The sequence below is a fragment of the Vibrio sp. 1CM2L genome (assembly GCF_023161695.1).
Classification (GTDB): Bacteria; Pseudomonadota; Gammaproteobacteria; order Enterobacterales; family Vibrionaceae; genus Vibrio; species Vibrio coralliirubri.
This window is the reverse complement of sequence record NZ_JALNTT010000002.1, coordinates 921,762-979,279: the sequence shown is the minus strand read 5'-3', so window position 1 is coordinate 979,279 and position 57,518 is coordinate 921,762. Positions and strand designations below refer to the sequence as shown.

The window sequence follows — 57,518 nt, the reverse complement described above, 5'->3', positions numbered from 1 at the left end:
CGAGATGCGAGATGCGAGATGCGAGATGCGAGATGCGAGATGCGAGATGCGAGATGCGAGATGCGAGATGCGAGATGCGAGATGTGATATTGATATGGCCCCTAAAAAGTAGACACAGGGGTTGTCCCGTATTTAATCAACACGGGACTGATAAAACAGGGAGAGACTAACGCTTTAAGTCGATGTAAATCTGCTCTACCTTGGTACGAGCCCAATCCGTTTTACGCAAAAACTTTAAGCTCGATTTAATGCTCGGGTCTTTTTTAAAGCAGTTGATGTTCACCATGTAACTCAACTCTTCCCAACCGTAATGTTCAACCAATTCAGTCAGTAGCTTCTGTAGAGTAATACCGTGAAGTGGATTATTGTCTTGTGTCATGAGATGTTCTCGCCATTTATTTGAGCTAAGTATACCAGTTTCGCTTTATGAATTATCCGACCATTTGAGTTCGTAATCGGTGTGGATAATCGAAAGTTCTTCTCTACCTGTATTACCAAATAATCTAACCTGAGCCTGCATCCATTCTTCGAAACGTTTTATCTTTTCTCGATGAAAGTAACCTGGAGGCGCGCACAAAAAATAATTGTATTTAGGCTTCAGCGCGATGTTTCCGATTCGCACCAATTTCTTTTCTTGTAAATAGCGGTATACCAAGCTGTGCTTAACAAGCGCGACACCTTGAACGGATAGCGCACCTTCTAACACAAAATGAGAGCCATCAAATTGCAATGATGTGCGGCCAGCTTTTACCCCTGCGACTTGTAACCAGAGATTCCAATCCATATCAGGCCAACGGTCTTCAATAAGTTCCGCTTTATGCAGATCGTCGATGTCATAAATACCGTGTTTCTCTTGATAAATAGGGTGGCAAACCGGGTAAATGACCTCGTCCATCAACCAACGTGATTCGATGTTTGGGTAGTCTCCATGACCATATCGAACGCAGATATCGACATTAGAATCTTCAAATGTGACTAGCTTATTGGTCGGCTCAATTAACATGGATAGATCAGGGTGGCGATCGCGAAAGTCGCCAATTCTCGGTACTAGCCAATGCTGAGCAAAGGAAGGCACGGTAGAGATCGACAGCTGAGTCGGGTTAGGATCTTGGTTGACGCGTCTTACCCCATCTTGAATATGGGCAAAGCCTTTCTTCGCTTGCAGGTACAATACTTCGCCTTCATGGGTTAATACTATTTTTCGGTGTTGGCGAATAAACAGATCTGCGCCTAACCACTCTTCAAGTTGGCGAATTTGTTGGCTGACGGCAGCTGCCGTGACAAATAGCTTTTGTGCGGCGAGCTTAAAACTGCCAGTTTCAGCCGCAGTATAAAAATAGTATATCCCTTGGAATGGTGGGGTGCGTTCTCTCACATTAGTTTTCCTTAACTGAATGCCAGTATCTATCGTTTGTCGATGTTGCTCTGTTGGTCGATTATTGACCATAACAAAGCGAAAGATCAACAGGAAAAAGGCTATGAATACGATCACAGCAACAGCAAATACCAACCATTCATTTTTATCATCATTATCAATTAAGAAATTCTATTCTAAATTAGGCCTGTACTTTCAAAATCGTAGAACTAGAAAGCAGATGTCTGAGCTACCCGATTATTTACTGAGAGATGTCGGGATTACGTCGGAACAAGTCGAGAAAGAACTGAAGAAGTCATTTTGGGAGTGATTCGAGGCAACGTAGCTTTTAACTCGATGTTGCTTTAACTCAACATAGTTTTGTCGGTGTCGGGAGGTTTACGTTACCGTTCTATGTTGAGTTAGGTTTATGGTTTATATAAAGAAGTGGGAGATGAGATTTAACTCTCCAATAGCTCGTTTACTTCTTCGTGCAACCAATTGGTGAACGCGGTAATGCGCTCTTCTCTCGGGGAGTTAGGATCAAAGCATAGGTTGACTTGAACCCCAGGTGTCATGCCTATATCAAAGGGCTTCACTAGCAAGCCGCGTTCGATGAAGTCACCAGCCAAGCTGTCTGTTGCCAAGCAAACCCCATGTCCCGCCATGACCGTGGTTAACCCCATATCAAAAGTACCGACTTCCATCCACTGAATGGTGCTGCTTTGAGTCGATATGTTTGCTTGCCTAAACCACTCCTCCCACGGGAAACAACCGCTATCAAACTGAATCAGCCAACATTTGAGGAGTTGTTCAGGTGATGTGAAGTTCAAAGAGTTTGCTAGTTCAGGGGAACAAAAAGGGTAAACCGGTTCGTTGATTAGCATCTCAAGAGTCAAGCCTTCTTCAACACACAGATCTTCGCCCTGCAGAATAGCCACGTCAATCTGACCATGTTTCAAATTTGGGGTATCAGACCCTGTTAGCACCTTAATTGGGATTTTTGGGTGCTTTACCGAGAACTTCCACAGCCTAGGTAGTAACCAACGAGAAGCAAAAGAAGGGGGACATCTAACAACAAGCAGCCCTTGAATAGGTTCTGATTGGATCTTGTTTAACCCCAGTAGAACCTCTTGAAATCCATCAGAGACATGTCTAAAAAGTGTGTGCCCTTCATGCGTCAAAGTCATTGCACGCCCCTTACGAATAAAGAGCTTACATCCAACCTGTTCTTCTAACTGTCGAATCTTCTGGCTGACGGCTGCTTGAGTGACGAACAGCTCTTCAGCAGCTTTGCTGTAATTACTCAAGCGAGCCGCAACTTCAAAGTAACGGAGACCTGAAAGGTGACGCAGTCTATTATCCATAAACTCAGCTTATAGTTCTTGTTAATAATGGTTGTTCGATTATCGAACAGGTTGTTTTCATAATAGCTATAAATAAACAGGGAATACAAGAGAGAGAACATGAAAGCAATAACCTGTTGGGTCGGAAGATTTATTACTCAGGTACTTAAAATCAATGATAATACTAAGATGAAGAAGGCGACTAAATCGAGACAAGTTATCTGCTCGAAATCGTTAAGTCATCGAATGAGAAAGGATGTCGGTTTAGATTGCGAGAGTAGTGATGCTGCGGATTATACTAAGTACTTATAATTTGAGCTTACAAAAAAGGAGCCATAATGGCTCCCTCTCGATTTTGATTATTCTTCCCAAACCACCAATTTATCTTTCGGCCAGTTATGACCAACTTCATGGTATTTCTGCTCAAGGATATGTCGCTTGATTTTGAGAGTAGGGGTTAACACGCCATTCTCAATGCTCCATGGTTCCTTAATCATCAATACACCTTTGATCTTCTCATGTGAACCGAGCTGCTCGTTCATTTTCTCGATAACGCGCTTTGTCGTTTTCTCATAGCGAGCTCGATCGAAATTAGGGAAGTCATGCGGCACCACAAGTAGGATTGGACCAGGTAGGCCAAGACCTATCAAACACATCATTTCTACGCGGCTGTACTCAAACAGTTTGTTTTCGATTGGTACAGGGGCAACAAACTTACCTTTAGCGGTTTTAAAGGTATCTTTCTTACGTCCACGAATCGTTAGGTAACCTTCACTATCGATATCACCGATATCACCGGTATGAAGCCAACCATCGGAGTTAAAAGATTCTTGGGTTGCAATATCATTCTTGTAGTAACCAGAGAATAAGCCTTTGCCTCGAACTAGAATCTCTTCATCTTCAGCTATTTTGAGTTCGATCCCTGGACCTGCATTACCAACCGTACCAATTTTATCGGCTCTGAATGGGTAGTTGAGTGTGCTGTAGGCGAAAGACTCTGTCATGCCCCATGCCTCGGTAATGTGCAGACCAACGCTCTCATACCATGCGAGTAGAGCGGGTGATACAGGTGCAGAACCACATCCGAGAACGCGAGCTTGATCTAACCCTAAACCATCAGCAAGCTTCTTCTTAATGATGTTGTTGATAAACGGAATCTTCAATAAGAAGTTCAGTTTCTTCTGTGGCAATTTGTCTTGGATTCGCTGCTGGAACAGAGTCCATAAGCGAGGAACTGAAATAAACAGAGTAGGGCGATGCATTTTCACATCATCAATAAAGGTGTCTAAAGATTCAGGGAAAGCCGTAACCACGCCCCCCATTACTGAAGAACCAAAGATGTAAACGCGTTCTGTAATATGAGCAAGAGGTAGGTAAGAAAACAGGCGATCGCCAGGTTGGATCCCAATATGGTCAATCAATCTTTGAACAGACCAAGTAAACGCGCCGTAGGTGAGCATTGCGCCTTTTGGTAGCCCTGATGTACCCGATGTATAAACAAGTGACATCAGCTTGTCGTCGTGATGCTGAGGGCGTTTGGTTGATGGTTCATGTGTCTCAATGAGCTGTTCGAAAGTGTGTTGGCACTTCGCTGCGCTGTCGTATGGCAGAGAAATACTCACTAAGCTCGGATTGTCATCAAGTACTTTTTGAGTGGCTTTAGGATCGTCAAGCTTACCCGCAATCACAATTTTACTTTCACTGTGTTCAATACAGTATTGAATGGTATCTGCACCCGCCGTTGGAAAGATTGGGACGCTGACAAAATCTCCTAACATCATGGCAAGATCGCAGATGAACCATTCTGCACAGTTTTTCGATACGAGAGCGACTCGATCGCCAGGTTGGGCTCCGAGTCCTTCTAGTGCTGACGCCAGTTTCAGTGCTTTGTCGGCTACTTCTTTATAAGTAAATTCGACAAATTGGCGGTTAATAATCTGTTTCAAATAGACTTCATCTGGGCGTTCTTCTGCCCATTTTAAAATCATATCATTGGGTGTAGGGAGAGCTGTTGCTTGTTCTTGGCTAAACTCGTTAGGCTGAATCATTGTCTAACTCCATGTTTTTCGCTAAGTTATTTTTGGTTATTTTTGTTAAAATCATGTTAAATGTACCATGGTTTTTTCTTTTAGGGAGTAAAATTAGCGTTTTCTGTTATCTGTGCAGGCACGTCTGTAACTTGCTGGGGTTACACCTGTCCTTTTCTTAAAAATTCTCGAAAAATACGACACATCCTTGTATCCACATTGATAGGCAATTACAGCAATTTTTGACTCGGTATCCGCCTCAATCAACTTTTTAGCTAGTAGAACTCTTTTGTCACAAACAAAGTCTCTAAAGCTTACCCCAAAGTGTAGATGAAACTTTTTCGAAAAGTAGGTTGTTGAACAATGGCATTTCTCGGCGATCTCCGTTTCTCTGATTTCTTTGTTTATGTTATCCATCACATAGTTAACAACCTCAGAAGTAAACAATTTGGTAGGCAGTTGATTGTTGTTATTTATGTCTCTGTCGAAATCGAAGTGAGGTTCGAAGATATGCTGTGTTTTACGCTTAAGTTCTTCGAATGTACTGGTCAGATGATTACTGTTTGTTTCGATAATGAAAAATATATTCTTATGATTTCGAACGATATTAGGTAACTGGCCCGAGCAAATAATGACTATTCGCTTGTTCAAGTTTTCACAAATAGATAATGCCATTGTAAGTAGTTGAAGTTTATCCGGTCTATTCAAGATGAAAAATACCAGTCTGACATCTAAGTTACTGATTATAGATATATCTTGCTTATAATTTTCAATGGGGAAGTAGTGATTTATTTTATTGATAATAACAGCATTAAATTCACTGTCTTTATCTGATAATAAAGGTGTTACTACTTTCATATAAATACCAACTCTATTTCATATTCAACTTCGAGTTTAAAAATAGATAAATTAAGATGCATAATAATTAGATTAGAAGTACCACAAAAAAGTGCAAGTAAATGGCAAGAAAATCCTAACCTAATATATCTCTCACCTCTAGATTTAGTTTACAGGTAAACAAAGCCTGATACACAAATCAAGGAGAGGTTATCATGGATAAGTTTTTGAATAATTGTAAAGAATTCATGAAAGATGAAGAAGGGTTGACTGTAATCGAGTATGTAATCGGTGCAGCTTTATTGGTATTAGGTTTGACAACCGTATTTTCTGGTTTAGGGACTACTCTAGCAAATAAATTAAACGCTATTGTTGCCAATGTTGGTTAGTGGTTGAGTTATGAATAACAATAGACTGAAACGACAATCGGGGTTAACTACGGTTGAGTATGTGATTGGCGCAGCCTCACTGGTTCTTGCTGTTGGACTAGTTTTCTCTGGTATGGCAACGGCTTTACTCAGTAAGTTTCAGAGTATTATATCGAGTGTATAAATAGAGTATATGATTAATGAGCCTTCAGCTTTTTGGGCATTGCTAATTGCAGTTTCGGTATACGATGTTGAGAAACATCGTATACCGAACAAAATATTGATTTTCTTTTTGTTTGTTTACTTTTTATCAATGTTTGACGGCAATTATACCTTTGATGTTTTTTTTATGTCCTTCGTTGGATTTGTGGTGTTTTTTTGTTTTGGATTACTCTTATACTTTTTAAGAGCTATGTCGGCAGGAGATGTGAAGCTATTAGGTATTGTGGGGATGTATCTCGGGTGGGGACAACTACTTGATGCATCGTACTTTATCTTACTTTCTTCTGGAGTGATCGGGACTTTCTACCTGCTATATAACTTTTCCAACTCGAACAGTCTTAGTATCAAAGGCTATTTTGAAAATAAGCTAATTATGCTTGGTGGGGTAGCACCAGTATTAAATGAAAGTGCTAGCTTGCACGCTAGGTATTCAAATAAGGTGACGATGCCTTTTGCACCCTCTGTTGTAATGGGATTAGCGATGTATAGCTACTTTACTTAAACCTGTTGTTGGTTAGCTTTGTGGAGAGGAATAATATATGGATATTATAGGGCGTACTGCTCCAACAACTTTGAAGCCTCAAATTTCAGCCCCTACCGTTCCGACATCTCTTGATATGTTGGGTGTTCCTGAAGTTGTTATTGAAAACCTCGTACTCAAGCATTTGTCTGCTTATCCTAAATCGGATGTGTTAGAGCTTTCTAATTATTTGTGTGTTGTTACCCATATAGTGGAAAGTGCTCTAGCCGTTTTGAGGAAGAAGTCATTAATTGAGGTGTTTCAACCTACCTCAGACCTTTCTCTTTCATCAGTCTCCCATAGTCATGTCCGTTATTCTCTTTCTGAGAAAGGACTGGAAGAAGCTGATCTTGCCTTTAAACGTGATGCTTATTTAGGGCCCGCGCCAGTTTCACTTGACCAATACAGTGATGTGGTCAAACAGCAAGACCTGAGAGCAGAGTTAGTGACTCGGCCACATGTCGAAGCTGCTCTGGATGATGTGTATGGTGTCGATAAAATGATTTCAGTATTAGGGCCTGCAATCAATTCTGGACGTGCTCTGTTGTTATATGGGCACGCTGGTACTGGTAAAACCTTTGTCGCGAGCCGTATTGTGAATGCTTTGCACACATCTGTATTTATTCCTTATGCAGTCTATGCATTAGGTAACATTATCAAAGTGTTCTCGGCGCAACATCATAAACCGTTGGATAGTAACGGAAGCGATCAAAGCATTTCCCTCAAAGATCAGTACGACAAGCGTTGGCTTAATTGTGAAAGGCCAAATATTCAGGTTGGGGGAGAACTAACTATGGATATGCTCGAGGTCAATCACTCAGAGAATAGTCGTGTCTGGTTAGCCCCAGTACAAATGATGGCGAATAATGGGATTTTTATCATTGATGATCTTGGTCGTCAGCCCATGCCGGTGGATGCGCTTCTTAATCGTTGGATTGTACCGATGGAGTACTCATTCGACTATTTGTCGCTGCCGAATGGTCAGCAGATAACGATGCCATTTGTATTAACTCTTGCCTTTTCTACCAATCTAAACCCCAAGAAAATAAGCGATCCTGCCTTTTTACGTCGTTTAGGTTACAAGATTGAATTCAAGCCACTTAATCAGCGAGATTATGAAGCTTTATGGATGAGCGTCGTTGCTGATAAAGAGGTAGAGCTTCAAGACGGGTTTTTTGAGCGTTTGTCTCAAATGCACACGCTTCTGAAAGTGCCACTTTTCCCATGTTTACCGAAAGATCTCGTTGGTATAAGCAAAGACATTCTTTCGTTTGAGCAACTCCCACCTGTTATCACATTCGATATTCTTTCCATGGCATGGGAAGTTTATTTTACCTCTGATGGACACGAGGAAGAGAATAATGAATAAGAGTCAAGTTTTCCTACTGTTTTTACTGTCCGTAGTATTCGGCTTAGCGGCTGTATTTTTTGCTAAGCAGTGGATGGATGATCAAGTTCAGCCAACCGTTGAAGTTGAAACGGTCGAGCGTCACCCCGTTGTTGTCGCATCACAAGAAATCGAAGCTGGAACCATAATTGAAGAGCAGTATTTAACGACGAAGTTGATGGAAGTTGATTGGATCAATGAAAACAACTATTCGGATCAATCTGAGCTAATAGGTAAGGTTGTCGCTAATACCATTTATGCCGGAGAGGTGCTTCACAAGTTACGATTTACTGTACCAGGAGAAGGGTCAACGCTTGCAGCTCTTATCCCTGAAAATAAACGTGCGGTAACGATACGTGTTGATGATGTTATTGGTGTGGCAGGTTTCTTATTACCGGGTAACAAGGTTGATATTCTCAATACGGTTTCTTACGGAAAAAATTCTGCAGCTACTCAAACGGTTCTTAAAGATATTAAGGTTTTGGCTGTAGATCAAACGGCTAAAACGAATGAAAACAGTCCGATTATTGTACGAGCGGTAACTCTTGAGATGACGCCGAAAGAGGCCGAGAAACTTCTCACGGCTAAAAGTAAAGGCAGTATTCAGCTGACTTTGAGAAACCCACATGAAGTTGAGAAAAAAGTGGTTCGTCGATATGTGCCTAGACCAAGTGTCACCATTATCAAAGGTACAGAAACATCTAATGTGCGCGTCAAGGATTGAGGTGAAATATGAGAATATTAATTGCGTGTGTTTTGAGCCTAATTTGTATTTCGACGGCCAGTGTTGCGGCGTTACAAACGGGAAAAACAGTCACGGTTCCACATCATAAATCTACGCATGTCGTGCTGTCGGGAAAAGCGGCGAAGGTTTCTCTTGGTGATCCTGAAGTTTTAGATATTGTAATTTTAAAATCAAATGAAGTGTTTTTAATTGGTAAAAAATTAGGTGCGACAAACCTAATGGCTTGGGACTCTCGAGGTCGGTTGATTGAGTCTATTAACATTGAGGTTACTCATGATCTTAATAGCCTCAAAGCTAAATTATATGAGTTTCTTCCTGATGAAACTATCGAAGTGCATAGTGCTCAAAATCGTCTGTTGTTAAGTGGACAGGTGAGTAATCAACAGCAGATGAATGTGGCAATGAGAATTGCAGAAACCTATTCATCTGGGCAAACCGCTGATGAATCGAAAGAGAGTGGTAGTGAACAAGCTGCGGCTACGGGGGTTATCAATTTAATGTCGATTGGTGGGGCTCAACAGGTGATGTTAGAGGTGACCGTAGCCGAAGTTCAACGAAGCTTGGTAAGAAAGTTTGACGCCAATTTCCATTTCTTCCAAACCAGTGGTTCAGACTTTTCATGGGGGGCATCTTCAGTGCCTGCTGGTGTGCTGGGTGCGACGCCTATCTTTGATATTCCCACTTCTACGGATTACGGCATTCTAGGATCTTTCATTGATAGCAATACTTTGTTTACCTTTGCATTGGATGTAGCAAAACAAAATGGTGTGGCGAAAGTTTTAGCAGAACCTAACTTAACCGCATTAAGTGGCTCAAAAGCTGAATTTTTAGCGGGTGGTGAGTTCCCTATTCCGGTGCCTGACGAAGATGGTATTACCATTGAATATAAAGAATATGGCGTTGGGTTAAAGTTCATCCCTACTGTTCTTAGCGACAAGAAAATCAATCTAAATTTGGCTGTTGATGTGAGTGAGATTGCCAACAGTAGTTCGTTAACGATTGACCCTGGTACTACTAATGCGACTTACTTCATACCTCCTATTACTCGACGAAGCGCATCATCGACGCTTGAATTAGCCGATGGACAAACTATCGGTATCGCAGGTTTATTGAGTGAGAATGTTAGGGACATCAGTAACAAAATGCCAGGCTTTGGTGATGTGCCAATTTTAGGTCAGCTTTTCAATAGCCAAGAGTATGTATCTGGTGAAACAGAGCTCGTTATTCTTGTTACTCCTCGACTCGCTAAACCTATCGATCGAACGAAAGTGACTTTACCAACGGATGCTTTCGTTGACCCCAATGACTTGGAATATTACTTATTAGGCCGAAGCGCTTACATCGCTGAACCGTCAGAATCGGACTCAGAGCAATCTCAATCGGCACAGACCGTATCGCCGACCGATGGTGGTAGCGAAGGCTCATTTGGCCATGATTTATAAGGAGATGGATATGATTAGAATAATGATGGTCTTTCTCGTGATGGTGTTAGTTGGTTGTGCGAACGATGCTCGTTTGGGGCACTCAGTAGCATTAGTGAAAACAGAGCAAACTTATAACCCTAATGCGACCCAAGAGAATTTACTCGAAGTACCTAATGGTACAGGGGAGCGGATGCAGACTGGCTACGACAGATATGTTGGTAGAGGTGAAAACGACCTGTCCGGAAGTAGTAGCCAGATCTTAGAAGAGTTTAACTAAATCTGGAGGTACTCATATGTTGTATCGAGTATCACAAAGCCCTAAAAAACAACAAGGCTTAGTTGTGGTGATGATTACCGCTGCCTTGTTAGTTTTTCTAGCTGTCTCAGCGTTAGCTGTAGATATAAACCATATGGTCGTGAATAAAACGCGCTTACAAAATGCAGTTGATTCTGCAGCGTTGGCTGCCGCAACCATATTAGACAACAGCAAAGATAAAGACGCTGTAGACGTGGAAGTCGGTACGGCACTCAATGCCATGGCGGCTTCAACAGGAAACCAAGAAATTGATTTCTCGACCGCTTCTATCAGCATTGATTATTCGAATGATCCACAGGATTTTACAGGTACGGCGACGTTCGGTACAAATGATGATGTTTATGTGCGAGTTCGCGTAGATGCACTAGAGATGGATGAATTTTTCATTCAACTGTTTGGCCTTGATAAGGAAGTATCGGCAAGTGCCGTTGCTGGGCCTAGCTCTGGGCAAGAAGTTGTAAACAACGTTGTACCTATTGGGGTGTGTATTGGTGATGGCACTTCGGATAACGATATTGATCCTGAAGATGGTTATCACGATGTGACAGGAGAAGAGATAGTTAATGTATTTGGATATGAAGTCGGAACGGTCCATGCATTGAAGGTGGGTGATAGTAGCTTGTCAGAAATGGGTAATGGTAATTATCATCTGTTGGATTTCGGTTCCGGTGGTAAAACCGTCAAGGAAGGTTTAGGTGGTAGTTATGACCAGCCAGTCAAAATTGGTGAAAATATAACAACTAAACCTGGAGGCACGGTTGGCCCCACAGGCGATGGTTTGAATACTCGATTTGGAGATTATGGCGGTGGCTTGTCTGCATCAGATTACCCTTCTGATTATGTAACCACAGAACCTACCAATGAAATAACGATTGATGCTGGTACAGGAGAGATCGATTCTGATGGAAGTTATACTTATGCTCAATATGAGTCAGATACCAACGCCTGTATAGCAAACGGTGGTTCTGGGTGTGCATCTAATGGTGTTGCTTGGCGAAGAATTTTGCCCATTCCTATGGTTGATTGCTCTGGTAAAAGTGGTGGTTCAACTGACTTTACCGTAAACAAAATTGGTTGTTTTTTCTTGTTGCAAAAAGCACCAACTAACAACTCAGGTACACCAGCCGTTTTTGGTGAGTTTATACATTCTTGCAGTGTCGCTGGTGGTTCTGGTAGTACAACGTCGACAACGGAAGGGACTTATAAGATTGTTCTGTATAAGGATCCCGATAGTGGGGAATCTTGATTATGAAGCAATCTAATCAATTTCAACGGGGATTTGCTGCCGTAGAGATGGTCATTGCGACTCCCGTTTTATTGTTTTTTCTAGTCTTAGTTCTAGAGCTTGGCAATATTCTTGTTCACTATAATGTGATATCGAAATCAGTGCAAAACGGCGCACGCTATGCGGTTAGTGAGGTGTATGGAACCATTGGTGGAACCATCGCACCGACGTCTGAAATTCAGAATGTGGTGGTCTATGGTCAGAACAGCGTGGGGACAGCTGTTCTATCTTCATTGACGACATCGGATGTGACCGTAACCCCGCCTTCAGGCGACAGTTATGTACGAGTTAGTGTGACGTATGATTATGTTCCACTCTTCTTGTCTATTCCTTTTTCGAATGAGAGTTTTGCTATTCCATTAAGTGTCACTTCGGTGATGAGGGTGCTGTGATGATAAGGCTTAAAAGACGAATCAAAGGGCTTGCTATTATTGAGTTCACTTTGGTCTCATCGTTAATTATGTTGCTGCTCTTTCTCATTTTCGCGTTGGGTGCCTATATATTTTCGCTGCAAATGGTCAGTGAAGCGACTAGGAAGGCTGCTAGGTTAGCGACGGTATGTTACGTCCTAGATAGAGATAATATTGCGGGAATGGTAGTGAATGATATTCCTCTTGTTGGATTTACTAATACGAACTTAGAAGTGGCTTACTTAGACGCGAGCGGGGTAGAGATTGCTTCTGATTTTGAAGCGAACTTTGGTGATATTAAATTTGTGCGTGCTAGGGCTACGGGTTATGGCATTCAGCTAATCAGTAACCTAAGCTTTTTAGGGAATAGTGGGTTTCTAGCCGCCCCTGCGTTTGAAACAATATTACCAGCAGAAAGTTTGGGTGTGGTGAGGCCTGAAACTGAAACTAGCACTAACATATGGAATCGATGCCCATAAACGGTTGTTTAAAAGGAGATAAATGTATGGGGGAAGCAATTCAATTAACGCCTAATGGAAACGACAATGATATTACGCGTTTAAGAACGAATCTAAAGGTTTGGTTAGTCTACAGTACTGACGGCTTTCATTCGCATATGAGTCAAGAACTAAAAAAATGTCGAAATGTTCATGTGACCTCTTTTTCTCTTGCGGCAATGAGTGAGGAATACCTAAAAAGTGCAGATGTTCCAGAGCTTATTTTTGTTGAAGCTAATGGGAATTGGGCTCAAAAAATGGTTGAGTTACAGGGGTATGATTTGTCTTTGGAAGACAAGGACTTGTCTTTAGTTGTGCTTGGTGATGAAAGTGATAATGGGTCATTAAAAATTGCGCTTCGCTTAGGAGCCTCAGATTTCTTATCTCATAATGTCACTATTTCAGACTTACTCCCTCTGCTTAAGAAAACGGCTTCCGAAAAGCTTGAAAACTCCAGTTATGGAGAATTTATCTTGTTTTTGAACACCAAGGGAGGGATGGGGGCAACTACCTTAGCGTTAAATACCGCTATAGAGATGGCCACTCAACACCCCAATGAAGTTCTTTTACTCGATATCGATCTTCAGTTTGGTGTGATTCCAGACTACTTGAACATAGTACCCACTTATAGTGTTTCTGATGCGATTAATAGCTCGAATGACCTGGATGAAATATCTTTGGGATCTTTGGTGAATAAACACGAATCAGGCCTCCATGTTCTAAGCTTTAAACATGAAAATAACGCTGATGATTTCGAGCAGGCTCAAAAAATAGGTCGACTGCTTCCGATATTACGTCGCTTTTATCCTTATGTGATCATTGATCTGTCTAGAGGCTTAGACCACGTGTTTGCATCAGCAATATCACCTGCGACGAAAGTACTTTTGGTTTTGCAACAAAGTTTAGTTTCAGTCAAAAACACCAGTCGATTAATTAAGTCTTTGAAGTTTGAATATGGCCTACAAAGCGACTCAATAGAGGTCATTCTCAACCGTTATGAAAAGCGACATTCAATTAAGTTAAAAGATGTAGAGCAGGCGGTGGGTAATCACAATATACATCTTATGCCTAACGATTTTAAAGTTGCGCTGGAGAGTGCCAACTTGGGGCAGCCGTTAGTTCAGTCGAGAAAGAAAAGCTCTATTACTCGCTCTATCATCGATTTGTCTCATGTTCTATCACCACCAGAACAAGAAGAGAAAGGGTGGCTGAAAAAGTTGTTTTCATAATGGGTTGATGAAAAGTAAACACGAGGGATTGTGATGTTCTTTAAACGAAAAAATGTAAATCCAGAGTTTGAAAAAAAAGTAGAACAGATTTCGCATGATTCAGAAGATGCCAATCCTGTTGACCGTTTATCCAATGTTGAGACGTCTAGTCATTCTCGGAATGCTGAAGCGAGCGTTGAAAAAGAGAAGGCAATTGATGAGGCTCGAAAAGTATTGGAGCAAGAATTATCAATCAAACACTTCTTTCATAAGCAGTTGCTTGAGACATTGGACTTAGGGTTACTCTCGAGTTTGGAGAAAGAGCGTGCTAAGTTAGATTTGCACGAAGCTATCGTACAGTTGATGGCTGAAGATGGTAGCCATGCTTTAAGTGCAGAAGGTCGAAAAAGGGTCATCAAGCAGATTGAAGATGAGGTTTTTGGTCTTGGTCCGTTAGAGCCCTTATTAGCCGATCAAACCGTGTCAGATATATTGGTCAACGGCCCTAAGAGCGTTTACGTGGAGCGAAGAGGTAAACTCGAAAAAACGCCCTATACTTTTCTTGATGATCGCCATCTAAGAAACATTATCGACCGTATCGTCAGCCAGGTTGGCCGTCGCATAGATGAATCATCACCTATGGTAGATGCGCGCTTAGTTGATGGCTCACGTGTGAACGCTATTATCCCTCCTCTCGCACTTGATGGCCCCTCTGTTTCTATCCGCCGTTTTGCTGTGGATCGTTTAACGATGGATAACCTTATTGACTACAATTCAGTTTCACCCCAAATGGCTAAGTTTGTTGAAGCTGCAGTAAAAGGCGAGCTCAATATATTGATTTCAGGTGGTACAGGTTCAGGAAAAACCACCACGTTAAACATATTCTCTGGCTTTATTCCACGTGATCAACGAATCATTACCATTGAGGATTCTGCGGAGCTTCAACTTCAACAACCTCATGTTATTCGATTGGAAACTCGCCCAGCAAACCTAGAAGGTAAAGGCGAAATCAGCCAGCGAGAACTCGTAAAAAATACCCTGCGTATGCGCCCCGACCGAATCGTGGTTGGTGAGGTTCGTGGTAGCGAAGCGGTTGATATGCTGGCTGCGATGAACACGGGCCATGATGGATCCCTTGCTACTATTCACGCTAATACCCCCCGTGATGCTTTGAGTCGTGTCGAAAACATGTTTTCGATGGCTGGGTGGAACATATCAACCAAAAACTTACGAGCTCAAATAGCTTCGGCTATTCACCTCGTCGTACAGATGGAACGACAAGAAGATGGTAAGCGTCGTATGGTGAGCATCCAAGAGATCAATGGTATGGAAGGTGAGGTGATTACGATGTCGGAAATTTTCCGTTTCCAACGTCAAGGTATTGATGAAGATGGCAATATTATCGGCTATTACACAGCAACGGGGGTCGTTCCTCAATATCATGACCAGTTAGTCAAACGTGGACTCGACCTGCCTTTCGAGCTCTTTACTGAGACTCACGGTTAAGGAGAGATTATGGATAATGTAAGCGTTTCATTAGGTCTGTTATTCATTGCGGTGCTTTTTATCTCTCAAGCTTTGTTGTTACCTGCTGCAGGGAAAAAAGCGAAGCATAAAGAGCTGTCTCGACGTTTGAAAGAGACGCAACGTAATATCGATGAAGAGAGTCTATCTTTATTAAAAGAACATTATAACAAAGAATTATCTCCTATAGACCGTAAGTTAATAGTTATTCCATACTTTGCTGGCTTAAAAAAAATGTTGGAATTAGCTGGTTTTAAATTAGCATTGAGCCGATTTTTACTTATTGTTTCTCTTTGTGGTGTCTTGCTCACATTGATATCAATAATGACCAATCAAGAATGGTTTATTAGTTTAGCTGCATTCATTTCTGTTTGGGTTATATCTTATCTGTATGTACAAAATCGAGTGTCTTATAGAATGGCTCGATTCGAAGAGCAACTTCCAGAGGCTTTAGATATTATCCGACGAGCACTGCAAGCAGGGCAACCGCTTGTTCAATCATTTAATGAAGTTGGCGAAGAACTTCCTGAACCTATCGGTGCTGAGTTTAAAAATACCTACAACTTACTTAACTACGGTTATGACTTACGTTTAGCTATTTTGCAGATGGCAGAGCGAGTTCCCACCGTATCAATGCTGGCTTTTTCAAGTGCAGTAATGCTACAAAAAGAGACTGGGGGGAATCTATCAGAGAACTTGCAAAAGGTATCTGAAGTATTAAGAGCTCGCTTTAAGTTAGAAAGGAAAGTAAAAACGCTCTCTGCTGAAAGTCGTCTATCAGCATGGATCTTAACCTTATCCCCATTTGGTTTATTTTTTGCTTTGAAGGTAGCCAGTCCTGAATATATCGAGCCACTCTACAAAGATCCTCGCGGTCTATCGATGGTCAGTGTCGGTATTGTTCTTTTGGCGATCGGAGCCTTATGGATTAAAAAGATCATCAGTATAGAGATTTAACTTATGGAATTATTAAATATTGAAGTCTGGAAGCAGATGTTAGAAGAGTTTGGATTCAGCTCTCAGGCTATTATCTATGCGATGATTTTGCTCACTACTGTCTTATTAACATTGACTATTGGGTTCCTGTTTTTAGGTGCTAGATCTCCTTTAGACAAGAAGCTAAGACAAATCTCTGAAGAGGGGAGTTCTGGTGGTCGAAAACCTTATGATTTTTCTAATACGTTAGAATCATTAAGCCCATTTATTAGTAAAGGTAATAAAAAGGATAATGAAACTTACTCAGAAAAGTTGATGCATGCTGGGTTCCATGAGAAGAGCTCGTTATCAGTTTTTTATGCGTTGAAGGTTTTATCTAGCTTAATAGGTATCGTCGCTGCTTTTATGGTTTATTACATATCGTTGGGGGGGGAGTACAATAATCTACTTATCATGACTTGTGTTTTCCTCGGAACATTCACGCCAAATATTATTCTGAGTAAATTACAAAAAGAGCGCCAGAAAAAAATTAGAAACGGTGTTCCTGATGCTCTTGATCTTCTCGTTGTCTGTACTGAATCAGGGCTTGGTTTTAATGCGGCTCTTGGACGTGTTGCATCTGAACTCTATGTATCCCAACCTGATCTCGCCGATGAACTCGAGACCGTATTTGCAAAAATCCAAGCTGGTGTAACCATGCCTGATGCTCTTAGACAGCTTATCGAGCGAACCGGTTTAGTCGAACTGGAAGGATTGGTTTCTTTGCTTTCCCATGCATCGAGAATGGGCGGTAGCTTAGCGCAAACGCTTCGTGATTATACTGAAGATTTTCGAGATAAACGGCAGCAAGCTGCCGAGGAGATAGCAGCAAAAATACCGACCAAAATGTTATTTCCTATGTTGATATTTATTTGGCCTTGTTTTTTCATTGTCGCACTTGGCCCTGGGCTACTTATCGTAATGGACGCATTGAGTGCGCCGGGAGCAAGCTTATGATTTTTTTAAATAAATTTGTTTTACTACTATTGCCATTTTTGCTACTTGGTTGCGCTTCCTCTGATGAACCAACCAATCAATTTGACGCAGAATTGTACTCTGGAAAGCCGATCGATACATTAACTAGCGATGATCCACCGCTAAATGAAAAAGAAGCAATAATGCGTGGTGATATTGCGCTTAGAGATAATAATATAGATTTAGCGCTTTATGAGTACATCCGATCTCTGTCTTTCCCTGAACAGGAGTTTCACGACAAAACCTTGTTTACGATAGGAAAAATTCATTCGTCTCGTGGTAATTATGCGCTTTCCGAGAAAGCGTACCTAGCTGCCTTGGATTTCAACCCAGCACATACTGAGGTATTGGAAGAGTTGGGGATCTTATATACAAAACAGCGCCGGACCGATGAAGGTCGAAGCTACTTTTTTAAAGCGATAAACGCAGACCAAGTTCGCTTGAAAAGTAGTGAAACGACAAAAAACTACCAAGCGTTGAACCAAACTGAAGTAGCTAGCTTAAAGTTTGACAATATGTCTCCAGCGTCAGCGTATATGGGTATTGGTGTGTTGGAAGATGTTGATGGAAAACATCAGATAGCTCAAGAGTATTTTAAGAAATCATTACAGATAGATAAAAACTCATTCAAGGCTCTATTGAACATGGGCTATTCACATTACATGTACGGCAATTACAAAGAAGCGTATCAGTACACGCGTTCAGCTTTAGAGTTAGAGCCAAATAACGAGAAGGCCCAAAATAATCTGGCACTCATTTACCTAGCCTCTGGTGATGTTAAGAAAGCCACTAATATGTTTATGCGACATATGGATACGCCTGAAGCATTGAATAATGTTGGGTATTTCCTAATATTACAAGGTAAGCCAGATCAGGCCGTTCCTTACCTTCAACAAGCTATCGATAAGAAACCATCGTATTACAGAGTAGCGAACGAAAACTTAAACAGAGCACTAGCGGAAGTGAGAGAAATGGAGCAATAGTGATTTGATTTGGCTTAATGAAAAGGATATTCATATTGCCTAAAAGTGATAATTTTAACAAAGATATCATTGTTGTCTCTGTCATCTGGCTAGTTTGTGCCACAGTGATCTTTATTTACAAGTGGGAGAGCGTTTCAGCTCTTAACCTGAATGACAATGACGACTATATGCGTTTCGTTCAATTTCAGGATTGGATGGCAACTGGTCATTGGTACCTAGAACCAATGAATAATTTTAATGCCGCTGATGGCATTGTTATTCATTGGTCTCGTTTTCCTGATCTCGTTCTGTCGCTTGTTGCCTTTCCACTATTGTTTATCGTTGATGATAACCTTGCTTATACAATATCCATCTCTCTTGTCCCCCTGCTTTACTTGCTGCTTTTTTCACTGTCATGCTTTTACTTAGCTGACCACCTCTTTGGTGCCAAGTATCGCTTTATTAGCATGATGTTTGCGATTTCTTCGCCTTCAATTATCCATTTTTTACCCGGTTCTATTGATCATCATAATATTCAGCTTATCTTCGCTGTCTTGTTTTTAGCCTCGACGCCGTTAAATCACAGCCAATTGTGCCAATCATGGCGTGTTTATGCTCAAGCAATCTTGTTGTCTTTATCTTTGTGGACAGGGTTAGACAATGTATTGTTATTTATGATTTTCTTCACGATTTACACCGTGTATTACGGTCTTGTTCGCCATGAGTGGTTTGGTTATATCTCTAAGCTGTATGCGAGTTCTGTTCTGTTTGGGGTTTGTGCGGTTTTATTAAATCGGCCTTACGATGAGTTTTTTGTTTTTAAGTACGACGAAATATCATTTGTTCTCATTATTTTTTTCTTCTGTGGTTGGCTATTTGTCAATATTTACCGTCGGTTAATGAATGAAGGTCAGAACCTATTGCCAAAGGCTTTGTTATTCTTTTTTCTTGCTGTTTTATTTTTAATTCCAGTTGCAGTACTTTACCCTTCACTCAGTAGTGCTTTATTAATTGATTACCCCCCGTTACTAAAAGTGTATTGGCTAGACCAAGTGACAGAAGCGAAATCGATCGTTAGATATGTCGCAAGTCATGGTTTTTTCTCAATAGAGAATTACGCTTTGCTGGTGATTCCTGCCACTTTGTATCCATTTTTTAAACGTAAAAACGACCACTGCACAATTTTGTATCTCATCTTTATGTTCAATTTAGCCCTTGCGATCTTTTGGCAGATTAGAGTCATGAGGTTGTGTTTTGTGTTAGCGGCCCCACTCCAGGCGTATGTGGTTCTTCAGTTAGCGGATTACATACGTTCCTCCATCATAAAAGCGACGGTTATTATTTCTGGAGCACCACTAGCGGTAGCGTTTGTCATTCTCGCTTTGTCGCCAACCGAAGAAATTACAACTACTCTTGATGAAGAGGAAGAGCCTTTGAGCATCTATAAGGTTTTAAAAGATAACGATATAAATTCGCAAACTATCCTGTCTGGAATAGAAACAGGGGCTCCGGTATTGGCAAAAACGACTAACCGTATTATTGCCGCTCCTTACCATCGAAATATTGTCGGGAATCAGTTTCTTATTGAGGTGATGCTAGAGGAAGATCTCAGCTTAGCTGAAAAGAAAATCATAGCTAAAAACATAGATATTATTGTTGTTGGCAATGATCCACATTTGTTGATTTTAAAGGACTCAGCTGGTGAGGAGGCACTAATCAATAAACTATACAGCTCAGATACACCGACTTGGTTGGAGGTTGTGCACGACAACATCGAAAGCGGTTACCGAGTATTTCGAGTTAGGGGGAGTACATGAAAGAACAAACCATTGCTGTGTTACTCCCGTGCTTTAACGAAGCTGGGGCTGTTGGAAAAACTGTGGCTGATTTTCAATTAGCTTTACCCAGCGCAACTATTTATGTGTACGACAATAATTCTACTGATGGGACGGTCAAGGAGGCGTTACAGGCTGGTGCTATTGTTCGTCATGAATCTCGTCAAGGTAAAGGCGAAGTTGTGAGGAGGATGTTTTCGGATATTGATGCTGACATTTACATTATGGCTGATGGTGACGATACCTACGATGCGTCAATATGCCCCACATTGATCGATCAGCTCGTAACTGAACAGCTCGATATGATCATCGGTAGCCGAGAGCGTTCTTCAGGGGCTTACCCCAAAGGACATATTTTCGGTAATAAGATGTTCTCGACACTTATCAACCGAGGGTTCGGCGCTCAATTGAGTGATGTATTTTCGGGCTATCGAGTTATGAGTCGTAGGTTTGTTAAAACAGTTCCAATTTTTAGTGATGGCTTTCAAATTGAAACGGAATTAACCGTACACGCGTTACACCATAATATGTCAATCAAAGAAGTTCCAACTAAGTATCATTCAAGACCTGAAGGCACTGCTAGCAAGCTGAATACATTGAGTGATGGTATTAAAATCCTTAACTTTATTTTGTTCTTATTAAGAGACGTAAAGCCGATGTTTTTCTTCGGTGTGTTGTCAGTGTTGCTTTGTTTTATTTCATTAGGATTAGGGATTCCCGTTATCCTAGATTTTATCGATACAGGGTTAGTTGAAAGAGTACCTACTGCTATTCTGTCTAGCTCAATTGCACTTATTGCGGTGATGTCTTTCTTTTGTGGCTTGATACTTGACAACGTGTCACGAGGTAGAAGAGAGATGAGAATCCTCTCAATATTAAGAAGTCACGATCACAAGCTATCAAAATAGGGTTCAGGTATGAGAATAAGCAAGAACGAAGATAAAGAATGGCTCAACTATTTATCTCGATTCAGTGACGAATATGATGAGCGGGTTTACAGCGGAAATACAACGGGTTATGTGATGAGAGCTGGCCATGTAGCGTGCGAAAAGCCATTTGGTGAAAGTGAACACTTTTCGAGAGTGTTAGAAGTGGGATCCGGAACGGGTGAACACTTACTGCATGTTAAGCACACTTTTGATGAATATATTGTAAGTGATGGTGATGCTGCGGCGCTTGAGTTGGCCCAAAAGCAGCTCAATCATATCAACTCTTACGATAAACTTACTTTCGATGTGACCAATGCTAGGCAATTAAACTTTGAAAATAATAGCTTTGATCGAGTGATTGCAACTCATATATTGGAACATTTGTATGAGCCCCATTTAGTTATCAAAGAGTGGTTAAGAGTGTTAAAGCCCGGAGGGACTCTTTCGATTCTGATTCCTACTGATCCTGGAATAGCATGGAAGATTGGTCGGTACTGTACGACGAGGAAGCAAGGCCTGGCAAAAGGTTGGAATTACGATTATATAATGGCAAGAGAGCATGTAAATCCATGTAATAATCTAATCGCGTTCTTAAGGTACTATCTTCCTGAACATCAAAAATCATTTTGGCCGATGAGTTTTGTGCCTCTTATTGACTGTAATTTATTCTTCAATTTTCACGGGATTAAGCCTGATTCTAGTTCTGAAAAGAAGTAAGAAGCAAGCGACTCGCTCACTTCTTACTATAAATCTTTTAGACTGCTAAACCTGTCATTGCGCCAAAGACCATGAATAATCCGACAAGCCCTACAATAGGTAACTTCACGGTTTTCAATAACCACACACCAACAATGATCAGAGCGAAATCTAAGCCACTACTCACTGCGCTTGTGAAGATCGGTTGATACAGAGCCGCAAGTAATAGACCGACAACCGCTGCATTTACACCCGTAAGTGCACCAGCTACCAGAGGCTTGCTTGCAATTGCCTGCCAGTTTTTCAACACACCTAATAGTAATAAGAAGCCCGGTAAGAACACCGCAATCGTTGCGAGTAGTGCGCCTGTGATCGGTGCCGATGGCATCAACACATAACCTAAGTAAGTCGCAAGTGTAAACATAGGCCCTGGTACTGCTTGCGCTGCTGCATAACCTGTTAGGAAGGCATCTTGAGACAGTTGGTCACCAATACCATTTTGTAGCAACGGAAGTACCACATGGCCGCCACCGAATACTAAGCTACCTGCTTGGTAGAACAGGCCAAACACTTCAATACCTTGAGAGTAAGCACTGAATAGAGGCAGGCCAACTAGCAAAGCAACAAAAATCACCAGAGGCGTTACCGATATTTTTTGTGTTGAAGGTGTCGTTTTTAGCTCTTGGGACGTCAAGAACTTACTGCCAACCATCGCTGCAAATAGAAGCACTAAAACTTGAGGCCAGATGCCTGGAATCAGTAGCAGAACAATCGCGGTAATCACACATAAGGCGGTTGCTATCTTCGATTGGCAAAAGTTCTTGTACATACCAAAGGTTGCATCAGCCACAACCACTACCGCTAATAACTTAAGCCCGTGAATGATTGAATTGAAAAGTGGTGCTTCCAATAGCTGGTTGCTGACTAACGCCAGTATCAGCATCAGAATCACAGATGGGGAAGTGAAGCCGACAAATGCAGCAATAGCACCGGTTAGTCCACCTTTCTTGTAGCCAACCGCAAAGCCAACCTGACTTGAACCTGGGCCCGGTAGAAATTGACTAAGAGCGACAATCTGCCCGTACTCTTCGTCGGACAGCCAGTTCAGTTTCTCAACAAAGGTTTTACGGAAGTAGCCAATGTGTGCTGCTGGTCCACCAAAGCTAATCCAGCCAAGCCAGAAAAAGGTTTTAAAAATTGAAAGCATGATCGATTCCAGATAAATGTTTAGCGTAATTTAGGTGGAGTTGAACTATGATTCAAATTAATTGTTTTAATTATAACTATGAATGAAATGGGTTATTTAGCATGGCTGATTTTAATTGGAAAGGAATCGACCTTAACTTGTTGATTGCACTTCAGGCTTTGTATAAAACGAATAGCGTAAGTAAGGCTGCTGAGCGTTGTTATGTCAGCCAATCTGCGATGAGCCATAGCTTACAAAGGTTACGAAAGTTGTTTGATGACCCTTTGTTTGAGCGCGTAGGTAGCAAGATGGAGGCGACCGACCGAGCCGTTGAACTATCAAGTACCGTGGATGCGCTACTGAATACCATCCAGTCCGAAGTTCTGTTATCTAAATCGTTTGATGCAGAGACTTATAAAGGGACTTGGAAGATTGGTCTCACTGATTATGCCGAGCAGATGTTCGCTCCAATATTGTTTGACCTGATTAAGCAATCCTCTCCTTATTCCCAAGTAGCGTTGTTCAATGTAAACCGGAGTAACTACCAGCAAGTCTTTGACGATGCCAAGCTTGATATGACGATAGGTAGCTTTGGTGAGGTACCAAAGCAATATCGAACAAAGCATTTGTATACGGAGCAACATGTTTGTTTACTTGATCAATCGGTTCTATCTATTGAGGAGCCGATGTCGCTAGAACAATTTGTTGCTGTCGAGCACGCGCTCGTTTCCCCGGCAGGGGCTTTAAAGACGGGAGTGGACACTCGTTTAGGTGAACTCGGTTTAAGCCGGAAAGTCGCGATCTCTTCCAGTAACTTTTTAACTGTTAAGCGGCTCATTCGTGGCAGAGAACTATTGTGTATTGTCCCCAAGCTAGTCGCGCGCAAGGATATGGATAGTGAAGAAACCTTACTAGCTGTGAAGCCACCAATTGATGTTCCAGATTTTGATATCCAGCTTGTTTATCGAAAGGCAAAGCATTTAGATGATAAAAATAAACTACTTAGAAAGCTGATTACTAATGCGATCTCATCTGTGATTTCCGAATAGTTTATTGTGTCGGTTAATCGTCAAATTCATATGAATTAATTTTAGAAAAATACGGTTTATTATAAGAACCCGACTATACTTAATTTACGACTCAAAGCAGTCGTAAAGAATAGGCTTTTTGATTTACCTAAGTAAAAAAATTGGTTATATCTTCATGATATAGCTTAAAAATCTACCAGGCTAAACGGACTTAGTTGGTCTTAAAAGCGCTAGCTCCCCCTAGCGCTTTTTTCTTTCAGCTGGATTCTGGTAGCAGGCTCTGAATCTTCTTCAGCAGTTTTTCGATCTCTTGTTTTTCATAATTGGCAGTCGCCTTAGATTGGCTACTTTCTCTCGGAAGCAGTGTGGTTTCGATATGGTGTTGTAACAAGGCATCTTGAGAATTGGCGTTGAGCTTCTCTGCAAGTCTCACCGCTTGCTGACCTATTTTTGTGAAATCTTGTTTGATGGTTGTAAGAGGCGGGTTGAAGAATGCGCTGTCTTCTATGCCATCAAAACCGACAACAGCGACCTTTTCCGGTACTGGTATTTGCAATTCTTGCAGAGCACGTAAAACCCCTAATGCCATTTGATCACTGGCGACCAACACAGCATCAAACCGGATTTGTTTCGCGACGGCGTCTCGAACGCCAAGGTAGCCACTTTCTGCTTGCCAGTTTCCTTGATGTTGAAACTGTACCTGACAGTTTGCATCTGATAACGCGGCTAACCAACTTTGCAGACGGATTTGTGAGGCACTGGACTCATTAGGCCCGCTGATCAACAAGTATTCACTGCGACCATTTTCAATAAGATGTTGAGCCGCCAGCTTTGCGCCCTCGGCATGATCGCCGCATATATAGTTAACTTGGCTGTTAGAAGGGACATCAATGAAGATGAGGTTGAGATGTTGATACTGCTCTACCAGCAATTCGGCATCTGCACTCTTTAAAGGCACATTGAGAATGATGCTGTCGACCTGTTGGGCGATCAGTTCACGAATGGCTTCGCGGGTGTTGGCGAGGTTCGGTTCTGATACCACAGAAAAAGCGGTGCCATACCCCATATCGTGAGCCTGCATTCGCACACCATTGGCGATCATTGCGGCTCCGTGTAAGGCCATATCGAGAGTCACTAACCCTATGCTGGTGGACTTGGAACGGCTGAGCATTTGAGCCCCTTTATTGGGCACATATCCAAGCTTCTTTATCGCAGCATTCACTTTGTTTCGAGTGGATTCTGCGACATCCTGCGAACCGTTCGTCACCCTTGATACTGTTTGAGTCGATACGCCAGCCAGCTTCGCCACATCTTTAAAAGTTACACTCATCACACCGTCCATCGAATATTCCCGTCGTTCGATGAGCTTATCCAATTTAGTGAAATGAAACTCTGCTCCCTTTCAAAAAAATGTCATTTGAAACATTAAATATGTTTCCGAAAACAGTCGATCTTGTGCAAATTTTAGTAACGAATAAGTATTTTTAGATCACGTTATTTAGCCGTATTGGTACTAATTCCAGTCTTCAAGTTCACTATTAATCTTAGTTTATGTTTACGAAAACAATAGAGATTGGCTATGAGCGAATTTATTCATCTAACAAGTAAAAACCACAGTTTGATCATCAAATCGGGCCGTACTCCAGAGGTTCTTCATTGGGGCGCTAAGATCGCCAGTATTGATGAAGATCTTTTGTTATCAACCGAGAGACCGATCTCTCAAGCACGCCTTGATGTCGATGTGCCGCTTTCTCTTTGTCCTGAATTGGGTAGCGGTCATTTTAATGCGCCGGGAATTGAAGGGCATCGTGATGGTTTTGATTGGGCTCCCGTTTTTAACACCGTCTGCGTAGAAGCTCAGGATCAGCAAGCCATTTTTGTTCTAGAAGACACCGTGTCTAAGCTTGAATTGACGGTTGAAATTAAACTGGATTACGAATCCGATGTGGTTCAAAAGCGCGTCACAGTAACCAATAAAGGGGACAGTAAATACTATTTAAATAAGCTGTCATCAACGTTGCCGCTGCCAAACCACGCCAATGAATTGATGACGTTCCATGGTCGTTGGTGTCATGAGTTCCAAACGCAACGTCAGCGTTTTGAACACGGTGGCTTCATGCAAGAGAACCGTCGCGGTCGAACTTCACATGAAAACTTCCCTGGCATGTTTGCAGGAACGCAAGTTTTCTCAGAGCAGAACGGTTTGGTGTGGGGCTTCCATTTAGGTTGGAGTGGTAACCACCAAATGCGTGCTGATGTCCGCAGTGATGGCCGCCGCTTTGTACAAGCGGGTGAGTTATTGCTAGCGGGTGAATCGATTCTAGAGCCAGAGGCAACTTACCAGACACCTTGGCTCTACGGCTGTTACAGCAACTCTGGTTTGAACGGTATTGCTCAACGTTTTCAGCAGTTTGTTCGTGACAACATTATTCAATTCCCTACCGATAAACCTCGCCCAGTGCACTTGAATACTTGGGAGGGCATCTACTTCGACCATAAACCGGAATACATCATGCAGATGGCAACGGAAGCCGGTGCGATGGGCGTTGAACGATTCATTATTGATGATGGTTGGTTTATTGGTCGCGATGGTGAACGAACGGCCTTAGGCGATTGGTATCTCGATGAAGTGAAATACCCAAATGGCTTAGAACCTGTGATTGAACACGTTAACCAACAGGGCATGGAGTTCGGGTTGTGGGTTGAACCTGAGATGGTCAGCCAAGACTCAAACCTATACCGTAACCACCCTGATTGGGTCCTAGGTTTGCAAGGTTATCATCAACCCTCTGGTCGTTGGCAGTATGTTTTAGACTTGCAGAACGAAGCGTGTTTTGACTACTTGTTCTCTCGCCTTGATGCGCTTCTGACTACGTACAATATCGGCTACTTAAAGTGGGATATGAACCGTGAATTAGTTCAGCCGGGCCACCAAGGTAAGGCGGCGGTGCATGGTCAAACTCAAGCCTTGTACCGTCTCGTCGATCAACTGAATCAAGCACACCCTAAGGTTGAGATTGAATCTTGCTCATCAGGCGGTGGTCGCATTGATTTTGAAATCCTCAAGAGAACACATCGATTCTGGGCATCCGATTGTAACGATGCATTGGAACGCCAAGCCATTCAAAAAGGCATGAGTTACTTCTTCCCTCCAGAAGTGATGGGTGCGCACATTGGCCCTGCTGAGTGTCACTCAACCAATCGTCGTCACAGCATCAATATGCGTGGTGTCACCGCTTTGATGGGGCACATGGGCGTTGAGCTTGACCCGGTTAAAGAGTCACAACAAGAGAAACAAGCTTTCTCTCACTACATCTCTCTGCACAAGCAGTTTCGCCATATTTTGCACTCAGGTCGCAGCTTCCGCATGGATCCTGCGGACAAAAACCAGAACATCTATGGGGTGCAGAATGATGATGAAATGCTGATCACCGTGTGTCAGTTGGCCATGCCTGAATACGCTCTGCCATCACCACTTCGTATTAGCTGCGTGGAAGACAGTGCGCTGTACCAAGTGAAGTTAGTGGAGATGCCACAAACCAGTTTCCAACTCATGAAGCAACGCCCTCAATGGTTAGATAAAACGCTGACTTTAAGCGGCGATAACCTCAAAGAGATTGGATTGACCTTACCTATTCTCGACCCACAGTCAGCCTTGATTGTGCATCTAAAAAAGATGTGAATTTCTGACTCTGAGTACCCCTACAAATAAAAATCTAAATATAAAAATTATAATCGGCAGCGAGGTATTGCTGCCGCAATAACTCAACTTAAGGAAAACAAAATGTCTATTACCGTTCTGCTGTCATTTTTGTTATTTACTGGGTTTGTAGTCGCGTTTACCTACAACAAAGTAAAAAATGACAAAAACACCTCACAAGATGGCTTCTTTCTTGGCGGAAGAAGCTTAACCGGCGGCTTAATCGCCAGCTCACTTATCTTAACGAATTTGAGCGCAACCAGCTTTGTTGGAATGAGTGCGCAGTCTTACACCCACAATATGAGTGTCATGGGGTGGGAAGTGGCCTCTGGTGTCACCTTGGTGATCATCGCTTTGATGTTGGTACCTCGTTATTTGAAACAAGGCATCACCACCATTCCCGACTTCTTAGAGAGCCGCTACGACATGTCGGTGAAGAAGTTTGTGACGTTACTTTTTTTGTGCCAATACGTGATCAATATTTTGCCAACCACACTTTACGCGGGCGCCGTTGTTTTGGGTGAAATCTTCGATGTTCAGGCTCTGCTGAATATTTCAGAGTTTAGCTCAATCGCACTAATTTCGGCGACGATTGGTTTACTTGGCTTCTTTTATGCGATTTATGGTGGCCTAAAGGCGGTTGTGATTGCAGATACCATTAATGGCGTAGGCTTGATTGTCGGCGGCATGATGATCCCTGTGTTTGGTTTGATGGTACTGGGCGAGGGGAGTTTCGGTGCTGGCTTAGATATTCTGCTTTATGCCGCGCCAGAGAAGCTTCAATCTGTGGGTACAGAAAGCGATCCACTGCCGTTCTCGACATTGTTCACAGGTCTACTATTGGTGAACTTGTATTACTGGGGTACTGACCAATCCATCATTCAACGCGCATTAGGTGCTAAGAACCTGAAAGAAGGTCAGAAAGGGGTTATCCTTGCTGGTGCGATTAAGGTTATCTCTCCACTGTTCTTGATCATTCCAGGCATCATCGCTTTCCATATGTTTGGTGCTGATGCCGGTAATCCAGACACCATGTACACCCGATTAGTTAATGAAGTTTTGCCTAAGCCGCTGGTGGGTTTTTTCGTTGCGGTGATGTTTGGTGCGATTTTGAGTACCTTTAATGGTGTGTTGAATAGCTCAACGACTCTGTTTGCATTGAACGTGTATAAGCCGCTATTTGGACAAGGTAAAACAGACGAAGAGCTAGTGGGTAAAGGGCGTATTTTTGGTGTCGTGATTGCGATTATCTCGGTATGTATCGCACCATTCATCATGTACGCACCAGAAGGTCTTTTCCAATATCTACAAATGGTGGCGGGCTTCTTCAGTGTGCCAATTTTCACTATCGTGTTTGTCGGCTATGTCTCTAAACGTGTTCCAGCTGTGGCGGCAAAAGTGGCGTTGGTGGTGTTTGTAAGTTCATACGCAGCAATGCAGCTAGTATTTAAAACACCGATTCACTTCCTACATCAATTGGCGATTCTGTTCGTGGTATGTACTGCGTTGATGTTCATCATTGGTTACTTTATGCCTCGTGAGTCTGAGTACGTGATGCCAGTCAATGAGAATATTGATGTGACACCTTGGGAGTTCCGTTTCGAGGCTTCGGCTATCATTCTCTACATGGTGTTAGGTGCTTACGTGATGTTCTCTGATGTGGGCTTTGTATCTGATGATCCAACTATCATGCAGGTTTACGGTGTGTGTGGCATCGTGATGTTAGTCGGTATTTTTGGCCGATTAGCAAAGCGTAAGAAAGGACTTGCGACCGCGTAGATGAGTTAGGGTAATTAAAAACGAAAACGCCGCTCTTTGGAAATAGGAGCGGCGTTTTTCGATCTTGTGAAGATAAATGGAAGGCTAAAAAGTCTAAAAAGAGAATCGAGTCCATTTCTTAGCTCGCCAGCGATAGGCCATGATGATTCCACGGAACCACTCGTCCATCGCGATTGCCATCCAAGCCCCCAATACGCCATAACCCCAATGCACGCCAAGCAAATAGCTCATGGCAACCCCAATGCCCCACATGCTGAGAATACCCATTTTGATCGGGAATTTAATGTCGCCAGCAGCCTTTAGACAAGAGATAAAGATCAGGTTAAATACTCGGCCAGCTTCAAGAATGATGGAACCTGCAATCAGTGCAGCAGTTAGCGCAATGATCTCTGGATCTTGAGTGAACAGATCGAGAATTTCTAAACGGAACACATATACCATGCAGGTAATCGCGGTTGAGGCGATAAAGCCAACCACAAAGTAACGTTGCACGCGCTTGGTAATCTCGTCGATCCAACCCTTACCAATGTAATAGCCTGTTTGGATTTGGCTGCCTTGACCAATCGCCAGTGCAAACGCAAAAGAGAGGCGAGCGATGTTTTGTGCGTAAGTAAACGCAGCCAATGAAGAGGTGCCCATCTGCACGACAAAGAAGGTAATGCTGATCTGAGCCATGTTATAAGAGAGCACTTCTCCGGCGTTCATCGAGCCGATCTTAATGATTTTTTGATAGATGGCTTTCGGCACAGATTTAAACTGCTTCACTGGTAGATCAATCCCTTTGCTTCTGACCACACCAATCAAGATCAACATCCCTATCACTTGGCTAATGACGGTCGCGGTCGCAACTCCTTGCACGCCGTATACAGGCAAACCAAAAGGTTGATATAAGGCACAGTAGTTACCGAATACGTTGATAACGCCTGCAATCATGTTGATCACCATTGGTGACTTTGAATAGCCATGACTGCGCAAAATAGTGGTGAGAACCACACCTATGGTTACATTGAAGGTGAGAGCACCACTGATGAACAGGTATTCTTGCGCATACTGTTCAACTTGAGGTTCGAGTTGATAGAGCGGGATAAAATATTCAGCAACAAGAACGGCAATAACACTCAGTAGCCCACCGGCAATAATGGCCAGAATGATGCTCGCTACGCCCACGTGAGCGCTCTCTTGAGTGCGGGAGGCACCATTGTATTGCGCGATTAGAATACCCGTACCACTGCTGACCATGGTCGAGACAATGATCAGGAAAAAGGATATTTGAGAAATAACACCAACGGCAGACACGGCTTTGTCCGAGTATCCCGATAACATGAATACATCACTGGTGTTGAGTGCGGTTCTTAAAAGAACTTCGATAAAAATTGGCCAGGTGAGCGCAACGATTCCCATACGTTTATTTAGGGTGGAATCAGCATTAGGCATTTAGGTTTTCTCAAAAAAGGGGTAGGCGACACTATAGTTTAGCGATTATTTAGTAAACGACTATCAAATTAATGTCCGGAAGGCTAATAAGGATAAATAAAATTCGAATAAGTCTTCAGAACCCAATGTTTCAGTGAGAGTGATGAAATTTTTGAGCGGAATTTCATAGCAAGAGCACTTTATATTTTTGTGAGTAAAAGCTTGCCAGTGTTAGCGGAGTACAGCGAATTAAGTAAAAGGATCATGATAGGCCAAATAGTCTAAGAGCTTGTTTATTAGATTATTTGGCTTCAAGTGTAAAAAAGGCACTCAGCGAGATACTGAGTGCCAAAGCCTGAAATTTATGAGGTTATCTTTTCATTGAATTCCAGAAGACAGGTATAGGTTTGATTTACTCTGCGTCAGTAAAGAAATCGTTGTAAAGCATGTACAGGTGAGCCGCACTCCAAGAGAAGTTTGGTGCGCCTTGTTGTTCACCGTTCAATGGGTTGTAGTTCTCACGGATAGGACCGTCTTGAACTAACCCATCGGCGTGGTCAAAGAACGCGCCTGCCATTTCAATCGCATCGTCACGGTAGCCGTAGCTGTCCATGCCTTTTAGACCGAAGTAGAATTGGTCTACCCAAACGCGTCCACGCCAGTAAATATCTGGGCCGAATGCTGGGCTAGAAAGCGCTGCTGTGCCTAGTGGAACGTAGGTATTGAACTCTTCCGTATCTTTCATCACAGAGACAACCGCATCAGCGTGACCTTGCGTTGCTGCGCCATTGAACAGTGGTGACCACCCTTCAGGGCCTTTACCACGTTCTACAATAGGTTTACCTGCACAGCCATTGGCTAGTGGTTTGTCTTCAATGCGAATGTCGTAGAAGAAGTTAGTGCCTTCGTCGAACATACAAGTGTTGATGTAGTTCGATAGGTGCTCTGCTTTTTCACGGAACTCTTTTGCTTCTGCGTCTTTACCTAGAATGTCAGCCATTTCAGCTAGGTACTTGTTATCGCTGTACATGTAGCTTGCTTGGTCGACAGATTCTTGCAGTAGAGAGTAGCCCAGTAGCGTGCCATCTTCAGCGCGGTTTTGAGCGAACTCTACATCCCAATCGCTGCGCTTACCGCCGTTTGCAACATACGCGTCTAGCTGGTCTTTATCGATGAAACCAAAGGCTGCTGCATCGTCACGACCTGACTCCCAAGATGCGGCTGTTTGCGCTGGGCTTTCGATGTAATCGTAGTTGCCTTGTGCAACCACTTTATCCAGTGCCGCTTGGCCTACGATTGTTTCGTGCTTATCGCCACGAACCACGGTGAAGTACATTTCGCCTTCAGGTGTGTTGTGTGCTTTGTCGCGTGCTGCGCCGTATTCAGGCACACCGTTGCCGTTGTTATCACGGTTGCGTAACCACCAATCATGGTATGCCACTAGCTTTGGATACATCTCTTCTAGCCAAGCTTCATCGTTGGTGGTCTTATAGACTTCCATTACTGCCCATGCTGCTAGGCTTGGTTTGGTGTTACGCTCATTCCAGTTACCGCCGTCGCCGCCACGTTCTGGGCTTAGGTTGTAAGCGAGTAGATCGGGCACGTAGCCTTCATCCCAAGGGCGAACGGCATCGTCGGCTTGGATTTGGTAAGCGAACATTGCACGGATGTTATCTTTCGCTACGTCTGGGTTGAAGTGAGCCATTGCGTAGGCTTGTTTCCATGTGTCCCAAGGCCAAGTTTGGTTGCCTGAGAACCAGCGCGCCGTCACTGATGGTGTTACAGAGTCAAACTCCATCGCACCTGCTGCGCCGCGCCAGTTACCGTTTAGGGTTTCCATCGCTTTTACTGCAACACGCTCTTGCTCTGGTGTTGCGTTTGGGTTGGTTAAGCCCATCTCTAGGTAACCTTCCCAGCGTTCTGCTGATGCAATTAAGAAGTCGGTAGGGTTTGCCATGATCTTTTTGATTTCTGGCTGCTCAGCTTTTGCTTCTTCTGCCGTTAGAACATGCGAGTAAGTCGTGTAGATGGTGGTTGATTCTTCAATGCTTGCGGTTGAAGTAAACGCTAGGCCATCCACTGTGGTTTGTGTTGGAATCGACTTGTGAACTTGGTACTCAGACTCACCAGAAGTCAGTAGATCCCAAGTTGAACGCACCTTACCAAAGGTTACTTTTAGGCCATCGTCAGTTGCGACGATTTGACGGTCATACTCAGGGTAAGTTTCAGCAATGGTTTTGTCGGTTTGCGAAACGCCCTCTTTGGCGTGCGTCTTTTCTAGTAGTTCACCATCCCACACTAATTCGACAGGGGAGTCTGTGGTGATTTTAGTTTCTAGTAGAGAGGTACGGTTTGAAGCAAAACGCATCGTCATTTCTACTGTCACATCGTCAGATTTTAGTGTCTGAACCAATGCGCCCGGTAGGCTGTAAGCTTCCATGGTAAATGCGACTTTTTTGCCATCTTTGAACACGCTTAGGCGGTCAAAATTATCAGCCATGAAGTTGATGTATTCTTCAGTAAGTAACGCAGTTCCTGGGAACCCGCCCATGCCTTCTGCACTGTCTGGTAGTAGGTGACCGTGCCATGCGCCTAGGTCGAAGAATGGGTTAAAGCGTTGGTGGTCATCGAAGTCGTAGTCACGCATGTATTCTGGTGAGCCAGTACGGTCGATAACGTTCTTAAATTGGTTGGCTTGCAGTTGTTCTGCATCAGAACTTGAGCCAGAGATGGAGTTTGATGCACAACCAGTAACGACAAGGGCTGCACCGATAGCGAGAGCTGCGAATGATTTATTCAGTTTCATGATCAATTCCTGTTATTACCAGTAGAAGTATTGCATTGCGAACACCTGAGCGTCGCCGATTTCAGTGTCGCTGCCTACGCCAAAGCGGCTATCGAAAGCAGTCGCAAATGTGCCGTTTCCATATTCGTACCAAACGCCCGCGTTGATGTAAGAGGTGATTTCTTTGTCGCCGTTGTCACCATCAAAGTTTGCGTAGTTGTAGGCTGCTGAAAGGTAAACGCCCTGAGCCGCTTCGTACCAAGCACTGGTTTGAATACCTGATTCGCTGCCAAATGATTCTTGGTTGCCTTTATCTGTGTCGTGCCAAATACGAGTCGCAAAGTTTTTGTATTCAGCACCCAATAGCAATAGTTCACCGCCATCGTTGTTACGCACTTCACCACCACCCATTAGGGTTAAGTCGTCGGTCAGATCGTATTGGAGGTAACCGTTGACCATGGCGTTCTTATCTTTCCATTGGTCTGCAAAGTTGTCGTATTTACCGAAGTGAATGAGAGCATCGTCTTCAGAGAAGTCAGACTCTGGCGCGAATGAAACGCTGTAGCGAAGCTTGCCTTCTAGGTTTTGGATCTTCACACCAAGGTGTACGTCTCGCGTGTTTGAGATCGCGTAACCGTATTCAACCGTAGGGTCACCCCACCATTGAACGTCATCCAGTGAAGAGTCCATACGACCAATCATGAATTCTGTTTTGTTGTCGGTGCGGTAGCCAGCGTAAAAGCGGTTAAAACCACCTTCGAAGCCGCCCCAGCCGTGGCCAGTTGCCCAAGCGTTGCCTTCGTCGTCGGCTTGCACTGTCCAGCCTTCCATGTAAGCAAGACCGAACCAATTACCGTGTTCGATCGCCAAGCCTGCTTCGATGTAAGTACCGTCTGCATAACGGCCTTTGTCATCACCTTCTAGCGCCACGTGACCACCAAGGCCAAGCTCACCATAAAAGTTAAATAGGGTTTCAGTTTCTGTTTTAGGAGGCTGAGTATCACTGTGGTTTGCTGCGGACTCTTCCGCGTGGGCAGTGGTACTTAGGGCAGCAAGAATACAGCTTGTAATAAGAGTGGTTTTAGTAAAACTACTTTTCATTTTTAATCACTTCTGTGTCGGGTTATAAATGAAGGTTCGCAAGCAGTTCTGACTTCTAATATGGGGTGCTCTTCAAGGCGTATTGGTCAGGTTACTTACGATCGCAAAACCGATATTAATGATAATTTTGATGTTTAAAATTAATTCAGTTTAAAAGTGTGATCTATTTTTAGTAAATATTTACTTTGTTTTTATTTTGACTTTAAGTTGAATGTGTAGAGGCATGGCTAGGATGGTAGGTATTCAGTCAGTGAATTAATTCACAGGCGCTTCGATTGTTGAATCGAATGTCCTCTTTCTTGAAGGCTTTGGTGAAATTTAGGTGTTGAGTGGGAATGTACCGACAAATAAAAAGGCACTCACCAAACGGGAGTGCCTTAAGTTTTCGATCAGAGTGTAGGGTAAAACTAAGCGTTTGCCGGTTCAGGCTTTGCTTCTAGTTTTTTCTCTTCTGGAGATAAGCTTTTCTCGTATTGACCGTACTTCCACCATGCGTAGCCAAGGAAGATCACGATACCGCCCACGTTGTAGAAGATGATGGTCATGATATCTGCGCCTGTTGGGAAGGTAGAAGCGAAGAAGCCAACCGTAAAGATAGCGATAAGAATCGATACTGCAGTAATACCGACCGTACGAGAACCCATGCGGAAATCACGAGGAAGGTGATCCAGTTTCACACGGAGGTGAAGGTAAGCAATCATGATGAACAGTGGCGGTAGCATAGAAGCTGCTGCAGTCATGTTGATGATGGTGCTCATCAAGTCTTGAACGGTGTCAGACGCCAACGTTGGGATGAACATCAGTGGAATTACGATGAAGAACTGAACCCATGCCGCGCGCTCTGGAACGCCTTGTTTGTTAAGTGCGACAGTTTTCTCGCCGAAGATGCCTTTAGGGATTTCAGAGAAGAAAATCTTAACGGGTGTCGCTGTCCACATCAGTAGAGAGCCTAGCATCGCCGTGAATGAAACCACACCAACGAAACGGTTCATCAAGATTTCAGACAGGCCAAAGTGTCTTGCTAGCCCTTCAAATACCTGAACTGAGCCGCCTGTAAATTTAAGTTCTTCACGCGAAACAAACACGTTCGCTAACACAGACCCTACCGAGTAAAGCGCACCAATGAAGATACCCGCGATAATGATTACCTTAACGAAAGACTTGTGACCGCCTTTGATGTCGTTAACGTAAACCGCGACCGATTCTGCACCGCCTGCCGCCATGAAGATCCAAGTGATTACGCCAAGGAATGCCCAGTTGAAGCTTGGTGTCATGGCTTCAATGGTGATTGGGTCAGCTGGCTCGATACCGCCTACCAAAGCCCCGCCAGATAACAAGATGTAAGACATCGTTAGCAGCAGCATCAGTGAGGATGTTAGTGAAGTGATAGGGCCCAGTAATTTCGCACCGTTGTTAGAGATATGAGTCGCGACCGCAAACAAAATAGTACTCAGAATTGCGGTGGTCATTGGTGTGAATATGTACTCGAAACCTAAGAACGCATACGACGCGTAAGCGATGATTCTAGGCAGCAGAGAGGTAAAGAAGAACAGGTTAACAAACCAGTAGGTGTAAGCTGAAATAAACGCCCATCGGCCGCCTAGAGAGCTTTTAACCCAAGAGTAAACACCCGCTTCAGAGTCTTTATTCAGTGACACAAACTCTGCAACGATCAAACAAAATGGTACAAAGTAAAAGATGGTTGCTAGAAAGAACATCGGAGCCGAAGAAAGGCCAATCTCGATGTTGTTATTAATGATGTTATTGAAGCTGTATACCGCCGCGAAGGTCATAGACAGTAGGGCAAATTTGCCTATCGTACTGCGTTTATTTTCGGACATGATGTTCTCCGGTGAATCACGTTGATGATCGTTATAACTTGGTCCTAGAGAGGGAAGCTCTAGGCCGCACTTTTATTGTTATGTTGGTTTGGCAAACACCCGCTTTGTTTTGTCAGGGTTGGCTCATTGTTGTTTTTATAGATTTACGATCGGACTTCTTTGGGCTTTTTCTCTCTGGTATTTCAGTAAACTTATTACCAAAACAAAGAGTTAAAGATTAAGAAGTTCATTGAAGAGATTGCTGGTTTCATGAACGACGATTTATAAGGTTTGTAGGGGCTTTTTGTCGTTTTTTTTATATGAATCAGTTTGTCTCTTCAGCAAGAAGATTAAAGATTAAGCGGCGGAAAGTTAATCGAAATTGATCAAATATGTGACCTCGAGTAAATAAATTTAGTTAATGTTTTACCTTGGTTTTTATTCGAGTTTTATTACCTATTAATTGGTGTTTTTCGTGAGCTGAAACCTTGACGGAACGCCGTTTTTATTTATTGAATTTCCTTTTAATTGTCTGATTTAAAACAAAAAAAGCGCCTTAGTAGGCGCTTTTAAAGTTGGGGGAATGCAGAGTGCTACGATTGCTTAGCTGTTTCTAGCTTTGCGTCTTTACCTGCCTGCTTTTTTTCAAAGCGCGAGATCCACCACCAAGCAAGACCAGAGAATACCGCTGTCATGAATACGTTGATAAAGAAGGCTTGAACTAGGTCAACACCTGTTGGGAATGCAGATGCCGTCATACTCACAACGAAGATGCCGATAAGCACAGAGACAACAGCCATACCTTGAACTCGAGTACCCATGCGGAAATCACGTGGTGTGTCGTCATGCTTCAAGCGGAATACAAAGTACGCCACCATTATGAAGATAGGCGGAAGCATTGCTGTACCAGCGGTTAGGTTAATTGCTGTGTTCATCATGTCTTGTACTGATTCCGAGCCGAAGCCGTTTACCACAAGCATCACGAATACAAACGCGAACTGCCACCAAGCTGCACGTACTGGCACGCCGTGTTCGTTAAGCTCTGTTGTCTTCTCGCCGTAAACACCTTTAGGAATTTCAGAGAAGTGAATTTTTACTGGAGCTGCTGTCCACATCATCATCGAACCGAACATAGCAACGAATAGGATAATACCGACGAAGCGACCCGTTAGAGATTGTGAAATGTCGAAGTAGTTCGCCATACCTGTGAAGATTTCAACCATGCCGCCAGCGTAGGTCAGTTCATCTCGAGCAACGAATACGTTAACAAGTAGAGAGCCAACTGCGTACATTGCGCCGATTGCGATACCCGCACCAATGATAACCTTGATGAAAGACTTGTGACCGCCCTTAACATCGTTTAGGTAAGCGGCTGCGGTTTCTGCACCACCGGCTGCTTGGAAGATCCAACACATGATACCTAGCGTTGCCCAGTTGATGGTCGGTGTCATTGCTTCAAGCGTGATTGGTTCTACTGGTTCATGGTTGCCGCCCAGTGCCATGAGTGCACCGATAACGTAGATTGCAAATAGAGCAAATACACCGTATGCCACGATCTCGGCAATCTTACCTAGCCAGCTCGCGCCTTTGGTTGAGATGTGGGTCGCTGCTGCAAACAGAGCAATCGAGATAGCCGATGTAACGACTGGTGAGAAGGCGTATTCATAGCCCAACATCGCGTAAGACGCATAGGCGATTACGTTTGGTAGCAGGGATACAAACCAGAAAAGGTTTACGAACCAGTATAGGAACGAACCTAGGTAGGCTGCTTTTGAGCCTAGTGGTTTTTTAAGCCAGTCGTACATGCCTGACTCAGAATTTTTATTTGCAGATACGAATTCAGCAATGATGAACACGAATGGAATGAAGTAAATAAGGGTTGCGAGCAAAAAGATAGGGGCTGAACTCAATCCCAATTCGATGTTGTTGTTTACAATGTTGCGAACGTTAAATACCGCTGCAAATGTCATGGAGAGTAGGGCAAATTTGCCTAACTTACCGCGTACAGATTCAGACATAGTGTCCTCCAAGGGTCACGTAATTATAGTCGTTATATCTTTAAGCTTCCTTGTAGGGAGGAAGTATAAAGGCGTTTGCAGTGTGGCTGAGTCTTGAACGGCAAGCCTCAGTCACACTGTGAATAGATCTTGTTGTTGCTACTTTCGGCTGTTTGGCTTCGGTAGCTTGTTTTCGGTTACTTATTAAGGAAGTAGCCGTCTTCGATAGTCACTTTCAGCACCACTTTGCGAACTCGGTTATCACCGTGAAAGCGGTAAGCTTTGCTGTTATCAAAGATCGCCACTTGGCCTTCAACTAACTCACGAGTCTCGCCGTTACCCATGAGGTGTTCACGGTCGGTTTCATCGCTGTAAGCTTGGGTCTGTTCAAGCTGAGACTTATCTGCAAACTCAACCGTTTCACGACCTTCCAAGTAGTAGTGCACATCAAAGTAACGGCGGTTACCGGTGAAGTTTTCTGTGTTACGAGCCACGCCGTCTTCAATCATGTAAGCCAGTGAGTCACCAATGGAATACATCACGCCATCTTTGATGTTGCCGATGTTTTCAATCGCTTCTACACAGCGTTGCCATTTACGACCGTCGCGGTAAACGACTTTAAATTGCTCTAGGTTGTCTAAAACGATCATCGCTTATGCCTCGTTCTGTTGTGGTTGAGTTGTTGGCGTATTCGCCGTGAAGAACTCGTCACCAAAGTTGTGATTGATTAGGTGTTGTGCGTCGCAATCGCCTGCTTTGAATGGAATCAGAGTTAGGCCGTAGCGGAACTCGTCCATGTACACGCGGTAAGAATCCAACACTTCGCTGCCCCAAGAGTTTGAGCCTAAACCCATCACTTGGTGGTCTAGATTTAGGGTGATGTAGCCACTCCTCTCTAGCTCTATCGTGTGCTGTGCTTGATGCAGGTTTTGGTTGGTGTAGAACCATGCGCTAAAGTTGATTTCTTGCTGTGGTTTTACTGCAATACCATTACCTGCGCGGCTTGAAAGCGCAGCCCAACGAACGTGTTGGCGGTTGCCATTATTTTGTGGGAACGGGTAGTTCTCGAACATGTCAGCCACGGTTGATTGGTAAACATCAATCATGTTGGCTTGCTTGCTGTCTTGGTAGTTCTCTTCAGGGCCGCGGCCGTAGTATTGAACTTGGTCGAAGTCGCCATTGATGCCCATATCGAAGCCAATAACTGGAATCACGTGTGGGTAATCACCGTAGCGCTCGCCGCTCAGTTCAACGTTTAGCTGACCTTCGGCACTGATCTGGTAGCGATATTCACAACGCATACCGAAATCAAAAACTGGTGGAGCAATGATGCTGGTGGTGGTGATCTCTACCTTGCCGTTGTTCTGTTCAATATTCAGCGTACGGAAGTGCTCCTGCATGATCTGTAGGTGTGCAGGTTCCCAGTAACCATCGTGCTCTTGCTTATGGTTATCGATCATTGGCTTGAAGAAGTTCAGCTTAGGCTCAGACTTAATCAGTTCCTCGCCATTCACTAACCATGACGTCAGTTTGCCGTTCACTTTCGAGAAGTTCAGAGCAAAGTTGTGACCTTTGATTAGGTAGGCTAAGCGAGATTCTTCAACATTCAGTGCTGTCGCATTGTTGTTGGTGAAGGCTTCAAGTTGTGCTGTGTTCTCTTTCAGTTGGAACTGGTAAACCGCGATGTCGTGGTTCGCTTCGCTGTATGAAGTACGAGAATCCTTACGAACCGTAAAGTTTACAAACACTTCACGCTCATCAAGCTGTGGCAAGTTAAGTGTCAGTTCGCGGCTAGAGTTTTCAGCCAGCTCTTCAACCTTGATGTGTTGTACGGCAATGGTTTCACCTTCAGCACGGATTTCCGCAGTGATGGTGTAGTCATCGATGTTTGAGAACCAAAGCTTGTTGTCTACCGTGAAGGTGCCCGTTTGTGCATCGAAATCGCGAAGCTTCACTGGGGCAATCACTTGCTTGTACTCTTTCAAGCCTGGGCCTGGCGTTTGGTCTGGGTAGATCAAACCGTCCATGCAGAAGTTGTAGTTGTTCGGGTAGTCACCGTAGTCACCGCCGTATTTGTAGAACTCTGTGCCTGCTTCATCACGCGCTAAAATGCCGTGGTCACACCATTCCCAAACATAGTGACCTTGAATTGCGTCATGCTTGTAGAACACGTTTTGGTATTCGGTTAAACCGCCCGGGCCGTTACCCATTGCGTGTGCGTATTCGCAGATGATGCGTGGTTTTTCATGTGGGAATTCACCGAAGGCATTCATCAGTTGAGCGCGTGAGTACATGGTTGAAATGATGTCGACCACTTCAGCATCGCGGTCTTCTTCGTAGTGGACCAAACGCGTGTCATCAATCGCTTTTGCTGCATCGTACATAGAGCGGATGTTGCAGCCGTAGCCAGACTCGTTGCCTAGTGACCACATGATGATAGAAGGGTGGTTCTTTTGAGCGTGGATATGACGTTCGATACGCTCAACAAACACCGCTTCCCATGCGGCATCGTTAGTGATGCGGCTTAGGTCGCCAACGTTAGCAAAGCCGTGAGTTTCAACATCGGTTTCGCCCATCACGAATAGGCCGTAGATATCACACAATTCGTAGAAGCGTGGGTCGTTCGGGTAGTGTGCCGTGCGTACTGAGTTGATGTTGTGTTGCTTCATCAACACTAAGTCTTTCTCTACGCGATCCATGCCAACCGCACGACCTTTTAGGTGGTCGTTGTCGTGACGGTTTACACCGTGCAGCATCACGTATTTGTTGTTGATGTAGAACAGACCATCGCGAACTTTAATGTCACGGAAACCAACACGCTGTGGGATCACTTCCAACACCTTGCCGTCTCCATCTTTCAGCGTAAGCAGCAGTTGGTACAAGTAAGGGTTCTCAGCGTTCCATTGAACAGGGTTAACCACATCAATAGAGAATTGAGTATTCGCATTGCCATCGACACTTAAGTTATCTACTGAGCCTTGCGAGATAACTTGGATGCCATCAAGCAATACGTACTCAAGGGTTGCGTTTGCCGCAGCTGCTAGGTTTTCTAGTTCCACTTTGCACGACAGGGTAGCGCTTTGGTAAGCGTCGTCGAAGTCAGTGCGAACGGTAACGTCTTGAACGTGCAGTTGTTCTTTACCTACTAGGTAGACGTCACGGAAGATACCGCCCGTCCACCACATGTCTTGGTCTTCAATGTAGGTTGAGTCGGCCCACTGCATCACACGAATAGAAAGTAGGTTGTTGCCTGCTTTTACCTGACTAGAGATATCGAACTCAGCGGTTAGGCGACTGCCTTTGCTGAAACCTACGTACTCACCGTTTACGTAAACTTCGAAGTAAGTTTCAACGCCATCAAATTTGATGATGGTTTGTTTCTCGTCCCAGCTTTCGCCAAGGAAGAAAGAGCGTTGGTATGCGCCGGTTGGGTTGTCTGATGGTACGAAAGGCACATCAATTGGGAATGGGAAACCTTCATCTGTGTATTGAAGATCGCCGTGGCCTTCCATTTGCCACATGTTTGGAACCGTGATGTTGCCCCAGTCGCTCATTTCCTGAGAATAGAACTCTTCAGGAACCAATAGCGGATTGGTGAAATAGCTGAAATTCCATTGACCACTCAATAGTTGGAAGTGGCTGCTCAGTTCACGCTGAAACGTTTTTGCATTTTTTTCTGATGCGTACGAGAAGAAGTATGCACGCGGTGCCATACGGTTCTCATGTAAGTTCAGGAAGTTTTCCCAGTTGTTCACGTTGCCTCTCTCTCGGTCTGAATGCAGTTTGCTGACCGACGTTCTTATGCGTAATTGGGTCGTAGTGAATACGAGTATTTTTGGACTGAGGTAATTATTAGTAAAAGTTTTACTAAATGAAATTAGTGAAAACGTTTTACTTTAACTTCATCACGTTTTTTATGGTCTTTTTACAGTGCTGTGTGATCCACTTAAAAGAATGCTATTGGCTGTTTTATGCAGCAGGTTAAGGAGGGAAATATGTGTCGATTGATGTATGTGATGGGCACAAAAAAGGCCACCTTCAACAAAGGTAGCCTTTATTTATCTACTTGATATATTTAATTATTTTGTTGTATCGCGCAGCTTAAGTTTGCTTGGTACATAGACGCGTAATGGGATGGTTCGGCCGTCACGTACTTTCTCAATCAGTAGGTTAACGCCTTGAATTCCCATTAGTTCAGAGTGAATACGAACAGTCGATAAAGATGGGAAGGTAAATTTAGCTGTTGGGATGTCGTTTACACTGATCAGCGCAATATCTTCAGGAATGTTTAATCCGTGCTCATGAACTGCTCGTAAAACGCCAATTGCGATGGAATCTGACGCAATAAACATGGCTTTAGGGTAGTCACCTGTCGCGAGCATCTGTTTTGCAAGCTTGTAACCTGAAGAGCTAGAGAAGTCACCACGGTAGATGTCTTGTTCACTGACAACGTTCTTGAGGCCACCATATTCAGCAAAAGCGACTTCACGAATATCAGGGGTGTTGACGTCGTCTTGGCCACCAATAAAGCCGATGCGTTCATAGCCTTGGTTGATAAAGAAGTTGGTGATCTCTTTGCTGATCAAAGCCAGGTCGATATCGACAGAGTCATAAGGTTCTGAGTGATCGGTAAAATCGACATAACAGATATTATCGCTCAGCTTTTTAGCTTGCTCGATAACCTCTGGTGTCATTCTTCCCACCAACAAAACACCTGTGATTGGCGCTGAATTGATCTGTATTTTACTTTCATAACAGTTGGTTAGCTTAACTTCCATCTTTTCACATTGGGTTTCAATCCCGTGGCGAATCGATAGGTAGTAAGGGTCGTTAACTTCCGCTTCTTGCTTGTAGTTATACAGTGCTAGGAAGTGATGGTTTTGTTTTTTACTGCTAACGGTTTTTCGTGAGCTGCTGGTTTTGTATTCCAACTTCTCTGCAATTTCAAAGATACGTCTTTTGGTCTCTTCCTTGACGCTTAATGTTGGATCTTCATTGAGAACCCTTGAAACTGTAGCCAATGATACATTCGCTTCAGTCGCGATATCTTTTAACGTTGCCATACTCACTTCCTGTTATTGGAACATTGCGCTGCTTTGAAATTGGTATTTAGTAAAAAAGCAATGCACCTCTTTATTCTACAGACCTATTGTAATCAAACTGGACGTCATTGCATTAACTTTTAGTAAAATAAATGCTCAACTCATCTGTGATGTCTCAAATCTAACTATCTATAATTATCTTATTAAAATTCAATGAATTAGAGGTTAACAGCTATACGTTCTCTCTATGTCATGATCAGTTCCAATGATGAAAGTTAGTGTAAACGTTTACACTTCGTGGTTTTGATCACAGAATTATAGTCAAAATGGCTGCTACTATTTCTGACATACGGTGCTACTGAGCTGAATGTCAGTTCGAGTTAGCCCACGAATGACGACAAAGAGAGGTTGATTGTGAAAGTACTGGTTACGGGCGGCATGGGTTACATCGGAAGTCATACATGCATTCAAATGATACAGGCAGGTATGGAGCCGATCATTGTTGATAACCTTTGCAACAGCAAAGAGCTAGTGCTGGAACGAATCGAGTCGTTAACTGGCAAGCGCCCAACGTTTTATCTTGGCGACATTCGTGACCAATCTTTTCTAGATGGCGTGTTTTCAGAAAACGATATCCAAGCGGTGATTCACTTTGCTGGCCTGAAAGCGGTAGGGGAGTCGGTGGCTAAGCCTTTGGAGTACTACGATAACAACGTTAATGGTTCACTAGTGTTAGCTCGAAGCATGAAGAAAGCGGGCGTGAAAAGCATCGTATTTAGTTCTTCGGCTACTGTTTACGGTGACCCGGAAGTAGTGCCGATTACTGAAACTTCACCAACTGGCGCGACAACTAACCCTTATGGTCGCAGCAAATATATGGTGGAAGAGTGCTTGAGCGATCTGTTCAACGCGGAGAACGACTGGAGCGTCACTTTACTGCGTTACTTCAATCCAGTTGGCGCACATCCATCGGGCACTATGGGTGAAGACCCACAAGGTATCCCAAATAATTTAATGCCGTTTATTGCTCAAGTAGCCGTCGGTCGCCGTGAAAAACTGGCTGTTTTTGGAAACGATTACCCAACAGTCGATGGCACAGGCGTTCGTGACTATATTCATGTAATGGATTTAGCGGACGGCCACGTCGCAGCACTAAAAGTGGTTGGTGAGAAAGCGGGCTTACACATTTACAACCTAGGTACGGGCAAAGGCTCAAGTGTACTTGAGATGGTTGAAGCCTTCGCACAAGCATCGGGCAAACCGGTTCCTTATGAACTTTGCCCACGCCGCGCAGGTGATATTGCCGAGTGTTGGGCAAGTACTGAAAAAGCAGAGCGCGAGCTTGGTTGGAAGGCGACGCGTAGCGTGATGGAGATGACTGCGGATACGTGGAATTGGCAATCGAATAACCCGAACGGCTACTAACCTGTGTAATTGAAGCCACAGCGTTGTTGGCTGCATCTCCAATTTCTTTGGGAAAGCAGAGATAAGAGATGAGAAAAGCGAGATTCCAGATATCTCGTGCCTCGATTCTGGAATGGCGGATGAGCACAAGATTATGAAGCGGATGCCTTTGCACAAATAGCACAACGAGATTACACGTCATTCCCTACAGCGAGGTACGAGCGTGATAGGGAATCTCCTTGTAGAAGAATTATTCATCTTGGTGAATTGACCAAGACACAAAATTTGAGAGCAATCTAAACATGTCAAAAGTTGAATTTAACCCAGTAGACCACCCGCATCGTCGTTATAACCCATTAACGGGTCAGTGGATCTTAGTATCACCGCACCGAGCAAAACGTCCTTGGAGTGGCCAAGATGAAAAACCATCGAACGCGCAGCTTCCTGCGTACGAGAAAGAGTGTTTCTTGTGCCCAACCAATACGCGTATCTCAGGCGACGAAAACCCAGATTACGACGGCACTTACGTATTCAGTAATGATTTCGCGGCCTTGATGCCCGATTCGCCTGATGCTCCAGAGTCTGAAAACCCTCTATTCAAGACTCAAGGTGTTCGCGGGTTGAGCCGTGTGATCTGTTTCTCTCCGGACCACAGCAAAACGTTGCCAGAGTTACCAGTAAACAAGATTCGCGGTGTTATCGACACATGGAATGAACAGATTGAAGAGCTAGGTAAAGACTACCTATGGGTTCAAGCGTTTGAAAACAAAGGCGAGACCATGGGCTGTTCTCAGCCACACCCACACGGTCAGATCTGGGCAAACAGCTTTTTACCCAACGAGATTGAACGCAAAGAGAAACTGTTAAAAGAGTACTTTGAGCAGCAAGGCTCAAACCTATTAGTGGATTACGTTGAAGCTGAAATGAAAGACGGTTCTCGCACTGTGGTTGAAACTGAACATTGGATTGCGGTGGTTCCTTATTGGGCGGCGTGGCCATTTGAAACCATGTTGCTACCAAAAACACACATCCGCCGTATGAGCGAACTGACTGACGAACAACGTGATGATTTAGCGCTTGCGATTAAGAATCTGACCAGTCGCTACGACAACTTGTTCCAATGCTCATTCCCTTACTCAATGGGCTGGCACTATGCGCCATTCTTCGAAGAAGGCACCGACATCGATCACTGGCAACTGCATGCGTTGTTCTACCCGCCATTGCTACGTAGTGCTTCGGTTCGTAAATTCATGGTCGGCTACGAAATGCTGGCTGAGTCTCAGCGTGATTTAACCGCAGAACAAGCCGCGCAACGTCTTCGTGATTTGAATGACGTTCACTACAAAGAGCAGGAATAGCCTGTTTCGTAGATAACGAGCGAGATTCCAGATATCTCGTCCCTCGATTCTGGAATGACGAAAGGTGAGAAGCCCATAAGTTTAAGAGCTTAGAAGCTTAGGACTTTGGAGCTTAAAAGCTTAGTCGCTGATGTTGTCATTCCTTACCGTGAGAGGCGAACGAGATAGGGAATCTAAAAGAATTAAAGTGGTGCCGTGAAGGGGCCATAACCAATTGAACAAAGAGTTTAACCAGAGAGTTTACTTATGTCTGACCTAATCCAAAACGTGAAAGCATCTTTTGAGCAAGTCCTTGGTTACCAAGCGACTCATATTATCCAAGCACCAGGTCGTGTGAACCTGATTGGCGAGCATACCGACTACAACGATGGTTTTGTTCTACCGTGTGCCATTAATTACCAAACGGTAGTCGCCGCGGCTAAGCGTGACGACAACATTGTTCGCGTAGTATCAGTGGACTACGGTAATGCAGTCGATGAGTTCGATTTAACTCAAGAGATCACATTCCAACAAGACAAAATGTGGGCTAACTACATTCGTGGTGTAGTGAAGTGCTTAAAAGGTCGCGGCTTTGAATTTACAGGTGCAGACATTTCTGTAACGGGTAACGTGCCTCAAGGTGCAGGTTTAAGTTCTTCTGCCGCACTGGAAGTGGTGATTGGTCAAACATTTAAGGTGCTTTATAACCTAGAGATCAGCCAAGCTGAAGTGGCACTTAATGGTCAGCAAGCTGAAAACGAATTTGTGGGCTGTAACTGCGGCATCATGGACCAAATGATCTCTGCAGAAGGTCGCGCAAATCATGCGATGCTTTTGGATTGTCGCAGCCTAGAAACTCAAGCGGTTTCAATGCCAGAAGATATGGCTGTGGTTATCATCAACTCAAACAAGAAACGTGGCTTGGTCGACAGCGAATACAACACGCGTCGTGAGCAGTGTGAAGAAGCGGCTCGTATCTTTGGTGTTACGGCACTTCGTGATGTGACCATTGAGCAATTCAAAGCGAAAGAGTCTGAGTTAGATGAAATGGTCGCAAAACGTGCGCGTCACGTGATCACTGAAAATGACCGTACTGTTGAAGCGGCTCAAGCTCTACGCACTCATGATATGAAGCGCATGGGTGAGCTGATGGCTGAATCGCATGCATCAATGCGTGATGATTTTGAAATCACGGTGAAAGAGATTGATACGCTGGTTGATATGGTCAAAGAAGTGATCGGCGAACAAGGTGGCGTGCGTATGACTGGCGGAGGTTTCGGTGGTTGTATTGTGGCATTGGTGCCACCTGCATTGGTTGATGAAATCAAAACAACCGTTGAACAGAAATATCAAGCGGCGACGGGTCTAAAAGAATCTATTTATGTGTGCCAAGCGAAAGACGGAGCAGGCTTAGTTGAAGTAATCTAACGGCTTCGAGACTTAATATAGCGCTTACCAAGTAAAAAGATCATGGTAGGCCAAATGCTAAAGCCTTTACTTCAGGTAGAGGCTTTTTACTGGCACTAGAAGGAATTTAGAATGACACAAGAGCAAAACCTGCATCAATCCATGACGCAGACTCCAGCCTATGATGGCCAACCCGCTCAGTTAGTGACGCTATCAAATACGCATGGCATGCAAGTGACATTCATGGATATCGGTGCAACATGGTTGAGCTGTATCCTGCCAGTAAAAGGAAACAAAAGAGAAGTTTTGTTGGGTGTTAACTCAATGGAGAACTTCGATAAACAAGCCAGCTATATGGGCACAATCGTTGGCCGTTATGCTAACCGCATTGCTAATGGTCGTTTCAAAATTGATGGTCAGAATTACAAGCTGGAAACCAACCAAGCGGGCAATACCTTACATGGTGGCCCGAACGGATTTGATAAACGCCGTTGGAATATTGCCGAGCAAACCGAAACGTCAGTGGTGTTTACTCTAGAGTCTGCTGATGGCGACCAAGGATTCCCGGGGAATTTGAATGTGTCGGTGCGTTATGACATCACCGAAGACAATCGAGTTTCCATTAATTACTCTGCAACCACAGACAAGCCGACTGTAGTCAACCTAACGAATCATGCGTACTTCAATCTACTTGGCGCAGAAGCCGGACACGATTGTTTGTCACACATTGTCAGCATTAACGCCAATCAATTCTTACCGACCAATTCGGTGGGTATTCCGTTAGGTAACCTTAAATCGGTGAAATCGACCAGCTTTGACTTCAATCAGCCTATGATGATCTCAGAGCGTTTGTTGGGCGATGAACAGCAGAAAGCAGCAAAGGGTTACGACCACTCTTTCTTATTGGCTGATGGCTGCAAACGCACTCAATGTGCCGCGACCGTAACCTCACCAGATGCGCTCGTCACACTAAAAGTATTTTCAACCAAACCTGCAATGCAGCTATACACCGGAAACTGGCTTGGTGGCACACCAAACCGAAGTGGTGGCAGCTATGAAGACTACGCTGGTTTGGCGCTAGAAACCCAGTTCTTACCTGACTCTCCTAACCACCCAGAGTGGAAGCAGGACAGTTGTATTCTCAAGCCTGAACAAGAATATAATTACAGTACCTGTTACCAGTTTGAATTTTCGGGGGATTCTTCAAACTAGTACGCTCTAGCTCAAAGCGGTTACGCCAATATCTTTTGCTTGTGAATAGGACGATGTGAATTATTGCGTTGTTCTTGGGGGATGAGCAAAAGTGGCGCTCAACAAGAGTGCGGTTTATTAAGCGCGATTGTTGAGTATCTGAGTAAGGTAGGAAAGCCCTAACAGAAGCGATTCTGTTAGGGCTTTTTTTTGTTTATTGCTTGATGAGTCGACCAGAAATTAGATTTTCTCTACCGAATTGCGGCGTACCAGAGTTGGAGAGAACATCATTGGTTCAGTGGAGGTGTTTTCACCTTTGGCTAAGTGCAACGCGAGTCGTGTCGCTTTCTCTGCCATCATCTGAATCGGGTAGCGAATAGTGGTGAGCTTTGGATGAACATAGCGGGCAATCAAGCCATCATCGAAGCCGATGATCGACATTTTGTCCGGCGCTTGAATACCGTTTTCATCAAGGACAGACAAAGCACCAGCTGCCATATAATCGTTGTACGCCACAATGCCTGTGATCGGCAGTGATTTAGTCAAAAGGTTAGTCATGGCGTATTCGCCACCGTCACTGGTGGGCGCTGAGTATTCAATATAGCTGTCAGAGAGCGCTATTTTGTAATCTGAGAGTGCCGCTAAGTAACCTTGGATACGCTCATCGGCATCTTCAATGCTATGCGATGAGGCGATACAGGCAATGTTCTTATGGCCATGACGGATCAGATATTCCGTCGCAAGATACGCGCCTTTCTTGTTGTCCAAGAAAATACAACGGTTGGCAATCTCAGCAATATAACGGTTGATCAGCACTAAGCCTTTGACTTCTTTTGCATAGGCGACCAGTTCTTCGTCTGTCAGGCCTTTCGAGTGGATCACCAAGGCGTCACAACGGCTATTAATCAGCAACTCAATCGCTTGTCTCTCTTCTTCACGATCGTGCGAGCCATTACCGACAAGGATATGTTTTCCGTTCTCACGAGCGACATTATCGACAGCCTTAACCAATGTGCCAAAAAAGGGATCGGAGATGTCACCGACCAATACACCAACAGTGTTTGTGCTTTGGCTTACCAGCGCACGAGCATTGGCATTCGGGCGATAGCCGAGTTTAGACATCGCTTTAGTTACAGACTCTACCGAGCTTGCACTCGCCTTGGGAGACTTGTTGATCACTCGAGATACGGTTGCAACAGAAACACCAGCTTCCTTTGCTACATCTTTAATTGTTGCCATTTTTAACCTCTATACATTGCTGCATCTATTTAACACCGACAATGATAGTAAGGCAACGAAACTCTCATTTTACTTCCAGTAATGAGATCTTTACCGCTTGTAATTATTAGGCTTAATGCTAGTGTAAACATTTACATTTTACTTAATTTTAGTAAATGATTTAATGAGTGAAAACAAATCAATATAGGAAGTGAGAAATGGATACTGTCTCTTATGGTGACTTTGCTAAGTTAGAAATGCGTGTGGGTAAGATCGTTGAGGTTGTGCGTCATGAAAACGCCGACAAGCTGTACATCGTGCAAGTGGATGTTGGTGACAAGACACTGCAAACGGTGACCAGCCTAGTCCCTTATTACACAGAAGAAGAGTTAATGGGTAAGCAGGTTGTAGTTCTGTGCAATCTAGCGAAGGCGAAGATGAGAGGCCACACTTCTGAGTGCATGTTGTTATGTGCAGAAACGGAAGATGAATCTGAAAGTGTATTGCTAACACCTGAACGTGCGATGCCAGCAGGTATTCGTGTCGTTTAAGCTCACTTTAGGTTGGTGAGTCGATGTGTTCACCAACCTAAATCAACTAGCTGCGCACGGTCAGTATCAAGCCATCAATCACACTGTGGTGGTGATCGGAAACTCCAGCAAGGTTGCCGTATTTAGGCTGGTGGCGATCATTTTCTAATGGGTGATGCCAACCTTGTGTGTGTTTAACAAAGTGCGCCGCAAAGCTTTCAGACACCTCTAAACATCCTGCCAATACAGTATCGACGTAGGTTTGAACTATAGGGCTGTTTTCGCAAGGTGCTTCAATCTCGTCTTTGATGTAAACCCAGATCGATTGATCCTGTTTGAACTCATCTTGGCTTTCTATCTGAGAGGCCTTTAATTCGATTCGGTGATAACCACGCTCACGGCGATCAAACTCAGCCAGTGCAATATCATCCACCTCAAGCAACACACCATTCACTTGTCCCTCGCCGAGATTGACGATCAAAGGTGATAACACATAGCTGTCATCGATCTTGCTCCAATGGCGAATTAAGCCATGAACAATCGCAGGGAGCGCTTGCCCTGTCTGACCGGTAAGCTGGCGTGAAGATGAGTTGATTAAGCTGCCATAACCAAAAATATACATCGCATTCCTTGTCTGAGTTGTTCCATTTAAGTCTAGTCTTACTATATGTGGCGAGATACCAAAAGTCAGTAAGTTTCTATTTATACACACATATGTCTTTATGACTCTTTTGGTTGTGTTTTTTTGACTTGTTTATTGGTTAGCGAATCTCGTGAGTCGCTGTTTTTACTGCTTTTATCTAATTGGCGCGTTTCATGCAATGTGATCTGCATATTGCATCGGATTTGATGCACACCAAATTTGGTTTAGGTAATACCTTAGCCGCTTATCTGAGAATTAGGAGCGAGTTTGTTAAATATCACAGATAAAAGTGTAGAAGACGCGATTCCAGCCTACCTGCGTTTAGGTTTTCGACCTTTCTTCTTTTTAGGCAGTCTCTATGCCGTGATTGCGATTGTCGCTTGGGTCATCATGTTCCAAAACGGTCAGCCTGAGATTTTAAAAGTTCCTGCACTGTGGTGGCACGTACATGAGATGCTGTTTGGTTTCTCAATGGCGATAGTGGTCGGTTTTGTGTTAACGGCAGTACAAACGTGGACGGGTGTCAACGGAACCAAGCACTATCGGTTGGCAGCTCTTGTGGGCTTATGGCTCGCACCTCGTATTCTGTTTTGGACACCCGCTCCGTTATGGCTGATCTCATCGGTTGAGGCGCTGTTCTTAATCTTTGCCGCCTACGAAGTTGGTTTCCGAGTCGTGAAGTCGAAAGGCTGGAAGAACCTGTTTTTTGTGCCGCTGTTTATATTGGCTATCGTGGCGAACTTTGCTAGTTACGCGACCATAAAGGGAATGCCTCCATTTCCATCGTCTGCAGTTTGGCAGGCTATGTTGTGGTGGTTTACCTTGCTGTTATCAGTGATGGGTGGGCGAGTAATCCCATTCTTCACAGCGCGTCGCTTTGATTTTGAAAAAGCACAACCATTGGTTTGGTTGGAATGGCTAGCGAACCTACCTTTGGTTGGTTTATTTGTGTTGAGCTTCTTCCCATTGACCTTTGCTCAAGTCGGCAATGAGTTGATGGTATTTGCAGGTGTGACTCAGTTGGTGCGCTTTATCCGCTGGAAACCTTGGACAACACTATCAGAACCTTTGGTGTGGTCGCTGCATGCGGCTTACCTATGTATCCCTTTAAGCTTGCTGTTGCGTGGTCTGTTAGACAACCCGTTCGCGAGCCACAACATGCTGCACCTGTTTGCGATTGGCGGTTTGAGTGGGTTAATTCTGGCGATGATTACGCGAGTGACAATGGGACATACCGGTCGTGCTATCTATAAAGGGCCAAGTATGGCTTTGGCGTTCTCGGCTATTTTTATCGCGGCACTCGTTCGTAGTTTGGGTGTGACATTCTTCCCGGCGTATTTATTTGAGATGGTCAACATCAGCGCCGGTTTATGGACGTTAGCGTTCGGGCTGTTTATTTGGAAGTTCGGCATGATGCTGTTAACGCCAAGAGTGGATGGTCACCCGGGCTAAGGCAAATGGGTTATCGAACCATATTGAAAGGGAAGCTCAGAGCTTCCCTTTTTGATCTTGATAACTCATTAAGTATTCGCAGCAAGGTATTGGCGTACCTGCGTGATGAGGTCTTCTTTGGCATGAGGCGAGATGAAACTGGCTTCGATGGCATTAATACTGAATTGTGCTAATTCGTTTTTGGTCATTGGGTGAGCATTGGCGACCGCTAGGAAGTTATCATTCATATAGCCACCGAAGTAAGCCGGATCATCGGAATTGATGGTGACGCACAGCCCTTTTCTCAGCAACTCGACGATGTTGTGCTCTTGCATGGTCTCAAACACCTTGAGATTGGTATTCGATAGCGGGCAGACCGTCAGTGGTGTACGTTTTGCTATTAGCTGTTCCATCAACTCTTCATCTTCTACACAGCGAACGCCATGATCAATTCGGGTAATGCCTAACAAGCTCACTGCGTCGATAATATTTTGTGCTGGGCCTTCTTCTCCGGCGTGCGCGACAGTCAAGAAGCCTTGGTTGATCGCTTCTTGGAATACATGTTTAAACTTCTCTGGCGGATTGCCCTGTTCTGATGAATCTAACCCAACGGCAATGATCTTATCTTTATAGGGAAGGGCTTGTTTGAGTGTTTCAAAAGCGCTGTCTTCATCGAGGTGACGCAGAAAACACATGATCAGTTGGCTGCTGATACCAAGCTCTTGCTCCGCTTGATTCAAAGCTCGAGTGATCCCGCTTACGATGACTTCAAAGGCAATGCCGCGTTCCGTGTGGGTTTGGGGGTCGAAGAATATCTCAGTGTGAACCACATTATCTTGCTGGCACTTCAACAGATAAGCCCACGTCAGGTCGTAGAAATCTTGTTCATGAATCAGTACGTTTGCACCTTGATAATAGATATCGAGAAAGGATTGAAGATTGTGGAACTGGTATGCGTCTCGGACTTGGTCTGGGGTCTCAAATGGAATCGACACGTTATTACGCTTGGCGAGTTGGAACATCAGCTCTGGCTCAAGTGTGCCTTCTATGTGTAAGTGCAGCTCAACTTTTGGTAAATTTTTGATGAAGCTATCCATAGCAACTCCTTAGCTATTTTAATTATGAGCGGAGTAGGTGAGACAGTAGAGTCTATAAACCTGAGCAAGCAGGTATCTCTTTCATTTATCTCTGTTTGAGCATAGTCCATTTCATTGTTGTCGATAAAACAGGGTTGAAGTTGATGGTGAATTGGAAGTTACGAACTAATTGAAATCAGGCGCAAACGATTTGCAGCATTGGAGTGTGATCCGCTGCAAATATTTGCAGCAATATTCATTGATTTGTGCTCTAATACCGCGCTTACCAAGGGATGGTGTTAAAAGATGCTCACTTAGATGGAGTTATCAAAGTTGACCGATCCCTTAATGATCTCCCTTAGGAAAAAATAGAACATGTCTAAGAACAAAAAATTTGATATCCGCCTTACAGAAAAACGCAACGGTTGGTGTGCAGAGATTACTCGTCAAGTAACGTCTCGCAGCACTACAGTATCTAAGCGTGAGTCTGGTTTCGAAACTGAAGCTCTAGCACAAGAGTGGGCAGAGAAAGAGCTAGCATCTTTCATCGCTAACCAAGCTGAACGTAACGAGCGTAAATCAGAGCAGCGTAAAGAGCGTGACGAACTACGTCACACTAAAGAGCTTAAAGCTGAGCAAGCACGTGAAGCGCGCGCTAAAGCTCGTGCAGAAGAGCAAGAAGACGCTGAGTAATTCAGTGCATAACTAATTTATAGATCCCTTAATTTTAAGATAAGGGATTTGTGAAAAAAAAGCCCCGATACAACTTTTTTCTTTCTAGTTAAAAGTGTATTGGGGCTTTTTAGTTTGTGGAGTTCTGTTTTATTGTGTTTAAGAGCTCGGTTTAGCTTCTCGCTTTTAACGTCGAGCTCTTAAACTTTTAAGCATTGTCTGATCAGTTATTCAGTGCAGTTAGCCAATCATCTTCTGCCACTTCTTCAATGTAGCTTTCTACTGATTGTCCTACTTCTTCATCGTCTTGCTTGAAGTAAGCGATGTGGAACACAGCATCACCTTCGTTGACCAAAGGCAGAGTTTGCTGACCAATCACGATACCGCCTTTGGTTGTGATCACTTGGCCTTCTTGGTGACCCAATGGAGAGCTGATGTAAGCCAGAGTTTGTCCCGCTTCAACTTGTTCGCCCAGTCTTACCATGTTACGCAAAATACCGTCTGACTCCGCGCGGATCCAGCTGGTGGATTTACTCAATACTGGCTCTGGTAACTTCTTACGGTTAGGACGCAGCATGCCGATTTCTTTCATCACTTGATGCACGCCAAGGTAACCCGCACGAATCGCTAGGTGATCAAAACGCAGTGCTTCACCACCTTCGTAAGTTAATACAGGAATACCCAGCTTTTCCGCTTCGCTACGCAGTGAACCGTCACGCAGTGGAGAATCAATAATCACGGGTGTTGCGAACGCTTTTGCGATGCGCAGTGTTTCAGGATTCGATAGGTTTGCACGAATCTGTGGCAGATTGGTACGGTGAATCGCGCCCGTGTGTAGATCTAGAATGTAATCACAGTGCTTTGCCACGTTCTCGAAGAAGGTGTAAGCGATGCGTGATGTTAGCGATCCTTTCTCACTGCCAGGGAAGCAACGGTTTAGGTCACGACGGTCTGGTAGGTAACGAGATTTATGGATAAAGCCAAATACGTTAACGATAGGCACAACAATTAATGTCCCTTTCAATTTCTTTGGATCAATCGCATTGGTCAGTTGTCGTGCAATCTCAACACCGTTTAGCTCATCGCCGTGGATAGCCGCATTTACCATCAGTGTTGGGCCTGCTTGGCGACCGTGAATAATTTCAATCGGGATCGAAAGTGGAGAATGCGTGTAAAGCTGAGCCGCTTGCAGTTCAATCTCCATTCGCTGTCCTGGCTGAACAGTATAACCAAGTAATTCGAATGGTTGATTAGGTTTTAGTCTTGCCATTTAGGTTGTTCTCAACATGGTGATAATTCGTTAACACGGAATGTAGCAATCGTTGATTTTTAGTACGAATCAATCGCTTTACGGTGACGACAAAAGTTTTTTATGAAGTGGCTTGTGAATTGGTTTCAGTTTTTTATTTGGCTAATTGAAGGGTGTTTCAAATTGTGAATTTTCTGACAATACATTGATTTAGCGCTGATATTTGTTATTCAGTTCGTTGGTATTATCCACCGCCATTTTTTGGCGGCCAAATTCAAATATTGAGATCAAAATGAAAAAAACAATTTCAAAAGTTGTAGCACTAGCGGTGGTATCTGTTGCTTTATCTGGCTGTGTTGGTAGCAACGCAGTAACGGGTTACCTAATGAAGTTCAACATCAAGGCTGTTGATAACCGTTACGCTCGTGGTGGTTTGAACATGCTACTTGCACCTGCATACGGTCTAACAGTTGCTGCCGACTACCTAGTATTCAACTCACTAGAGTTCTGGACAGGTAGCAACCCACTAACAGGTGCTCCGCACATCTTTGATACTAAGACTGATACTTACCTAGACATCAACCACCAACTTGATCCGTCTCTAACGGAAGCGCCAGTAGGTCCTATCACGAGTGCAGATGTGATCGAAAAAGGTCAAATGCAGCAGATTGATGAAAACACGATCCAAATGGACATTACTTACCAGTCTGGTGAGCGTGCGACGTTAATCGGTGTTCGTGATGGCGAGATGGTGACGTACTTCATCGATGGTGAAGTTGTGGCACAAACTTCAATTGATGAGCTAGAAAGCTACGCGGCTTCACGCGCTTAATTGCTTCTTTAGTCACAAATAGTCGATTACAAAGATTAGATACAAAAACAGGTACTCATTGAGTACCTGTTTTATTTTGTGTCGATAAACGGTGTTTACTGAAACACCATTCATTGAAAAGCACTAACGCTAATCGAATTAAGCTTTTTCTGGGATCGCTTCAAGCAATGCAACCATTTGGTTCCAGAATAGCTCAACGGTGTCGATCTTCACTTTCTCATCAGGAGAGTGCGGGAACTTGATGGTTGGGCCGAAAGAAACCATATCCATGTTCGGGTAAGGTTCTTTGAATAGACCACACTCAAGACCAGCATGGATAACCATGATGTTTGGCTTGTGACCGTAGATACCTTCGTACATGTCGCGGAAGATATGCATGATTTCCGAATCTGCGTCTGGTTTCCAACCTGGGTAAGCACCAGAGAACGCGATGTTAGCGCCTGCTAGTTCAGCAACAGAGTGAAGCATGCTTTCTACTTGTGAGCGACCTGAATCGATAAGAGAGCGGATCAGGCAAAGCACTGTGATTGAGTTCTCTTCTGTTGTGATAACACCTACGTTTAGAGACGTTTCCACAACACCTTCAATCTCGTCACTCATACGAATCACGCCGTTTGGACATGCGTTAAGTGCCGCGATAAAGCGAGCTTGGTCTGCTGACGCAAGTGCGCCCATTTCTACAGAAGCTTCTTCATTGAAAGTCACGATGCTGTCTTCTACTTTGCCTAGCTCTGTTGAAAGCAGTTCAGTGTAGTAGTTGTATAGTGAAGCCAGTTTTTCTTGGCTTGCCGCAGGAACAGCAACCGTTACGAAACCTTCACGAGGGATCGCGTTA

Annotated in this window: 50 protein-coding genes (1 of these 50 only partly in view); 30 read left to right on the top strand and 20 right to left on the bottom strand. The window is 43.9% G+C overall.

Features of this window, described 5'->3' with window-relative positions; genetic code table 11:
- Window positions 1-166: 166 nt before the first annotated feature.
- Together MSG34_RS09475 and MSG34_RS09470 are read right to left on the bottom strand one after the other, a co-directional pair.
- On the bottom strand, window positions 167-379 hold the full coding sequence (locus tag MSG34_RS09475; RefSeq protein WP_012604684.1) for a VF530 family protein: 213 nt from the start codon (window positions 377-379) through the stop codon (window positions 167-169).
- A 45-nt stretch (window positions 380-424) separates the two neighbouring features.
- Window positions 425-1,375 carry a LysR substrate-binding domain-containing protein gene (locus MSG34_RS09470; protein ID WP_048612294.1) on the bottom strand — a complete coding sequence of 317 codons (951 nt, stop codon included), beginning with the start codon at window positions 1,373-1,375 and terminating at the stop codon, window positions 425-427.
- Window positions 1,376-1,478: 103 nt separating this feature from the next.
- On the opposite strand from MSG34_RS09470, the gene MSG34_RS09465 reads away from it, so the two are divergent.
- Window positions 1,479-1,685, top strand: coding sequence for a DUF1127 domain-containing protein (locus MSG34_RS09465; protein ID WP_048612293.1), 207 nt, complete (start codon window positions 1,479-1,481; stop codon window positions 1,683-1,685).
- 130 nt (window positions 1,686-1,815) lie between these two features.
- Here the strand turns inward: MSG34_RS09465 and MSG34_RS09460 are convergent, their stop codons facing one another.
- The 3 genes from MSG34_RS09460 to MSG34_RS09450 form a co-directional block, all read right to left on the bottom strand.
- Window positions 1,816-2,721 carry a LysR substrate-binding domain-containing protein gene (locus MSG34_RS09460; RefSeq protein WP_048612292.1) on the bottom strand — a complete coding sequence of 302 codons (906 nt, stop codon included), beginning with the start codon at window positions 2,719-2,721 and terminating at the stop codon, window positions 1,816-1,818.
- A 338-nt stretch (window positions 2,722-3,059) separates the two neighbouring features.
- Window positions 3,060-4,748: an AMP-binding protein gene (locus MSG34_RS09455; RefSeq protein WP_017060826.1), complete on the bottom strand. Its 1,689-nt coding sequence runs from the start codon at window positions 4,746-4,748 to the stop codon at window positions 3,060-3,062.
- A 93-nt stretch (window positions 4,749-4,841) separates the two neighbouring features.
- Window positions 4,842-5,585: an AraC family transcriptional regulator gene (locus MSG34_RS09450; protein WP_248337161.1), complete on the bottom strand. Its 744-nt coding sequence runs from the start codon at window positions 5,583-5,585 to the stop codon at window positions 4,842-4,844.
- A 194-nt stretch (window positions 5,586-5,779) separates the two neighbouring features.
- Here MSG34_RS09450 and MSG34_RS09445 point away from each other — a divergent pair, with 194 nt between their 5' ends.
- Genes MSG34_RS09445 through MSG34_RS09360 form a run of 18 tightly spaced genes read left to right on the top strand, consistent with a single transcriptional unit; the run spans window position 5,780 to window position 21,863 of the window.
- Window positions 5,780-5,953: a Flp family type IVb pilin gene (locus tag MSG34_RS09445; protein ID WP_248337159.1), complete on the top strand. Its 174-nt coding sequence runs from the start codon at window positions 5,780-5,782 to the stop codon at window positions 5,951-5,953.
- 10 nt (window positions 5,954-5,963) lie between these two features.
- Window positions 5,964-6,116: a hypothetical protein gene (locus MSG34_RS09440; protein ID WP_167542291.1), complete on the top strand. Its 153-nt coding sequence runs from the start codon at window positions 5,964-5,966 to the stop codon at window positions 6,114-6,116.
- 9 nt (window positions 6,117-6,125) lie between these two features.
- Window positions 6,126-6,656 carry an A24 family peptidase gene (locus tag MSG34_RS09435; protein WP_048612288.1) on the top strand — a complete coding sequence of 177 codons (531 nt, stop codon included), beginning with the start codon at window positions 6,126-6,128 and terminating at the stop codon, window positions 6,654-6,656.
- A 37-nt stretch (window positions 6,657-6,693) separates the two neighbouring features.
- Window positions 6,694-8,043 (top strand): AAA family ATPase, encoded by a 1,350-nt coding sequence (locus MSG34_RS09430; protein WP_086775615.1) that lies wholly within the window; start codon window positions 6,694-6,696, stop codon window positions 8,041-8,043.
- Window positions 8,036-8,785, top strand: coding sequence for a Flp pilus assembly protein CpaB (gene cpaB / locus MSG34_RS09425; RefSeq protein ID WP_059020093.1), 750 nt, complete (start codon window positions 8,036-8,038; stop codon window positions 8,783-8,785). Before MSG34_RS09430 ends, cpaB begins: the two co-directional genes overlap by 8 nt.
- 8 nt (window positions 8,786-8,793) lie before the next feature.
- Window positions 8,794-10,248 carry a type II and III secretion system protein family protein gene (locus MSG34_RS09420; protein ID WP_050645761.1) on the top strand — a complete coding sequence of 485 codons (1,455 nt, stop codon included), beginning with the start codon at window positions 8,794-8,796 and terminating at the stop codon, window positions 10,246-10,248.
- Window positions 10,238-10,507: a hypothetical protein gene (locus tag MSG34_RS09415; RefSeq protein WP_052878864.1), complete on the top strand. Its 270-nt coding sequence runs from the start codon at window positions 10,238-10,240 to the stop codon at window positions 10,505-10,507. The genes MSG34_RS09420 and MSG34_RS09415 overlap by 11 nt, the downstream gene beginning before the upstream one ends.
- Before the next feature lie 16 nt (window positions 10,508-10,523).
- Window positions 10,524-11,792 (top strand): TadE/TadG family type IV pilus assembly protein, encoded by a 1,269-nt coding sequence (locus tag MSG34_RS09410; RefSeq protein WP_059020091.1) that lies wholly within the window; start codon window positions 10,524-10,526, stop codon window positions 11,790-11,792.
- Window positions 11,793-11,794: 2 nt separating this feature from the next.
- Complete coding sequence (locus MSG34_RS09405; RefSeq protein ID WP_059020090.1) at window positions 11,795-12,223, top strand: TadE/TadG family type IV pilus assembly protein; 429 nt, start codon at window positions 11,795-11,797, stop codon at window positions 12,221-12,223.
- Window positions 12,220-12,720, top strand: coding sequence for a TadE/TadG family type IV pilus assembly protein (locus MSG34_RS09400; RefSeq protein ID WP_059020088.1), 501 nt, complete (start codon window positions 12,220-12,222; stop codon window positions 12,718-12,720). The genes MSG34_RS09405 and MSG34_RS09400 overlap by 4 nt, the downstream gene beginning before the upstream one ends.
- Window positions 12,721-12,746: 26 nt before the next feature.
- Window positions 12,747-13,967, top strand: coding sequence for an AAA family ATPase (locus MSG34_RS09395; protein ID WP_248337157.1), 1,221 nt, complete (start codon window positions 12,747-12,749; stop codon window positions 13,965-13,967).
- Window positions 13,968-14,000: 33 nt separating this feature from the next.
- Window positions 14,001-15,452 carry a CpaF family protein gene (locus MSG34_RS09390; protein ID WP_248337155.1) on the top strand — a complete coding sequence of 484 codons (1,452 nt, stop codon included), beginning with the start codon at window positions 14,001-14,003 and terminating at the stop codon, window positions 15,450-15,452.
- A 9-nt stretch (window positions 15,453-15,461) separates the two neighbouring features.
- Window positions 15,462-16,427, top strand: a complete 966-nt coding sequence (locus MSG34_RS09385; protein ID WP_059020082.1) for a type II secretion system F family protein — start codon at window positions 15,462-15,464, stop codon at window positions 16,425-16,427.
- 3 nt (window positions 16,428-16,430) lie between these two features.
- The gene (locus MSG34_RS09380; RefSeq protein ID WP_059020080.1) at window positions 16,431-17,402 is read left to right on the top strand and encodes a type II secretion system F family protein; all 972 of its coding nucleotides are present in this window, start codon (window positions 16,431-16,433) and stop codon (window positions 17,400-17,402) included.
- On the top strand, window positions 17,399-18,403 hold the full coding sequence (locus MSG34_RS09375) for a tetratricopeptide repeat protein (RefSeq protein WP_248337153.1): 1,005 nt from the start codon (window positions 17,399-17,401) through the stop codon (window positions 18,401-18,403). Before MSG34_RS09380 ends, MSG34_RS09375 begins: the two co-directional genes overlap by 4 nt.
- A 17-nt stretch (window positions 18,404-18,420) precedes the next feature.
- Window positions 18,421-20,199, top strand: coding sequence for a hypothetical protein (locus MSG34_RS09370; RefSeq protein WP_248337151.1), 1,779 nt, complete (start codon window positions 18,421-18,423; stop codon window positions 20,197-20,199).
- Window positions 20,196-21,125 (top strand): glycosyltransferase family 2 protein, encoded by a 930-nt coding sequence (locus tag MSG34_RS09365; RefSeq protein WP_050652455.1) that lies wholly within the window; start codon window positions 20,196-20,198, stop codon window positions 21,123-21,125. The genes MSG34_RS09370 and MSG34_RS09365 overlap by 4 nt, the downstream gene beginning before the upstream one ends.
- A gap of 9 nt (window positions 21,126-21,134) precedes the next feature.
- Window positions 21,135-21,863, top strand: a complete 729-nt coding sequence (locus tag MSG34_RS09360; RefSeq protein WP_248337149.1) for a class I SAM-dependent methyltransferase — start codon at window positions 21,135-21,137, stop codon at window positions 21,861-21,863.
- A 37-nt stretch (window positions 21,864-21,900) separates the two neighbouring features.
- Here the strand turns inward: MSG34_RS09360 and chrA are convergent, their stop codons facing one another.
- Window positions 21,901-23,049 carry a chromate efflux transporter gene (gene chrA, locus MSG34_RS09355; RefSeq protein WP_050649673.1) on the bottom strand — a complete coding sequence of 383 codons (1,149 nt, stop codon included), beginning with the start codon at window positions 23,047-23,049 and terminating at the stop codon, window positions 21,901-21,903.
- Window positions 23,050-23,150: 101 nt separating this feature from the next.
- Between chrA and MSG34_RS09350 the strand changes: the two genes are divergently transcribed.
- Complete coding sequence (locus MSG34_RS09350; protein ID WP_248337147.1) at window positions 23,151-24,077, top strand: LysR family transcriptional regulator; 927 nt, start codon at window positions 23,151-23,153, stop codon at window positions 24,075-24,077.
- Between the two features lie 235 nt (window positions 24,078-24,312).
- On the opposite strand, the gene MSG34_RS09345 is transcribed toward MSG34_RS09350, so the two are convergent.
- Window positions 24,313-25,386 carry a LacI family DNA-binding transcriptional regulator gene (locus tag MSG34_RS09345; protein WP_248337145.1) on the bottom strand — a complete coding sequence of 358 codons (1,074 nt, stop codon included), beginning with the start codon at window positions 25,384-25,386 and terminating at the stop codon, window positions 24,313-24,315.
- A gap of 249 nt (window positions 25,387-25,635) precedes the next feature.
- Here MSG34_RS09345 and MSG34_RS09340 point away from each other — a divergent pair, with 249 nt between their 5' ends.
- A complete protein-coding gene (locus MSG34_RS09340; RefSeq protein WP_248337142.1) occupies window positions 25,636-27,738 on the top strand; it encodes an alpha-galactosidase in 2,103 nt (700 codons plus the stop codon).
- 102 nt (window positions 27,739-27,840) lie between these two features.
- Window positions 27,841-29,535, top strand: a complete 1,695-nt coding sequence (locus tag MSG34_RS09335) for a solute:sodium symporter family transporter (protein ID WP_248337140.1) — start codon at window positions 27,841-27,843, stop codon at window positions 29,533-29,535.
- Window positions 29,536-29,628: 93 nt separating this feature from the next.
- Here MSG34_RS09335 and MSG34_RS09330 read toward each other — a convergent pair whose 3' ends face one another.
- From MSG34_RS09330 to ebgR, 8 genes are all read right to left on the bottom strand, one after another.
- On the bottom strand, window positions 29,629-30,969 hold the full coding sequence (locus tag MSG34_RS09330) for an MATE family efflux transporter (RefSeq protein ID WP_248337138.1): 1,341 nt from the start codon (window positions 30,967-30,969) through the stop codon (window positions 29,629-29,631).
- Window positions 30,970-31,360: 391 nt separating this feature from the next.
- A complete protein-coding gene (ygjK, locus tag MSG34_RS09325; protein ID WP_248337136.1) occupies window positions 31,361-33,754 on the bottom strand; it encodes an alpha-glucosidase in 2,394 nt (797 codons plus the stop codon).
- A 15-nt stretch (window positions 33,755-33,769) separates the two neighbouring features.
- A complete protein-coding gene (gene ygjJ, locus MSG34_RS09320; RefSeq protein ID WP_048605573.1) occupies window positions 33,770-34,834 on the bottom strand; it encodes a protein YgjJ in 1,065 nt (354 codons plus the stop codon).
- Window positions 34,835-35,241: 407 nt separating this feature from the next.
- Window positions 35,242-36,675 carry an amino acid permease gene (locus MSG34_RS09315; protein WP_048615552.1) on the bottom strand — a complete coding sequence of 478 codons (1,434 nt, stop codon included), beginning with the start codon at window positions 36,673-36,675 and terminating at the stop codon, window positions 35,242-35,244.
- A 572-nt stretch (window positions 36,676-37,247) separates the two neighbouring features.
- Complete coding sequence (locus MSG34_RS09310; protein ID WP_048605567.1) at window positions 37,248-38,672, bottom strand: amino acid permease; 1,425 nt, start codon at window positions 38,670-38,672, stop codon at window positions 37,248-37,250.
- A gap of 176 nt (window positions 38,673-38,848) precedes the next feature.
- Window positions 38,849-39,301, bottom strand: coding sequence for a beta-galactosidase subunit beta (locus tag MSG34_RS09305; protein ID WP_048605561.1), 453 nt, complete (start codon window positions 39,299-39,301; stop codon window positions 38,849-38,851).
- A gap of 3 nt (window positions 39,302-39,304) precedes the next feature.
- Window positions 39,305-42,406, bottom strand: a complete 3,102-nt coding sequence (gene ebgA, locus MSG34_RS09300) for a beta-galactosidase subunit alpha (protein ID WP_248337134.1) — start codon at window positions 42,404-42,406, stop codon at window positions 39,305-39,307.
- Window positions 42,407-42,730: 324 nt separating this feature from the next.
- Window positions 42,731-43,714, bottom strand: coding sequence for a transcriptional regulator EbgR (ebgR, locus tag MSG34_RS09295; RefSeq protein ID WP_017069515.1), 984 nt, complete (start codon window positions 43,712-43,714; stop codon window positions 42,731-42,733).
- A 393-nt stretch (window positions 43,715-44,107) separates the two neighbouring features.
- Here ebgR and galE point away from each other — a divergent pair, with 393 nt between their 5' ends.
- The 4 genes from galE (at window position 44,108) to galM (ending at window position 49,053) form a co-directional block, all read left to right on the top strand.
- Entirely contained in the window at window positions 44,108-45,118 is a 1,011-nt protein-coding gene (gene galE, locus MSG34_RS09290) for a UDP-glucose 4-epimerase GalE (RefSeq protein WP_248337132.1), read from the top strand.
- 281 nt (window positions 45,119-45,399) lie between these two features.
- Complete coding sequence (locus tag MSG34_RS09285) at window positions 45,400-46,455, top strand: UDP-glucose--hexose-1-phosphate uridylyltransferase (protein ID WP_248337129.1); 1,056 nt, start codon at window positions 45,400-45,402, stop codon at window positions 46,453-46,455.
- 246 nt (window positions 46,456-46,701) lie between these two features.
- The gene (galK, locus tag MSG34_RS09280; protein WP_248337127.1) at window positions 46,702-47,862 is read left to right on the top strand and encodes a galactokinase; all 1,161 of its coding nucleotides are present in this window, start codon (window positions 46,702-46,704) and stop codon (window positions 47,860-47,862) included.
- A gap of 111 nt (window positions 47,863-47,973) precedes the next feature.
- Window positions 47,974-49,053, top strand: coding sequence for a galactose-1-epimerase (galM, locus tag MSG34_RS09275; protein ID WP_248337125.1), 1,080 nt, complete (start codon window positions 47,974-47,976; stop codon window positions 49,051-49,053).
- 219 nt (window positions 49,054-49,272) lie between these two features.
- Here the strand turns inward: galM and MSG34_RS09270 are convergent, their stop codons facing one another.
- Window positions 49,273-50,271, bottom strand: a complete 999-nt coding sequence (locus MSG34_RS09270) for a substrate-binding domain-containing protein (RefSeq protein ID WP_248337123.1) — start codon at window positions 50,269-50,271, stop codon at window positions 49,273-49,275.
- Between the two features lie 197 nt (window positions 50,272-50,468).
- Between MSG34_RS09270 and MSG34_RS09265 the strand changes: the two genes are divergently transcribed.
- A complete protein-coding gene (locus MSG34_RS09265; RefSeq protein WP_050649656.1) occupies window positions 50,469-50,801 on the top strand; it encodes a tRNA-binding protein in 333 nt (110 codons plus the stop codon).
- 46 nt (window positions 50,802-50,847) lie between these two features.
- Here MSG34_RS09265 and MSG34_RS09260 read toward each other — a convergent pair whose 3' ends face one another.
- Window positions 50,848-51,402: a gamma-glutamylcyclotransferase family protein gene (locus MSG34_RS09260; RefSeq protein ID WP_248337121.1), complete on the bottom strand. Its 555-nt coding sequence runs from the start codon at window positions 51,400-51,402 to the stop codon at window positions 50,848-50,850.
- A gap of 288 nt (window positions 51,403-51,690) precedes the next feature.
- Here MSG34_RS09260 and MSG34_RS09255 point away from each other — a divergent pair, with 288 nt between their 5' ends.
- Window positions 51,691-52,875 (top strand): NnrS family protein, encoded by a 1,185-nt coding sequence (locus MSG34_RS09255; protein WP_248337119.1) that lies wholly within the window; start codon window positions 51,691-51,693, stop codon window positions 52,873-52,875.
- Between the two features lie 68 nt (window positions 52,876-52,943).
- On the opposite strand, the gene MSG34_RS09250 is transcribed toward MSG34_RS09255, so the two are convergent.
- Window positions 52,944-53,951 (bottom strand): adenosine deaminase, encoded by a 1,008-nt coding sequence (locus MSG34_RS09250; protein ID WP_248337118.1) that lies wholly within the window; start codon window positions 53,949-53,951, stop codon window positions 52,944-52,946.
- Window positions 53,952-54,305: 354 nt separating this feature from the next.
- On the opposite strand from MSG34_RS09250, the gene MSG34_RS09245 reads away from it, so the two are divergent.
- Window positions 54,306-54,623, top strand: coding sequence for a DUF3622 domain-containing protein (locus MSG34_RS09245; protein ID WP_017056240.1), 318 nt, complete (start codon window positions 54,306-54,308; stop codon window positions 54,621-54,623).
- Between the two features lie 202 nt (window positions 54,624-54,825).
- On the opposite strand, the gene MSG34_RS09240 is transcribed toward MSG34_RS09245, so the two are convergent.
- Entirely contained in the window at window positions 54,826-55,872 is a 1,047-nt protein-coding gene (locus MSG34_RS09240; RefSeq protein ID WP_017060792.1) for a succinylglutamate desuccinylase/aspartoacylase family protein, read from the bottom strand.
- A gap of 271 nt (window positions 55,873-56,143) precedes the next feature.
- On the opposite strand from MSG34_RS09240, the gene MSG34_RS09235 reads away from it, so the two are divergent.
- Entirely contained in the window at window positions 56,144-56,683 is a 540-nt protein-coding gene (locus tag MSG34_RS09235; protein WP_048605541.1) for a DUF3332 family protein, read from the top strand.
- Window positions 56,684-56,821: 138 nt separating this feature from the next.
- Here MSG34_RS09235 and MSG34_RS09230 read toward each other — a convergent pair whose 3' ends face one another.
- Window positions 56,822-57,518: the 3' portion of an aminoacyl-histidine dipeptidase gene (locus MSG34_RS09230; RefSeq protein ID WP_248337116.1), read on the bottom strand. The gene runs 776 nt beyond the window's last position; 697 of the gene's 1,473 nt are visible here — the last part of the coding sequence; its start codon lies beyond the right edge, outside the window; the stop codon is at window positions 56,822-56,824.

Coding starts and splice junctions, on each gene's coding strand:
- MSG34_RS09475 (WP_012604684.1), bottom strand. CDS start 379: ATGACACAAGACAATAATCCACTTCACGGTATTACTCTACAGAAGCTA.
- galM (WP_248337125.1), top strand. CDS start 47,974: ATGACACAAGAGCAAAACCTGCATCAATCCATGACGCAGACTCCAGCC.
- MSG34_RS09415 (WP_052878864.1), top strand. CDS start 10,238: ATGATTTATAAGGAGATGGATATGATTAGAATAATGATGGTCTTTCTC.
- ygjK (WP_248337136.1), bottom strand. CDS start 33,754: ATGAAACTGAATAAATCATTCGCAGCTCTCGCTATCGGTGCAGCCCTT.
- MSG34_RS09345 (WP_248337145.1), bottom strand. CDS start 25,386: ATGAGTGTAACTTTTAAAGATGTGGCGAAGCTGGCTGGCGTATCGACT.
- MSG34_RS09245 (WP_017056240.1), top strand. CDS start 54,306: ATGTCTAAGAACAAAAAATTTGATATCCGCCTTACAGAAAAACGCAAC.
- MSG34_RS09370 (WP_248337151.1), top strand. CDS start 18,421: ATGAAAAGGATATTCATATTGCCTAAAAGTGATAATTTTAACAAAGAT.
- ygjJ (WP_048605573.1), bottom strand. CDS start 34,834: ATGAAAAGTAGTTTTACTAAAACCACTCTTATTACAAGCTGTATTCTT.
- MSG34_RS09365 (WP_050652455.1), top strand. CDS start 20,196: ATGAAAGAACAAACCATTGCTGTGTTACTCCCGTGCTTTAACGAAGCT.
- MSG34_RS09270 (WP_248337123.1), bottom strand. CDS start 50,271: ATGGCAACAATTAAAGATGTAGCAAAGGAAGCTGGTGTTTCTGTTGCA.
- MSG34_RS09460 (WP_048612292.1), bottom strand. CDS start 2,721: ATGGATAATAGACTGCGTCACCTTTCAGGTCTCCGTTACTTTGAAGTT.
- MSG34_RS09340 (WP_248337142.1), top strand. CDS start 25,636: ATGAGCGAATTTATTCATCTAACAAGTAAAAACCACAGTTTGATCATC.
- MSG34_RS09350 (WP_248337147.1), top strand. CDS start 23,151: ATGGCTGATTTTAATTGGAAAGGAATCGACCTTAACTTGTTGATTGCA.
- chrA (WP_050649673.1), bottom strand. CDS start 23,049: ATGCTTTCAATTTTTAAAACCTTTTTCTGGCTTGGCTGGATTAGCTTT.
- MSG34_RS09360 (WP_248337149.1), top strand. CDS start 21,135: ATGAGAATAAGCAAGAACGAAGATAAAGAATGGCTCAACTATTTATCT.
- MSG34_RS09375 (WP_248337153.1), top strand. CDS start 17,399: ATGATTTTTTTAAATAAATTTGTTTTACTACTATTGCCATTTTTGCTA.
- MSG34_RS09335 (WP_248337140.1), top strand. CDS start 27,841: ATGTCTATTACCGTTCTGCTGTCATTTTTGTTATTTACTGGGTTTGTA.
- MSG34_RS09265 (WP_050649656.1), top strand. CDS start 50,469: ATGGATACTGTCTCTTATGGTGACTTTGCTAAGTTAGAAATGCGTGTG.
- MSG34_RS09250 (WP_248337118.1), bottom strand. CDS start 53,951: ATGGATAGCTTCATCAAAAATTTACCAAAAGTTGAGCTGCACTTACAC.
- MSG34_RS09455 (WP_017060826.1), bottom strand. CDS start 4,748: ATGATTCAGCCTAACGAGTTTAGCCAAGAACAAGCAACAGCTCTCCCT.
- galK (WP_248337127.1), top strand. CDS start 46,702: ATGTCTGACCTAATCCAAAACGTGAAAGCATCTTTTGAGCAAGTCCTT.
- MSG34_RS09385 (WP_059020082.1), top strand. CDS start 15,462: ATGGATAATGTAAGCGTTTCATTAGGTCTGTTATTCATTGCGGTGCTT.
- MSG34_RS09380 (WP_059020080.1), top strand. CDS start 16,431: ATGGAATTATTAAATATTGAAGTCTGGAAGCAGATGTTAGAAGAGTTT.
- MSG34_RS09310 (WP_048605567.1), bottom strand. CDS start 38,672: ATGTCTGAATCTGTACGCGGTAAGTTAGGCAAATTTGCCCTACTCTCC.
- MSG34_RS09235 (WP_048605541.1), top strand. CDS start 56,144: ATGAAAAAAACAATTTCAAAAGTTGTAGCACTAGCGGTGGTATCTGTT.
- ebgR (WP_017069515.1), bottom strand. CDS start 43,714: ATGGCAACGTTAAAAGATATCGCGACTGAAGCGAATGTATCATTGGCT.
- MSG34_RS09330 (WP_248337138.1), bottom strand. CDS start 30,969: ATGCCTAATGCTGATTCCACCCTAAATAAACGTATGGGAATCGTTGCG.
- MSG34_RS09390 (WP_248337155.1), top strand. CDS start 14,001: ATGTTCTTTAAACGAAAAAATGTAAATCCAGAGTTTGAAAAAAAAGTA.
- cpaB (WP_059020093.1), top strand. CDS start 8,036: ATGAATAAGAGTCAAGTTTTCCTACTGTTTTTACTGTCCGTAGTATTC.
- MSG34_RS09420 (WP_050645761.1), top strand. CDS start 8,794: ATGAGAATATTAATTGCGTGTGTTTTGAGCCTAATTTGTATTTCGACG.
- MSG34_RS09430 (WP_086775615.1), top strand. CDS start 6,694: ATGGATATTATAGGGCGTACTGCTCCAACAACTTTGAAGCCTCAAATT.
- MSG34_RS09410 (WP_059020091.1), top strand. CDS start 10,524: ATGTTGTATCGAGTATCACAAAGCCCTAAAAAACAACAAGGCTTAGTT.
- MSG34_RS09395 (WP_248337157.1), top strand. CDS start 12,747: ATGGGGGAAGCAATTCAATTAACGCCTAATGGAAACGACAATGATATT.
- MSG34_RS09465 (WP_048612293.1), top strand. CDS start 1,479: ATGAATACGATCACAGCAACAGCAAATACCAACCATTCATTTTTATCA.
- MSG34_RS09450 (WP_248337161.1), bottom strand. CDS start 5,585: ATGAAAGTAGTAACACCTTTATTATCAGATAAAGACAGTGAATTTAAT.
- MSG34_RS09240 (WP_017060792.1), bottom strand. CDS start 55,872: ATGGCAAGACTAAAACCTAATCAACCATTCGAATTACTTGGTTATACT.
- MSG34_RS09305 (WP_048605561.1), bottom strand. CDS start 39,301: ATGATCGTTTTAGACAACCTAGAGCAATTTAAAGTCGTTTACCGCGAC.
- MSG34_RS09285 (WP_248337129.1), top strand. CDS start 45,400: ATGTCAAAAGTTGAATTTAACCCAGTAGACCACCCGCATCGTCGTTAT.
- MSG34_RS09405 (WP_059020090.1), top strand. CDS start 11,795: ATGAAGCAATCTAATCAATTTCAACGGGGATTTGCTGCCGTAGAGATG.
- MSG34_RS09260 (WP_248337121.1), bottom strand. CDS start 51,402: ATGTATATTTTTGGTTATGGCAGCTTAATCAACTCATCTTCACGCCAG.
- MSG34_RS09435 (WP_048612288.1), top strand. CDS start 6,126: ATGATTAATGAGCCTTCAGCTTTTTGGGCATTGCTAATTGCAGTTTCG.
- MSG34_RS09315 (WP_048615552.1), bottom strand. CDS start 36,675: ATGTCCGAAAATAAACGCAGTACGATAGGCAAATTTGCCCTACTGTCT.
- MSG34_RS09445 (WP_248337159.1), top strand. CDS start 5,780: ATGGATAAGTTTTTGAATAATTGTAAAGAATTCATGAAAGATGAAGAA.
- MSG34_RS09440 (WP_167542291.1), top strand. CDS start 5,964: ATGAATAACAATAGACTGAAACGACAATCGGGGTTAACTACGGTTGAG.